Genomic DNA, 54,714 nt, shown 5'->3' on the forward strand with positions numbered 1-54,714 from the left:
GTGAGGTCGGCGGGAGCGGAGTTGGGGTTGCGAGGCAGCGCCAGCAGGATATCCCCGTCATCCAGGCCGCTGATGAATCCCACCCGCCCGGCCACGATGGTCAAGGCCGACGGCTCTCCCTCCGCCGGTTCATGCAGCGGCACCAGCAGCATCGGGCGGCGGTTGCGTACTTTCCGCCCCTTGAGTTCGTTGAGGCGGGGACGAATGCCGAACACGGCTTCGGCGGCTTTCCAGGAATTGTTCATGGGCGGTCCTTTATCGGATTCTTTGAGGGTGAAACACCGGGAAAGTATTGACCCGGTTGAGTGATTCGGCAATAGGCTGGCGCGGATCGCAGCGGTAGGCCATTATCCGGGGTTGCAAGCGCTGAATCCCCTTTCCCCCATCACCGGAGTTCACCATGACATCACCCACCCTGCGCCTGCTGCTGGTCGGCAGCACCGGCGTTGTTGGCCAGGAAGTCCTGCGGCTGGCGCTGGCCGACGCCCGCGTGCAGCAAGTGGTGGCGCTGACCCGCCGTCCGCTGCCGCCGCACCCCAAGTTGCAAAACCCGGTGGTGGATTTTTCCGCCCTGCCCACCGAGGCTCCATGGTGGGCGGTGGATGCCGTGATCTGCACGCTGGGCACCACCATCAAGGTGGCCGGTTCGAAGGCCGCCTTCGCCGCCATTGACCGGGATCTGGCGGTGAGGGTGGCAACGCAGGCACGGGCGGCCGGGGCCACGCGGTTGGCGTTGAATTCCTCGCTGGGGGCCAGTCTCACCGGCAACTTCTACCTGAAGACCAAGGCCGAGGCGGAACAGGGCATCCGGGCGCTGGGCTATGCAACCTACGTGATTGTGCGACCGTCACTGATTGATGCCAAACGGAGCGAGTCGCGGCTGGGCGAGGAATTCGGCCTGGTCGCGATGGGACTGTTCAAGCCGTTGATTCCGGCGCGCTACCGGGCGGTGAAGCCGGAGGCGATTGCGCGGGCGCTGCTGGAAGGGGTGCTGGCGGGGCAGCCGGGGGAACAGGTCATTGAGTCAGAGCGCCTGCAAGGCTGATGGTCAGCTACATGCCCAAATTCATCATTCACTTTGCATTGGTTTGGACGTTGCTGATGACTACCGAACCCCTTGCAGTTGCGTCATCCAGGACAAATTTGCCGAAGGGACTTTCCAACCTTATACCCTCAGGTTTCAAGCTGGATTTTATTACAACAGGAGATCTGGATGGAAACGGTATATCGGACTACCTGCTAGTGCTGGGACCGATCAATACATCCGCTGCCAGTGCTGTTGATCCGGATATTACAAGGCCTGTCTTGCTGGTAATCAATGATGGAAAAGGCATTCTGCGTATAGTCGCGCGTAACGATCATGCTATACCCTGCGAGGCTTGCGGAGGTGCGCAAGGTGATCCTTTCGGTGGAATAGACATCGCAAAAGGTCGTTTCAGTATTCACCAGTGGGCAGGCAGTCATGGCAAATGCCATCAGGTGACGACGTTCCGATATTCAGATCATGCCAGCCAATGGCAACTTTGGAGCATCAAGGTTGAATTTTCAGATATTGACCCTCTGCCTCGGCCAGTGCTGAAAACGCGGGCTGAAGGTTTGACACCCGTCAACTTCATGGATTTTCAAGCCCAAAGTTGCTGGGATGATTGGGATAATTAAGTTACGTATCAGGTCGCAAAAGCGCGGCCTGCGGCACACGTCTCGACCGCTAGGGCAAGCGGCTTCGCCCCTGATCGGCACAACCGCCCGCTGTCTTGCATTCGTCACATTTCCCGCATAGTCTCGAACTGTCCCTGGCCCGACCGGGCCACACCCAGACCGGTCAGGCCGGACGCCCCGTCCCCAGCTAACGGTGCCCGCCATGATCGACCATGCTTCCGCTTCCCGCCGCAAAGCCTACGTCATCGACACCAACGTCCTCATCCACGACCCCAACTCCGTACTGCAGTTCGAAGAACACCGCGTTATCATCCCCATGACCGTCCTTGAGGAACTCGACAAGCTGAAATCCGTGAAAGCCGCCGTGGCCGGGGAATGCCGCGCCGCCATCCGCCTCATCGACCGTATCCTCGGTGAAGCCGAACCGGAACGGATCCGTCAGGGCGTGCCGATCTTCCGCGAGCCCACCCGCACCCATCTGGGCACGCTGTCGGTGCTGATGGACACTCACGACATGCCCACCAAGGAGCCTCTGTCCAACGAGTTGAACGACAACAAGATCATCAACCAGCTGGTGGCGTTGCAGGCGGCAGACATCAACACCAAAGTGGTGCTGGTGACCAAGGACATCAACATGCGGCTGAAGGCGCGCGCCTGCGGGCTGGCAGCCGAGGACTACCACAACGACCAGCTGGTCTCCGACATCAAGCAGCTGTCCAGCGGCTGCCTGGAAATCGAAGGCTCGTTCTGGAACCGGATCAAGGCCGTGGACACCCTGCACCGTCATGGCGAAGTGCTGCACTTCGTGCCGCGCGAATACTTCACCGAACCGCTGTTCCTGAACCAGTTCGTGGTGGATGACGAAGGCTTTACCGGCATCGTGCGTGAAGTGACCGGCGAAAACGTGGTGCTGGCCGACCTGAAGCGCGACGCGCTGATGCACCGCCAGGCCTGGGGGCTGCAGCCGCGCAACCTGCAGCAGGCGCTGGCGCTGCACCTGCTGATGGATCCCTTCGTGCATCTGGTGTCGCTGACCGGCGCAGCGGGTTCCGGCAAGACCATCCTGGCGCTGGCCGCCGCCATTGAAATGACCGTGGTCGGCAAACGCTTCAACAAGATCATCGCCACCCGCTCCACGCCGCCGCTGGCGGAGGAACACGGCTTCCTGCCCGGCACCGAGGAGGAAAAGATGGACCCGTGGCTGGGGGCCATCAGCGACAACATCGAGGCGCTGCATCTGGACGACCACAGCCCGTCCGGTTCCATCCAGTACGTCAAGGAAAAGGCGAACATCCAGTTCAAGGCGCTGAACTACATTCGCGGCCGCAGCTTCCAGAAATCGCTGATCTTGATTGATGAATGCCAGAACCTGACGCCGTACCAGATGAAGGCGATCATCACCCGGGCGGGCGAGGGGTCGAAGGTGGTGTGCCTGGGCAACCTGGCGCAAATTGATACGCCGTGGCTGTCGGCGACCAGTTCCGGCCTCACCTACATGTGCGAGCGTTTCAAGGGCTTCCGGCATGGCGGGCACATGCGGCTGGAAGGGGTGCCGAGGTCGGTGCTGGCGGAGTATGCGGAGGCGAATTTGTAAGACCGACTGGAAATCCACGCCGGGATATTGGCAACGGCGGCCGGATGGTTTATCACTGGCATAGCCCCACCCGTTCAAGGAATGCAATACATGCCCACCCACCACCTACGCTATCTGGCCCTGCTGCCCATGACCCTGCTGCTGGCTCCTGCCGTTCAGGCTGAAAGCCTGACAGACTTCCAGCGCGCACAGGACAACAAGAACTCCTACGAGGCCAACCGCGAATCCCGTCAGCGCAACAGCCAGGACATCCAGCTTCAGCAGGTACCGGTGCCGGGTGCCAATGACAGTGGGAAGCCGCGCTCCAGCGATGAAGTCCAGGCAGAACACGAGCGTAAAATGCAGGCCATGCACGATAAATGGGCAGACCGCCGTTCCGAGGAACAAAAGCTTTCTGATCAGCAGAAAGCGCAGAACGCCTACTATGCGAAGCAGCGGGAAAAATACGCTGAGGACGAACGCTTCGAAAAGGAAGAGCTCGCGGACTTCATGAAAAAAGCGCGCAAGATAGCGTTGAAAGGACCTGAAAAATGGCTGAAATTCGTCAACAAACAGGATACACGCGAACGTTCAGTATTGAAGGGCGTCATGGGCTATCGCTCCAATCTGGAGTCGCCCATGGCTGATCTGGGACGCAAGGCCTATTACGGACTGGACGGTGAAATGTCCGACCCGGCCGCCGCAGAGCAATTGTGGCAACGGGGAGCGGACATCATGGACGGCTGGTCCATGCTGAACCTGGGTCGGCTGCATGCCTCCCGCGGTGACCCTGAAGGGCTGACCACCGCCTATAAATATTTCAATCAATGCCGGTTATCCAGCCAGTATTCTGCCCCCAAAGAAATCTGCGCCCTTGAGGTGTCCCGCGCTGATGCCTTCGGGCTCGGGACCACCCCCAGCATCCGCTACGCCCTTAAGCTTTTTTACGACAAATCCTACGATGACAGCACCCCGGTGGAGAAACGTGACCAGGCCTGGATAGATTCGAAAATCCTCTATTCCGAGTTTCGCCGCACCGGAGTCGACTTCGGACCGGACAGCGCACTCGCCGACAGCATGTTGAGGAAACTGGTGGATCCCAAAAACCCGCAAGCTTGGCGAGCCTTGCTGGCCTTGATGAAAGTCGACCGGGATATCGATGACAAGGCGTTGTCCTGGCAAATTCTCGATGCCGCCTACAAGGCAGGCTGGCGGGAAGTCAGCGGCGAACTGGCGCTTAAACTGCTGAAAGGCGAAGGTACAGCGGCGAATACCGAAGCCGGTTTTGCCATGGCAATGGCGCAGCCGCGACTGACACCGGAAACTACGATGCGGCTGGGCCGCCAACTGATCACGGCGGGGGCTCCGACCAAGGCGGCCGCACTGATTACCCGCTTCGCCCCGAAGGAGCACGCCGGATTGACGGCCTTGCTGACTGAAGCCAATTCGGCCACAAAGTGAGTTCTCTCAACGGCATTTGCCGGAGTTTCCCATGACCTCATCCCCCACGCGCCGTGCGTTGCCGCCGCATCCTAAACTGGAAAATCCGGTTGTCGACTGCAACGCCCTGCCTTCCGATGCCGCCTGGTGGAACGTGGATGCCGTGTTGGCGGAACCGGCCGGGGAACAGATTATCGAGTCGGAACAGTTGCAGTGACCCAACGGATCGCCCTGCTGGCGGTGGCCATGCTGCTCGGTATTTCCCTTTTCGGCTTATATCTGAAGTCCGTTCCGCCGACCGTGGCGGCACAGGCGCTGGCGGAGGCTGTCGGCCGCTTCATGGCGACCCGCACCCCCGGCGTGGATTGGGTGCCGCTGACGGATGAGCAACCACATGCCCGGTCATTCATTACCCGGCCCGGGACGGATCATCTGGTGTTTGTGAGTGTTTACGGGGTGCGGGAGGCCGCCGGGATGCTGGGGGTTGAAACGGCGGCGCGGCAGGCGCTAAACGTGGTGGCGGGTCTGGAGGCGGTGTCGGTGGCATATTACCAGCAGCCGATCCGGGAAAGGTCGGCGGCGGGAAACATCGTCCGTCCGAGGGTTGCGTTCATGAAACGGGTGCTGGTGGAGCGCGGCAAGTAACCGGCCTGAAATCGCGGTCGTGATACACTGCATGCAACGTAATACATGTCTTACACGGTGCCTTATGTCCACCACCCTCTCCATGCACGTGAATTCGCTTCAGCCGTCAGGGAAACGGTCAGTCGGTTGGCAGACTATCCGGCGATGGGCAAACCGGGGCGGGTAGCCGGGGTGCGGGAGATGCCGGTTCCGGGTTATCCGTATCTCATTCCTTACAGGGTCATCGCTGAGGAGCTTCAGGTGTTGCGGGTGTTTTATGTGAGGCAACAGAGGTCGGGGGAATGGGGGTAAGAGATGGATATTAAACATCTGACGGATATTGTGTACGAAGATCTGAATCCAGTGATTAGAAAGGTCTGTTTCGCTGCAGAACATAAGATTGCCCTCACCCTGGAATGCGATGACTGGCAAGGAGGCGATGATCGGAGAAAATTCTTGCTCCTCTGTGATTCTGTACGAGAATCCACTATCACGATCGGGGATGCAGGTTATTTAGATTTCTGTGATGACCATCCTGTCTTACAGAACCATAAAGGGACACAGGGAGCACTGTATTTCTCATCCGCCCCAGAATCTCCGGAATCTGTTTTCTTCAAGGCACACTCAATTTTGGGCGACTGGTTTGAGTCATGGCTAGAGCCTGGCGCTTTATTAAACGGTACACCGGCCCAACTCAAGGAATATCTGTTGAGCGGCAACGGTTTGCTAGCACGCGGACCGTTTCAGGCCCTTACAGCCTTGGCTGCCGGACTGGGATCTGAAATCAGGCTCAATCTCGTTCCAACCGTGACCCTGCAAGAAGACTGGAAAGCCCTGATCATCAATTCCACCTGGATGATATGCAAGGCTATCCGTGTTCAAGAAGTTCAGGACTGAATTGGCTGGCGGTCACACATCAATCGCCGTCGCCGACCCCGCCTTCTTCCGCAACTCAAATTTCTGGATCTTCCCGGTGGACGTCTTCGGCAACTCCTCAAACACCACCGCGCGCGGCAGCTTGAACCCCGCCAGATGCTTGCGGCAAAGATGTTGATGAGGCGGGCGTTTCACACGAATTCCTGACCTCCCCCGGCGTCTTACCCGTCCAGCGCCGAAACAGGTTGCGGAACGTCGCCGGGCTTTCATACCCCAGCCGTGAGGCAATCCGCTCAACAGGCCAGTCCGTACTGCGCAAATAATGTGTCGCCGCCTCCACCCGCAGCTCCATGAGGATTCCCCGGTAAGAAACACCTCCCTGCTGCAAATGACGCTTCAGGGTGCGCTCACTCAGGTTCAACTGCCGGGCCAACTGCCCTACCGACGGCGGATCAACCAGCTGGTGGCGTAACAGACTGCGCACCGCCCCCACCCGATCTTCCCCGGCCGTCAAGGCGGGCATACCGGCTTCGCACTGGTCCACCAACAATTGCTTGAGCGTCTCATCCCCGGAAGGCAGCACCGCCAGCAACAAGGCCAGCGACGTTGCCAGGTGAACACCGCCCGGCTCCTCCTGCCAGCGTATTGAGGCCAGCAATGGATCACGACAACGTTCCACCGCATTCACCGAAAAGGGAACGGTAAAGACAGCGTCCAGTACCTGCCGGTGAAACAAATCCCTGTACATGCGGGCCAGTGATCCCAGCACCGCCATGTGCAGAAAACGCCACCCGGGAGCATCCGCCTTCAAGAGGCTTTCCAGATGCACGCGCACCCGGTCTTGCTGCACCAGCACCCGGAAATGGATCACGCTGGTGCGGGTAGCCAGGTATTTTTCATCCAGCAGCAGGGCCTCCAGCGGCGTCCTGGCGCTTTTGGCCGCGTAACCCAGCAGACCATGGCGGCTGATATCCAGGGTAAGACCGAATTGCAGGCCTGCCGTCACCTCATCATTTTCACCGACGCAAGACTGCACCAGCGAGGCCATCACCGGCCAAGGGACCAGACCGGTCAATACCGTAGGCATGCTGCCGGACGCCCACAACTCGGATACCGCCATACCGCGCTGCGCGGCATGTTCCAGCAAGGCGGCCACATAGTCGGCGGCAATGTAGTGCATCGTCATGACGGATTCCGGCAGCCAATGGCCCAAATGAATACATTCATGGCATCTTAGCGGATAACCCCCGGATGGGCCAGACCACATACTGCTCGGGTCAACTCAAGGCGCTGCGGCGTCCACACCGGGAGAAAGCCCTCATGAAACACATCGTGGTTCCCATTATTCCCCGCCGGATGCAATTTGATTTTGCCTGCTGCAGCACGCTGGACTGGTGCGGCCAGGACCTTATCCGCACCGCCTATATGAACGGGGTGTCGCTGGCCCTGCCGATCGGCGAGCATTTCTTCATCCGCTCTGTGCGGCAGTTCGAGGATCAGGTGGATGATCCGGTATTGCAGGATGAACTGAAACGGTTTGTGGCGCAGGAGGCCATCCACTCCCGTCAGCATCAGCAATACAACGAGCAACTGGTGAAGGATGGTTTCGAGATTGCCGGAATAGAAGCGTATGTCCGCCACCTGCTGGACGAGGTCTGGGAGCAGTCCACGCCGCTGGAGCGGCTGGCCTGCACCATTGCGCTGGAACACCTGACCCATGTCATGGCCGACTGCATCGTGGGCAACCGGGAGCGCCTGCGCGACTGGGACCCGGAATTCCGCGCATTCTGGTTATGGCATGCAGCGGAAGAGATTGAACACAAGGCGGTCTGTTATGACCTGTTTACCCGTCTGGGCGGCACTTACCGGATGCGCAGCCGGGCCTTGCTGACGATGAGCCGCCGCATGATGGCCGTCTTCTGGCACGGGCAACAGGTCTTGCTGGCCCAAGCCTGCGCCATGCGCGGCATCGACGTTCCCTCGTCTGGCCGGGTAGCCCGTTCCAATCTCGACTTCATGCTGGGACGGCCGGACGGTTTGCTGCGCGGGGTGGAGTTGCCGTATCTGGCCTGGTTCCGCCCTAGCTATCACCCCTGGAAGCAGGACAACCGCAAGATGCTGGCGTCCTGGCAGCAGGAGATGCTGCCGTTGAATCATATTTCAGATGTGCCGATGGGCTGAGGATGGACATCATGAATCAGGTCAACACACTGAAGCAGATGTTCGTTCCCGCTCTGGTGGTGCAGCTGGAACAGGCGGAGTGGCGCAAATGCGCGCCACTGACGGAGGCGGAGGTGCTGCGATTACGGGATCAGGCCATCCGCTTCCCGGTGCCGGCCTCGCTGGTGGGCAGCTTGGAGGCCTGTCGGGGGTTCAGGGATTTGTCGCCCGGCAGTATCTGGGAGGAGTGGCAGGAGAGACGGTATTCGCTCCTGCTCCAACACCCTGCCTGAACACGAAATGATCCCGCAGGCCGTTGGTTAATTGCCGTGGGGCATACTCTGCCCCTCACACATCAATCGCCGTCGCCGACCCCGCCTTCTTCCGCAACTCAAATTTCTGGATCTTCCCGGTGGACGTCTTCGGCAACTCCTCAAACACCACCGCGCGCGGCAGCTTGAACCCCGCCAGATGCTTGCGGCAATGCTCCACGATCTCCGCCGCCGTCACGCTCGCCCCCACCTTCAACTCAATGAACGCACACGGCGTCTCCCCCCACTTCGGATCGGGCCGCGCCACCACCGCCGCCGCCATCACCGCCGGATGCCGGTACAGCACATCCTCAATCTCGATCGAGGAAATGTTCTCGCCGCCGGAAATGATGATGTCCTTGTTGCGGTCCTTGATCTTCACATAACCGTCCGGCTGCAACACCGCCAGATCGCCACTGTGGAACCAGCCGCCCGCAAAGGCCGCTTCGGTCGCCGAGGGATTCTTCAGATAACCCTTCATGGTGATATTGCCGCGGAACATCACCTCGCCCATGGTCTCGCCGTCGGCGGGAACGGGCTGCATGGTCTCGGAATCCAGCACCGTCATGCCCTGCTGCAGGTGGTAATGCACGCCCTGACGCGCGTTCAGGCGGGCACGTTCGCCCACGTCCAGTTTGTCCCATTCGGCGTGCTTCACACACACTGCCGCCGGTCCGTAGACCTCGGTCAGGCCATAGGTATGGGTAATCTCGAAACCCATCTGCTCCATGCCCTCGATCATCGCGGCGGGCGGCGCAGCCCCGGCCACCATCGCCTTCACCAGCCAGCTGATGTCCTGCTTCATCGCCGCCGGACTGTTCACCAGCAGGTTGTGCACAATCGGCGCGCCGCAGTAATGCGTCACCTTCTCGGCGCGGATCAGGTCGAAAATGGTTTGCGGGTCCACCTTGCGCAGGCAGACATTAACCCCGGCGCGGGCAGCCAGCGTCCACGGGAAGCACCAGCCGTTGCAGTGGAACAGCGGCAGCGTCCACAGGTAGACGGCGTGCTTGGGCATGTCCCATTCCAGGATGTTGGAAATGGCGTTCATCGCCGCGCCGCGATGGTGATAGACCACGCCCTTGGGATTGCCGGTGGTGCCGGAAGTGTAGTTGAGGCTGATGGCGTCCCACTCGTCAGCGGGGTGCAGCCATTCGAAATCGGGGTTGCCCTGCAGCAGGAATTCCTCGTAGTCGAGGCTGCCGATGCGTTCACCCGCACCGGTGTACAGCGGATCATCGACATCGATCACCAGCATCGGATGCTGGCGCTCACGCGGGGCCACGGCCTGTTTCATGATGGCGCTGAATTCACGGTCAACAATCACCGCCTTGGCTTCGCCGTGGTCCAGCATGAAGGCGATGGTTTCAGCATCGAGGCGGGTGTTGAGCGTGTTCAGGATCGCACCGGTCATCGGCACGCCGAAGTGCGCCTCCACCATGGCGGGAATATTGGGCAGCATCACCGCCACCGTGTCGCCCTTGCCGATGCCGTGCTTCGCCAGCGCCGAGGCCAGGCGCAGGCAGCGGGTATAGGTTTCGGACCAGGTGCGGCGGACGTCACCGTGCACCACCGCCAATTGATCCGGATAGACCGCCGCCGCACGCTGGATGTAGGACAGCGGCGTCATGGCGCTGTGGTTTGCGGGGTTGCGGGGCAGGTCGCGTTCGTAGATGTTGGCCATGGTCTTTTTCTCCGTGGAATTATTATGGGTTTGTTAGGGGATATGGTTTAGCAGAGTTGGTGTCAGGATGCTACGGGCGGTAATGATTGCCCCCTTGGAAAGGGGGCCGTCGCGAAGCGGCGGGGGGTTTTACCTCCCCCGACCCGCTGGCGTGTCTGGCGGGAGCAAAACCCCCACCGCGTTGCGGTTGCCCCCTTTCCAAGGGGGCGGGGTCAACGCCTCAATGCTTGTGCGCCCCATCCGCCCCAATCCCCGTCATCGACCGGATGAACTGGGCATCGAACAGATCGCGTTCCTTCTGGGCGCGGGCACTGTTGTCGGTGATGGAGAAGAACCAGCAGCAGAAGAAGGACAGCATCATCGAGAACATGGCCGGATTCTGGTAGGGAATCGGGGCCTCGTCGCCGAAGTGGAAGGTTTCCACCCACACCGCCTTGGTCAGGCAGATCAGCAACACCGAGGACACCATGCCCAGCACACCGCCGGCCACCGCGCCGCGCGTGGTCAGCTTGCTCCAGAACATCGACATGATCAGCACCGGGAAGTTGGCGGAGGCGGCGACGGCGAAGGCCAGGCCGACCATGAACGCCACGTTCTGCTTCTCGAAGATGATGCCCAGCAGCATGGCGAACACGGCCAGACCGATGGTGGCGTAGCGCGAGACCTTCATTTCCATCTTTTCGGTGCTGCGGCCGTGGGCGATGACGTTGGCGTACAGGTCATGCGACAGGGCGGACGCGCCGGAGAGGGTCAGACCGGCAACCACCGCCAGGATGGTGGCGAAGGCGACGGCGGAGATGAAGCCGAGGAACAAATCACCGCCCAGCGCATGCGACAGGTGCACCGCCGCCATGTTGCCGCCTCCGCGCAGTTCCAGCTTGCCGGTCACGGCCATCTTGGCGGCGTCCAGGTATTGCGGGTTCTGGGCGACAAACAGGATGGCGCCGAAGCCGATGATGAAGGTGAGCATGTAGAAGTAGCCGATGAAGCCGGTGGCCACGAAGACCGACTTGCGGGCTTCCTTGGCGTTGTTGACAGTGAAGAAACGCATCAGGATATGCGGCAGGCCGGCGGTGCCGAACATCAGCGCCAGACCCAGCGAAATGGCGTCAATCGGGCTCTTGAACAGCGTACCCGGACCCATGATCTTCAAGCCATCGGTCTTGTTGACTTCGCCATAGACGCGCACCGCTTCGCCAAACATCTTGTCAAAGCTGAAATCGAACTGGTACAGCACCATTAGCGCCATGAAGGTCGCACCGCCCAGCAGCATCACCGCCTTGATGATCTGCACCCAGGTGGTGGCCAGCATGCCGCCGAACATCACATAGGCCATCATCAGCACACCCACAATCACCACCGCGGTGTTGTAGCTGAGACCGAACAGCAGCTTGATCAACTGCCCTGCCCCGACCATTTGCGCAATCAGGTAGAAGGACACCACCACCAGCGTGTTGATGGCGGCCATGGTGCGCACCGGCTTACGCGCCAGGCGGAACGAAGCGACATCCGCGAAGGTGTATTTGCCCAGGTTGCGCAGGCGTTCGGCAATCAGGAACAGCATGATCGGCCAACCGACCAGCCAACCGATGGAGTACAGCAGGCCGTCATAACCCTTGCTGAACACCATCGCGGAAATACCGAGGAAGGACGCCGCCGACATGAAGTCACCGGCAATGGCCAGGCCGTTCTTGAAGCCGGAAATGCCGCCGCCCGCCGTGTAGAAATCGGAGGTGGACTTGGTGAGGCCCGCCGCCCACTTGGTGATGCCCAGCGTCAGGCCCACAAAGATGACGAACATGGCGATGGCGGTCCAGTTGGTGGCCTGCTGCACGGTCTGGCCGAGGTCGCCGCCCGCCGCCAGAGCGGAGCCGCTGAGGAAGGTCAGGAGCAAAGTGCCCCATTTCAGCATCGGGTTCATAGTTGCACCTCGTCGCGCAGCAGCTTGTTGAGGGCGTCCAGCTTGCCGTTGGCGCGCCAGACATAGATGCCGCACAGGATGAAGGCGCTGAGGATGACGAAGATACCCATCGGGATACCGACGGTGGTGACGCCGCCGGACAGGGACTGGTGCAGCCACTCAGGCTCGAAGGTCACCAGCAGGATGTAGCCGAAGTAGATCACCCACATCAGGGTGGCCAGCGTCCAGCTGAGGACGCGTTTCTTGTGCACCAGTTCCTTGAAGTGCGGGTGGTCGAGGATGTCCTGTATCTGGTTTGGTTTCATGGTCTGTTCTTCTAGTTGTGGCCAGCCAGCCGGTAAGGGATAACGTCGCACTTGCCGGCGACGCGGGGTCTTCTGATGATTGAAAACTAGCAGGCGGGGAAGGGTTTGGCTTTTAGACCTTAGTCGAGAGAGGATGAGCGGCGGGTATCATCACTATCGGAGGAGGCATGGATCACTGTGCCCGGGGCAACAGGGGATAGCCTCAGGGATGAGGCCATACGACGTTGTGGTTGGAAGGAAGGGGTTCAACCCCCAGCCTCACTGAAGTCCCGACTGCCGCAGCCGGGACTTCAGCACCTCAATCTCTTCCAGCAAATCCAGCACCAGCGCCACCCCGGCCGCATTCAGTTCCAGATCAACCGTCAGGCGCAGCGCTGTCCGCGCCCGCCTCAGGTTCGAGCCCTCAAAACGCCAGCCCTGCGGATCATCACCCATGGCGGTCAGAATGCCTTCGTCCACCAGTTCCACCAGCTGCCCGAAATCGGCGCGACAGGCCTGGCAAAGTTCAACCAGCGTAAAGCGGATTTCTTCTTCCACAATCACACCCTGCAACATGGTCTGGCTGGGATAATTCATCATGATGGCTCCAGGGCAAGGCGGGGGTTGAAGTCGGGAAAGGCCGCCGCCAAGAGGCGCCAGGCTTCGCGGGCAGGTTCCGAATCCGCAGACGGCAGCACAATCGACAACACCGCGTACAGGTCGCCCGCCGGAACACCGGGCAAGCCCAGACCCTTCAGGCGCAGCTTCCGGGTTGCAGACATCCCGGACGGAACGGTCAGCCGGATTACCCGGCCCGCCGGGGTGGGAATGGTGATCCCGGCGCCCAGCGCCGCTTCCCAGGGAGCCACCGGCACATCCAGATAGACATCAGCCTCCTCAAGGCGAAAACGGGGATGCGGGGCAAAACCTATTTCCAGATACAGGTCACCAGCCGGGCTGCCGTTGACACCCGGCGAGCCTTGGCCGGACAGGCGTAAATGCTGCCCCGCGCGAATGCCCTTGGGGATGTTCACCTCCAGCTGCCGGTCCTGCATGCGCAGCTGTCCTTGAGCGTCCAGACGCGGCACCCGCAGGGAAACGGTGCGGTGCGCGCCCAGAAAGGCATCCTGCAAGGCAATCATGATCTTGGCATGATGATCGTCGCCCGGCCGCGTGCGGGCCGATTCCGCCGCATGCCGCCCGAACAGCGACTCAAAAAAATCACTGTGCCCGGACTCGCCGCGACCGCTGAATTCAAAGCCGCTGTCCCAGCCGGGGGCGGCCTTGAAGCCGCCGCCCTGACGTTGCTGCAGCACCACATCATCATACGCCGCGCGTTTTTCGGGGTTCTTCAGCACCTCATAGGCCTCGACCAGCTCCTTGAATTTGGCTTCGGCGTCCGGCTCCCGGCTCACGTCCGGGTGATACTTGCGCGCCAGCTTGCGATAGGCGCGCTTGACCGCTTCCGCCGTGGCCGCCGACTCCACGCCCAGTGTTGCGTAGTAATCCTTGAACTCCATGAAGGTTCCCGGTCCAGACCCATTGATGACGGGATGATGATGGATTCTGCGGCCGCCCTCTGTTCTTTACCGCACGGAATATCCACGGCCGCCCCTTCAGCGATGCAATCGGGTCACAAGCCGGTCCCGGAACGGGGTATCATCACTCTTTAATAACCCGTATCAGGAACAAATCCGTGATCAAGCCAAACTATTCGTTTGAAAAACGCCAGCGGGAACTGGCCAAGAAGAAAAAGAAAGCGGAAAAGGAAAGCCGTAAAAGCGTCGGTGATGAAGCCCCCGCTGAAAACCCGGAACCGGCCGTGACGCCGGATGCCGCAGAAGCCCCTGAGGCCCCTGAACAGCCCTGAAACCCGGCTGACCGGCGGCCCTCCCTGGCCGCCGGCAACACCCGATCTCCGGTAATTGCCCCTTGCTCCCCCTTCTGTCAGACTGGCCGAAAGAACAAGAACCCGGAGGATTCGGATGCCTCGCAACCTGCCCCCAGCCCCCGAACCGACCGACGTCCCCCTGACCGCCCAAGACTTTGCGGACAGCGAACAACGGCGGCGTTATGACTATTTGCTCAAGGTCGGCAGCACCGTCACGCTGCTGATGGCCGTGATCATGGGACTGTTCGTCCACCCGGTGCTGGGCCTGCTCAACAGCCTCGGCGGCGCGGGCTTGATCGCCTGCCTCCGCTGGGGTCTGGCCGCCCCCGGCACACACCGCATCTCCACCGGCCTCAACTTCGCCGCCGCCCTGATCTGCCCCGTCATACTCGCCAACGCCTGGCTCACCGGGCAGAGCCAGTCCTTCATCATGGCCTTCATGCCCACCATTCCGCTGGTGGTGATCCTGATTTGCGGCAAACGGCTGGGGGCGCTCTGGGTGGCCATCACCGCTGCTGGCGCCATCGGCATGGGCATTACCACCAGCCTGATGCCCGTGCATCCGGTCAATAACCCGTCCACCTTGATCCTGGTACTGATCCAGCTGACACAGATTGCGGTGTTCTCCACCTACAGCTTTGCCGTCCGCCGCTCCACCGAAATCCACATCGACTCACTCGACCGCGCCTACCATATCCTCAGCACGCAAAAGCAGGTCATTGAGGAACAGGCCGCCGCCCTGTCACGCAGCCTGGTGTCGGTGCAGGCGGCCAGTCAGGCCAAGTCCGATTTCCTGGCCACCATCAGCCACGAAATCCGCACCCCGCTCAGTGGCGTCATCGGCCTCAACAGCCTGCTGCTGGATACCGGGCTGAATGAGGAACAACGCCACTACATCGAGATGTCGCTGGAGTCTGGCGAAACCCTGCTGCGCCTGATCAACGACTTGCTGGACGTCTCCAAGATTGAAGCCGGACGCCTGGAGCTGGAAAACCTCGTTTTCCGGCCGCGTGACCTGCTGGCGGAAGTATTGCGGCTGGCGCATGTCCATGCCCGGCAAAAGGGCCTGCGGCTGCGTGACGACATCGAAGTTCCTGAGGCCTTGACGGGCGATGCCGGCCGACTGCGGCAGATCCTGACCAACCTGCTGAACAATGCCGTAAAATTTACCGCCCAAGGAGAAGTCACGCTGCGCTGCCGGGTCCGGGAATCGCTGCCGGATCAGGTCTGGTTGCGCTTTGAAGTCACGGACACCGGTATCGGCATTGATGAGCAAACCCAGGCCCGCCTGTTCGAACCCTTTACCCAGGCCGACAGCTCCACCACCCGCCGCTTTGGCGGCACCGGGCTGGGACTGGCCATCAGCCGTTCGCTGGCTCAGCTGATGGTGGGCGACATCGGCCTGAGCAGTACGCCGGGTGTCGGCAGCACCTTTTGGGTGGACCTGCCGTTTGAGCGGGCGCAGCCGGGCGTATCCCCGGTCACGCCCCACACCGAAAAGCCGGCGGTCGGGGAGAATACCCATTCAGGACAACCACTGGTGTTGCTGGTGGAAGACCATGCCGTCAATCAGTTCATCACGTTGCACATGTTGCAGCAGTTGGGCTGCCGGGTGGAAACCGCCGAGAACGGCCAGACGGCGGTGGACGCCATCCGCCATCAGGCCTACGACCTGGTATTCATGGATTGCCACATGCCGGTGATGGACGGGCTGACCGCCACCCGGGCCATTCGCGCCGGGGAAGCGCCCGGACGGCGCCTGCCGATCGTGGCGCTGACGGCGCAGGCCATCAGCGGCGACCGCGAACTCTGCCTGGAGGCGGGCATGGATGACTATCTGGCAAAACCGGTGATGATGGAGGAATTGCAGCAGATACTGCAGCAGTGGGTCCCAACCCTTAACCCGCCTTCCGGAACGTCAGGTTAAACCGGAACTCCCCGCACACCGGATGTCTCCCGGCAGGCACCGGCCGCACCGCATGAAACCCCAGCCGCGCCGACTTTCCCCAGACCAGCACATCGCCATCTTGCAACAGCAGGTTCCGCCCCGCCCCGGCCGGTTCATCGCCCCACCAGGCAAAGCGTGTCGGCAGGCCCAGCGATACCGAGACGATCGGCTGCGAAAAATCCCGCTCGCTGTTGTCGGCATGCCGCCCCATGCCCGCGCCCACGGCATAACGGTTCACCAGGCAGACATCGGGTTGAAAATCCGCGTATCCGGCCACGGCTGCGGCTTCACGGGCCAGCGACAGCCAAGCGGGCGGGATCACCGGCCAAGGCTTACCGTTCACCGGGTCCTGCGGGCGATAGGCATAGCCGTTGACGTCACTGGTCCAGCCCAGTTCACCGCAATTAGTCATGGCTGCGGCGACAGGATAACCAGTGTGCGTCATCATGTGGCGGAACGGCGCTTGCGCGGCCACGGCCTGCAGATCTCCCCACAAGGCTTGCGCCGAGGTGAACTGCGGCAGCAGCCATACATCCGCCGCCACTTCTTCCGGCAAGGACAACAAGGAACCCTGACGCATGTTCAGCCTCCGTCCGCCGCATCTCCGGCCGCACCGGCTTCCCAAGCAATCATCGCCTTCTTGCGAGTGTCGCCCCATCGATAATGACTGAATTCCCCGCCCGACCGGATCACCCGGTGACAGGGGATCAGGTAGCCGATGGTGTTGCGCGCCACGGCCGACGCCACCGCCCGTGTCGCCGTCGGCCGGCCCAGACCGGCGGCCATCTCCTGATAGCTGCGGATCTCACCGGGGGGTATGGCCAGCAGCGCCTCCCACACCTTGAGCTGGAAGGCGCTGCCCCGCAGCAACAGTTTCAGCGGCCGGTCGCGGGCGCCGGTGCCGGGGAAAACCAGCGGCGCCAGGGCGGCGATGGCTGCCTCGTCACGCTCGATGCCAGCGGCGGGCCACTCTGCAAACAGTTCCTGTTCAAGCACCCTGAATTCCGCATCAGTATCAAAGAAGGCCAGCTTGCAGACGCCCCGCCCGGTGGCAGCCAGCAGGCAGCCGCCAAACGGAGACTCCGCCACGCCGTAACGGATATGCAGGCCGCGACCGCCCTGCCGGTATTCGCCGGGTGTCATACCTTCGCACTGCAGCAGCAGGTCATGCAGCCGGCCGCTTCCGGACAGGCCCGACGACAGGGCGGCATCCAGCACGGACTCGCGGCGCAGGCGCTGCTTGGCGTTTTCCTTGGTGAGGAATTGCAAGTATTGCTTGGGAGAAACCCCGGCCCAGTCGGTGAACAGGCGCTGCAAGTGGAATTCGCTGAGACCGACATGACGGGCGATGTCGGCCAGCACGGGTTGCTGCGGCTGGTGGCGGTCGAGGTAACGGATAGCCTCGGCGACCAAGGTGTAGGGACGGGGTTCGGGGGTATTCATCGGTACAGGCCCGCTATAAGGATTGAGCGGATTATTGGCTGCGGGAGCCTCGGGAACAACCCGATTCTTGCTCAGCCGGGGGGCGAATGGCCATTGCTACCACGCCATGCCCGGCCGCCATTTCAGCTTTTTCGATTTGGCACCGGATGCCGCCCGCTTTTTGCCCTTCTTGCGGACCGGGGCCATTTCCGCCCGACGCTCCTGATCACGCTGGCGGGCATAGTTCAGGGTTCTGGCGAGGGTATCGTCGCTACCGGCGGGGTTGAGGCGGGCGGAATCATCCAGGGTGACCGGCTGTGCGGCCACACCCGTCGGCGGGCGATCGCCAAAATGCACCGCACCTTGCGAATCCCGCCATTGAAGTACTTCGGCATGCGCCGAAAAGGCAAAAGCCAGTGCGAAGGCGCACATCCTGTTGCGCAGCATGGTTCAATCCTCCCTGGAACCGTTTAGGGGCGGGAGTGTAATCATGCCGCCGGGAATTTTCCAGCACCCGGCAGCAGGCCAGCCCCCCCCTCACCCCACCTTCGGCAACTTCTCCATCGACGCCCGGATCGCCTCCTCCGGATACGCAAAATCCTCCAGCTTGCCGTTGAAGTAGCTTTCATACGCCGCCATATCAAAATGGCCGTGCCCGGACAGGTTGAAGAACAGCGTCTTCGGCTCGCCGGTTTCCTTGCAGCGTAAAGCCTCATCAATACAGGCGCGAATGGCGTGCGCCGACTCCGGCGCGGGAATGATGCCCTCGGTGCGCGCAAACATCACCCCGGCCTCGAAAGTGGCCACCTGCGGCACCGCCACCGCCTCAATTAACCCCTCGTGGTACAGCTGCGACACCAGCGGCGAATCGCCGTGATAACGCAGCCCGCCCGCGTGGATGCCCGGCGGCATGAAATCGTGGCCCAGCGTGTACATCTTCATCAGCGGTGTGAAACCGGACTCGTCGCCGAAGTCATAGGCATAGACACCCTTGGTCAGCGTCGGGCACGAGGTCGGCTCCACCGCCACATGACGGATCTTCTGCGCGCGCTTGTCACCGGCCGCCGCGTCACCCAGGAAGGGGAAGGTCACCCCGGCAAAGTTGCAGCCGCCGCCGCAGGGCGCAAAGATCATGTCCGGGTATTCGCCGATCTTCTCGAACTGCTTCTTCGCTTCCAGCCCGATCACCGTCTGGTGCAGCAGCACGTGGTTCAGCACCGAACCCAAGGTGTACTTGGTTCCGGCATCCGCCACGGCCTCCTCCACCGCTTCCGAAATGGCGATGGCCAGGCTGCCGGAATTGTCCGGATTTTCCGCCAGCAGGCGGCGGCCGGTGGCGGTGGCCATGCTCGGGCTGGCCAGCACCTCCGCACCCCAGGTCTGCATCATCAGCCGGCGATACGGCTTCTGGTCATGCGACACCTTCACCATGAACACCCGCACCGGCAGGCCGAACATCTGCCCGGCAAAGGCCATCGACGACCCCCACTGCCCGGCGCCGGTTTCCGTCACCAGCCGCTTCGTCCCGGCCAGCTTGTTCAACCAGGCCTGCGGCACGGCGGAATTCGGCTTGTGCGACCCGGCGGGCGACACGCCTTCATACTTGTAGAAAATCTTGGCGGGGGTGCCCAACAACTGTTCCAGGCGCTCGGCGCGGCACAGCGGGCTGGGACGCCACAGCGCATAGACGCGGCGCACTTCCTCGGGAATGGGAATCCAGCGCTCGCTGGACATTTCCTGTTCCAGCACCGGGCCGGGGAAAATGGCGAGCATGCGGTCGGGGGTGACGGGCTGGCCGTCCGGACCCAGCGACGGAGCAGGCGGGTTCTTCAGGTCGGCGACAATGTTGTACCAGTGGGTGGGAATTTCGCTCTGGTCGAGAATGATGCGGGTGGGTTTCATGGCGTCCTCGGAGGATCGGTGGTAATCGGCGCATCGGCTGTGCGCTATCACCTGAACTTACCACCCTTGACATAGCCTTGCAATTTGCAAGGCTATGGACAGTGGCCGCGGTCACGACTCCATCATCGCGCGCGTCTCAACTCTCCAGCGCCAGGATGCGTTGCAAACCCAGCAGGATATTGTACGGCGCCGAACGCTGCACAAAATTCGCCGCCCAATCAGGCGCCTTTCCACCCGGATCAAAGAAACCTTCCGCTTCCACCAGCAGCTGTTTGCCGGGCCGTGCGGTCACCTTTACCGTCATGTTCTCGGCAGGCATGCGCACCACGCCGGGAGACGGCGGAATGAAGTCCGGCAGCGCCTCCACATGCAACACGGTTTCACTGGGAGACAAGGTCTTCATCTGCACACGCACCACCACATCACGGTCCGGCAGGCTGTAGGGCGCCTTGTGCTTGAGGTACAAAATCGACTCCTGCGGGGAGATGCGCTTCAGGGTGCGCGACTCCAGAATCTGCCAGTGCCAACGGCTATAGTTATTGCCATCCATCGCCGTACGGACAAAGGCATCCAGCGTGCCGCTGAGATTCGCCTCTATGCGGAATGAACGGATCTGCTGCCCATCCTCCCGTTTCGCCCAGGTGCGCATTTCCGGCTTGCTGCTTTGCTTGATCAACTGCCATTCCGGGCCCACTCTTTCCTGCAGGACAGCCAGATCATTGTCGTCCTTCGCCTGTACGGCCGAACTGCCCAATATCAGCCCTGCACTAAAAATACTGATAACTGCTATTGTTTTCATTTACTTCATGACCCCGGAAGCCTTGCAAAAATAGGTGTGACCGCCGTGTCACGCAAAGCGGACACGCGGCCTACTTTTACCAACTTGCGCCGGTCAACGCAAACAAAATGGCGTTAGATGTCAAATTATTGGAATGCCCCAACCTTCACCACAAGATCATGTCCGCACCGCAAACAACAGGGCCGCCCTGTTGGCGGCCCCGGTCATCACGGCGTGAAAAATCGCGTCAACTCTGAAAAGGGGCTTCGCCCCGGGGACGGCGCCGCCTCCACCACCGGCGCGTGCTGACGGCTCATCTCCGTCATCAAGACATCCTTTTCCGCCCAGAGGTTCTGCACCCAGCCCTGGAATTCCGTGCGGAAGGCCGGATCGTTCTCGTAATCACCGGCAGTATACCCGGCCGGAATCGGCATCACCCGCGCCGACACCACCACCTTGCGGATGCGCCCGCTCCACAAGTCCAGGAAGGTCGGGATGCCATCCGGGTAATACAGGGTCACATCCACCATCTCGGTGACCGAATCACCCAGCGACGACAGCGCGAACGCCATGCCCGTCGCCTTCGGCTTCAGCAGAAAGCGGAAGGGTGATTGCTGACGGTCATGCTTCACCGGGGTAAACCGCGTCCCTTCCAGGAAATTCAGCACGCTGAACGGATTGCGCGCAATCTGCTGGCACGACTGGCGGGTCGTCTCCACATCCTTGCCGCGCAGGTGCGGATGCTTCGCTATCTTTTCCTTGGAATAACGCTGCATCAACGGAAAATCGAGGGCGACGAGGGCGAAGCCCACAAAGGGAATCCAGGCAATTTCGCGCTTGGTGAAGAAGCGGATCAGCGGAATCTTGCGGTTGAAGACCGTAAACAACAGGACGATGTCCACCCAGCTCTGGTGATTGCAGACCAAGAAGTAATTGCGCGAGGGGTCCAGCGGCGGCAGGTCAATCTGCCAGTCGATGGGCGGCAGCAGTTTGCGGATCAGCCAGCCGTTGATGGCCGACCAGTTTTCGGTGGAACGGAGACAGAAGCGCGTCACGCGGTCGGTCAGCGCCGACCGGGGCGCCAGCCACTTGAACGGCAGGGGCAGCACCGTCACGGAGCCGTGAAGGATGGTATTGATGATGCCCAGCGACAAGGTAAGCAGCATCCGCAGCAACGGCGGCAGGAATCCCAGCATGATATCTCCCTCTCTTGGAGGTTCCGGGACTCTTTCGAGCCGGTACCTGTCAGGGAATTGCCGGAGTGGAAAACGCCAGACACGCCCATGCAGGCATACCGGAACCATGTCTACAGTTGTAGACATGGTATACAGCTGTAGACATAGTCGTCAAGAACCGGGCTTGTAATACCGCTGTAACAGACACCGGAACGGCGGGCAGGTCAACCTCAGGCGAGGGAAGTCCTGCCCTTGCCGAACGGGGTGTTGCCGGAAAAGAGGATGTTGACCAGCGTGGTCGATACGCTCTTGATGTTTTCCCGCTGGTCGGGGTTTTCCAGGTAATTGACCGACTCCTGGAACAGTTGCTGGGTCACAGTGCGCGACAACTGGAAGGCCATGTCGCCATCGGCAGGCGCTGCCGCGACACCGCTGGTAAAGCGCCGGACATTGGCAGCGATGTCCGATGACAGGTCCTGCATCATGGCGCGGAGATGGCCGCGCACGGTCGGGGAGGCGCTGTTCATCTCGCTGACCAGCGCGATGGCTGCATCCGGGTGGCGCAGGGCGAAGCCGAAGGACCAATCAACCGTGGCACGGGAAGCTTCCAGCGGCTCCAGCATGCGCGAGCGCAGGTCAATCAGAGTGCGGCGCAGTTCATCGCCCATTTCGTCAATGGCGACCAGGGCCAGTTCCTGCATGTCCTTGAAATGGCGGTAAAAGGTGTTGGGGTTCAGGCCTGCCTCGCGGGCGACTTCCCGCAGGCCCAGCGAGACGATGCCGCGCTTCTCGGCACCCAGCTTCAGGGCGGCTTCAATCAGCTTGCGACGTCCGGCGGCTTCTTCGTGGGGATAGGCCAGCGTATTCAGCGACATGGTGTCTTGATCCTCTCAGGCTCTCTTTCCATTCTAATCCGGCCGGGTCGCCGTGTATACAATCGTATACTATCAAACCAGCCCGTCCGCACCCGTTACAGGCCCAGTTCGCTCAAGCCCGGATGATCATCCGGCCTTCTCCCCTGCGGCCAGTGGAACAACCGGTCGGCTTCCTTGATAGACAGGTCATTGATGCTGGCGTAGCGTTTCTGCATCAGCCCGCGTTCATCGAATTCCCAGTTCTCGTTGCCATAGGACCGGAACCAGTTCCCGGCGTCGTCGCGCCATTCATAGGCGAAACGCACGGCAATGCGGTTGTCGGCGAAGGCCCACAGCTCCTTGATCAGGCGGTAGTCCAGCTCCCGCGCCCACTTGCGGGTCAGGAATTCCACGATCTGCGCCCGCCCGCGCGGAAACTCGGCGCGGTTGCGCCACTGGCTGTCCTCGGTATAGACCAGCGAGACGCGAACCGGGTCGCGGCTGTTCCAGCCGTCCTCGGCCATGCGTACTTTCTGGATAGCGGTCTCGCGGGTAAAGGGCGGCAGCGGCGGACGGTTTTCGGAGGGGATGGTCATGAATGTTTCTCCTGTTTACATGGATGTTATCGAGCCGACAGTTGCGCCTTCAGGTCGGCAATCTCGGCATGCAGTTGCTCCAGCATCACCTCCACCTCCGGCACGGTATAGCGCGGCGTGATGTGCTTGGGACAATTCCAGTCCCAGGCCTCAACGGTGATGACAATGCCCCGCTCCACCGGCGCACGGTAGGACTGGTCTTCCAGCCGCGCCACCAGTTCCGGTTCGTCCGTTTCATGCACAATCCGCGCCCGGCCCCAGATCTTCAGGCGGCGGCGGTTGGCGTAATCCATCAGGATCAGCGACACCCGCTCGTCGCCCATCAGGTTGCCGACGCTGAGGTACTGCACGTTGCCACGAAAATCGGCATAGCCGATAGTGCGCGCATCCAGCACTTTCAGGAAGCCCGCCGGGCCGCCACGATGCTGCACGTATGGCCATCCGTTGTCGCCAACGGTGGCCTGGTAGAAGCTGTCGCGGGCGGCGATGAACTGCGCCTCGCGCGGGCCGATCTCGTTGCGGCCGTCTTCGGCCAGTTCAAAACCGCGGTTGGCGTCGCGGCTGCCGTACAGGCTTTGTGCGGCCTTGACGCTGTCGGTGAAGGTGATGGCGGCGAAGGCGCGGGGCATGGCGGTTCTCCAGTTAGCCGACGTAGGGGCGCACGCAGTGCGCCCCTACGGGTGGACGGATCAGGACCGGAACAGACCGGCCAGTTCGCCCTGCTGTTCCAGCGCATGCAGCTCGCTGAAACCGCCGACATGGTGGTCGCCAATAAATATCTGCGGCACAGTGCGCTGACCACTGCGGGCGATCATGGTGTCCCGCTGTTCAGCGGACTGATCGACGCGGATCTTCTCCACCGGCGCACCGATGCGGTTCAGCAGGTTCTCCGCCTGCACACACCAGGGGCAAGTGCCGGTGCTGTAGAGGGTCACGGTATTCATGATGCTTCTCCTGTGGTCCCACGTTGGGGCGCAACGCTTGCGCCCTCGCCGCCGGACACGATGGCATTAAATGGATGAGGTCTTCGTTTGCGAGGGCGCATGCGATGCGCCCCAACAGGTCAATTTCGGGCCGATGGCCTTACAACGCCACCTTCGGAAAATCAATCTCCACCCGGCTGGCCTTGCCGATGAGGTTGGTCAGGTAATTCAGCCCGACATGGGTAATCACCTCGACAATCTCGGCATCCGAGTACCCGGCTGCGCGCATCTCCTGCAATTCAGCGGTGGTGACATCACCGGTGTGCTCCGCCACGGCGCGGGCAAACTTCACCGCCACGGCGGCCTTGGCATCCTGGCTGGAACCGGCGCGGTTGATGCCCATTTCATCGTTGTCCAGCCCGGCCTTGCGGCCGATGGCGGTATGGGCGGAGACGCAGTATTCGCAGGTGTTCTGCTGCGCCACGGCCAGCGCGATGCGCTCACGGGTCTTCGGGTCCAGGCTGCCTTCCCCGGCAATGCCGTGGAAGCCGAGGAACGCGCGCAACGCGGCGGGCGAGTTGGCGAAAATCTTCAGGAAATTCGGCACCACGCCCAACTGGGCCTGGATGGCGTCGAACAGGGCATTTTGTTCGGCAGTGGCGGTGTCGCGGGTAACGGTGTGGATGCGGCTCATGGCGATGACCTCGGTTGGCTTGGGGTTGGGGTTGGGGTTGGGGCAGCGTGCTGTCTGCCGATGGAGCCATCTTGCCAATCTTCGCCGGATTGAAGAATAATCAGATTCGGCAATACATTCTTTCACCAAACGGAATAAACCCATGGACCGCCTACACCTGATGACCGTCTTCGTCGCCGTCGCCGAGGAAGAAAGCTTCAACGGTGGCGCGCGCCGTCTGGCGATGTCGCCGCCCGCCGTGACGCGCTGCGTGGCGGCGCTGGAGGCGCGGCTGGGCGTGAAGCTGCTGGACCGCACCACGCGCTATGTGCGGGTCACGGAAGTGGGCCAGCGTTATCTGGACGATGCGCGGCGGATCATCGCCGAGGTGGACGAGGCCGACGAGGCGGTGGTGGGCATCAACGGCACGCCGAAGGGCCAGCTGACCGTGACCGCACCGGTGCTGTTCGGCAAGCTGTTCGTGACGCCGGTGCTGGTGGAGTACCTGCAACGCTATCCGCAGATGGATGTGAACGCGCTGTTCCTGGACCGGGTGGTGAACCTGATGGAGGAAGGCGTGGATGTGGGAGTGCGCATCGGCGAGTTGCCGGATTCGTCAATGAAGGCCTTGCGGGTGGGCGAGGTGCGGCGGGTGCTGGTGGCGTCGCCGGGGTATCTGGCGGAACACGGAACGCCGGGGGAGCCGGGGGATCTGGTCGGGCACCGGATTGTGGCGGCGACGGGGGTGACGCCGTCGGTGGAGTGGAAGTTCGCGCAAGGGCGGTCGGTGCGTTTGCGGCCGCGCCTGACGGTGACGACGAATGAAGCGGCGATCGAGGCGGTTAAGGCGGGGTTCGGGATGACGCGGTTGATGTCGTATCAGGTGGCTTCATGGGTGGCCGCCGGGGAGCTGCGGGTGGTGATGGAGGAATTCGAGACGGCGGCGTTGCCGATTCATGTGTTGCATCGGGAGGGGCGGCACAAGTCGGCGAAGGTGCGGACCTTGGTGGATTTGATGGTGGAGAGGTTGAGGGGCGTGAATTCCCCGATTTGAGCGAAGGTGGTTGGCAAGGGTTTCCGGCTTCGTTTAGAGTGGCAACATACTACCCGAAAAGCGCACTACCCGAAAAGCGCAGGCCCGTTCATGAAAGCCTTTCCCCGCATCCATTTTGACCCCGCCGTGATGGGCGGCAAGCCCTGTATACAGGGAACCCGGGTGACGGTCGCCACGGTGGTGGGGTTGGTTGCCAGCGGGCTCCCGGCGGATGAAATTGTCCGGGCGTATCCCTATCTGCAGCCGGACGATTTCCGGGAGGCTTTGGGTTATGCAGCCTGGCGTCTGGAAGAACATGAACTGCCGTTGAATGATGCGGCATAAACATTCTGGTGGACATGAACCTGTCGCCGTTCTGGGCTCCTTTTTTGACGGCGCGGGGTAATCAGGCCGTACACTGGTCAACCGTGGGCGTGGCCATGCGCCGGATCGGGAGTTGATGGCATGGGAGCAGTTTTGATCCGGCATGATTGGTTGAGGTATTGTTGAGCTTCGGAGTCCAACGCGAGCTTGAGAGTTCAGACCTGTGCACCGTTAGTCATACGGGGTCACCAACTTCCAGAATGCGGCCATACTTGGCAACTCCTAACTTTTGGAAACGCAAGATCATCCTCACAGCGTCCTATTGCATCTTCGAACGTTTTAGCGTCTATACTCATTTTTTGTAGCTAGTGGAATGGGGCCTCCTTTTCCACAAGCCAGGAGAAAAATCATGGGGTTTAAGGCAGTAAAGGATTGGAGCTTCGATGACATTAGCTGGGGGCGTGTAGCTGCTGGTACAGGGGTAGGCCTTGTTGCGGTGGCATGTGCACCTTTCACTGGTGGGGGCTCGATTCTGGGTGCAACAACATTGTGGGCCTCCATGACTGCGGCCTCTGCAGCCGCTGGTGCAATCGGTGGTGCGGCGGCTGGGTCTTGTTTTCAGGATGAGCCCGATAAGGAGCAGGCCGACAAGGCTGATCTCGCAGATAAATTAAAGCGGGCGGAAGACGCTCTTGCCAAAGGCAAAGAGCGTTTCCGTAGTTATGCTCAATTTGAGCTCATTTGCATAGCGCTTTTTACTCTAGCGGTTGCCGCAGCGGCTAAAGTTGGCCGACTCCAAGAAAGCGAGGCCAACCTGCGCAATATCATCTTCGGCATCAGCGCAAATGCCATTCCAACTGAGCTCAAGGCTCAAATTGATCAAGTCTGGTGTCAACCCATTGGGCTTGATCAGGCGCTTGATGATTTGAAGTCGAAAGTCAGTGTAGGTGATTGGCATGTGGTCTCCAGCTTGATAGAGCTCCTTGCGCTAATCGATATAGATGTGAAGGGAGACTATGACTTGTGGGCTAGTAAAGGACAGGAGGCAGCATGAATGATGAACTGAAGGCGTTTGCAAAAGTTCTGCGCAAAATGCCACCCCCTACACCCGAGAGAATAGTTCCCGAAGTGTCGGAAACGCTGTTGCTGTCATCCTCGTCAGACTACCGTAACGCCACTTGCAACATGATATTGGCGGCCAATGAAGATCGTGCCGCGGGGCATAGGCTGATTGAGCAGTTGAAGAAGGAGCGCCTTGAAACGGCCTTTCGAGCGAGACTCACAGAAGTGCGTAGTCATGCGTTGCTTACCATTGGCAATGCATTTGGAGTCGGAACTATTGTGTCGGCACTCGACAAGCATGGTGGCCCTGTCGATACGCTACACAATGCTGAGAGTGGCGTGTATGCATCAGAGGACGCTCGACAAAAATTCGAAAGTCGCCCTGAAAAGTGCTCAAAGGAATACTACGGCGACAAGGCCTTCATTGATCGTGGAAAGGATGATCGGCTTCTCCACAAAAAGGGTGAGTTGATTGATCGTTACACTGGCAAGCCACTCCAAAGGAACGCTAACCGTGACTTAGACCATGTGATTCCTATAGCTGAGATCCATAACGATCCGAAAGTGTACTTGGCTGGTGTCAATCCAGTTGAGATGGCCAACTCGGGCGCGAACCTGGTCTCTACGCACGAAAGTGCTAACAAATCAAAAAAGGATAAAACTGCTTCGAGATTTGCCAGTAACTTGGATGCAACGGCACTTGAACGTCAGTCAGAGATTGCTGCATTACAAGCGCTTCAGAGCCCTAGTGATGCCCAACGTATGAAATTGAAAAAGTTGCAGGCCTTGGATGCTGTAGATGGCAACTTGGTGCGTGAGGTGGATCAGGAAGCCCGCGCTGATTACGAAAGCAGGTTGAACAAAGCATATTATTTGGGTGATCGGTTTCCGAAGGAGGCCGCGCTAGCGACCGCCAAGGGGGCTGCGAATATGGGGCTTCAGCAGGCATTTGGCTTGGCGCTTTGTGAACTGGTAGTGGCATTAATGGATGAGGCGCAGTCGATTTGGCAGATAGGCTTTAAAGGTGATGAGCCTGATCAGAGCTTTCTGGCTGTGCTCAAAATACGGCTGCTGCGAGTCGCTAATCGAGTTGGCCGGCGTTGGAAGGATGTGCTGTCAGCTTTCATGGTTGGTGGTGTATCAGGTCTGTTTTCCAGCATCACGACAATCGTCATTAACACCGTTGTCACTACATCAAAACGCATTATTCGTTTGTTGCGTGAGGGGGCACAGTCCTTTCTGCACGCACTCAAAACTTTGGTGCTGCCACCCCAAGATATGACTATGCGCCAAGCGGCCCACGAAGCCACCAAGATACTTGTTGCTGGGGTTGCTGTCTCAGGTGGTCTGCTATTGGAAGAATACATCCAGAAAGCCCTCTTGGGCTTGGGAGTCCCCTTTTCCAATGAAATTGCCACGGTATTGCTGGGGCTCGGTACAGGACTGGCAACTGCAATTTTAATGGTGGTTCTTGATAGGGTGGACTTATATGGCCATATGGCCATTGAGGAGAGGCGTGATATAGACACTGCCTTAGATGTGAGAATTTCCTCTTCTATGGAGGCTATCGTTCAACATGCAAAAGCCTTTGGGTAGAACGCTTGAGAAAACAGGACCGGCGGCTGCTTTTGGATATGCTGATGACGCAAGGAGGTCATCACTGAGTGTAGCAGCTTTTCTTGGGCAGCAGCGCCTTTCCGGCTTCGTAAATTCGCTACAGAATAAATGCAGGACGGCGACCCCAGGGATCAATTAATATGATTTTATTGAATGATCTCAAAACTCCGTTATTTAACGAAATGCGTAATTTAATTCTCTCTTCAATATCAATACCGTATGCAATGTGATCAACAAGGATGAGCCACCATTCTTGATATTTATTTCTGTATTCAGCCGTTTTACGCTCTTTTTCCAAAATACAAAGACGTATATTTTTTTCTAACTCCCCCATGACCCAGCCCCCTGAATCATCATCACTGCTTGCACCGAATAGAAAAAAAGTACCATGATCTTTACTAGCTCTAATAAAATCGATCTTAAAGTTAGCGCTGATTTTAATAACCATTTTTGAGCGAAGCGGTAAATTCATGAAAGTATTCAACCCACTTTTTAACTTTCTCTCAAGAGAAGTCAATGAACCGATTGGGCGTCGAAAATCCATTCCGACAAACCAGCTTTCTCCATTCACTGATGGCCCCATTGCAAGCAGTAATCGTTCAAAGCGTTGTTGAAGTGGTATCGCCAACTCTTCAAGCCCTTTGATTGAACCATCCAAGTTGTGATAATTCTGGTTAAGGCGTCGAACTTCAACACCAATATTATTTCCTACTGAAAAATCAGGTGGATTATTGCCGTCTGGCTCGAAGAAGACAGTACCAATATTGAGATTACGTAAATACTGCTCTGCGAGTCGCTCCTCTTCATTCATTTTCTTCATTTGGCTACCCCCAAACCACCTCGGCCACTCCCGCCCCCACAATCAACGGATCGCACGTCAGCAAAGGCAAACCTGCCCGCTGGGCTTCCGTCGCAATAAGCCGATCGAAAATATCTGGAATAGCCACATTCACCCGACTGGCCATCACTACGTCAGGAGTCAGGGAGGTCAACACATAGCCGGGATGGCGGTGAACTTGATCAATCACGCTTTCCGCAACCGGCTTCGTCAGCCCCGGAACCCGCTGCTTCTCGGCAATCATTAAGAACTCCGCCAGAACAACGGCCGGTATCAGGACCTGCACCTCACCCCTGTCCGCCGCCTGCAAGACACCCAGCGCTGCTTTCCCAAGTTTCGCCGGGTATACCAATTGCCATACCCAGGCATGGGTATCCAAGACATAAGAATCCATTCAGCTTTATTCCTTGATTTACTTCTGAATCAAATGTTCCGCCGCATCCACCGACACCGCCCGCTCCGCCGTCATCTCCCGCAAAACCTCCATCACCTCCTCCCCGGAACCCGTAGCCGACGCACTCAGCAAACCGGTCATGGCCTGCAGCGACCTTGGCGGACGCGACCGCAGGAATTCCACGAAGTCGAAAACCTCGGCCAGCCGCGCATCATCCAGATCATGCAGCCGCTCAATAATGGATTGTTCCAGAGACGCATTCATGCTCACTCACCCCGATTCCGATAATCACCACGTTTGGGATCGACCCTTTGCAACTATGTCGACCAATCCCGCCATAGTCAATCACGACCACACCGCCCTCTGCCTCCACCGAATTCCTCAATCATGACTATTCCACAAAACGGAATTATTCTTTCCATTACATGAATATTCTTCCAATTCAAACTCCCCCGCAAAATACCCCCATCGAAACCCTCCCCGCCCCCGGAGCCCGCCATGCCCCATCTCGCCCTGGTCCGCACCCCCGCGCAGACACACCTGCAACCCGGCGAAACCCCCATGCCGCAGGCCCCGGCCATCACCCTGCCCAACGGCGCGATCGCCATCCCCCAGCACTACCTGCAATACCGCCAGACCGCCGACACCGTCCGCGCCCTGCTCGCCGACATCGACTTCGACCCGCACACCCTGCTGTTCGCCGCCCAGGACGCCAACGGCCTCTACCTGCAAGCCGGACTGGTGGGCCCGCGAAAACTACGACCGCAGCAATACCCTGCGCCCGCGCAAGCTAGTCTACGGCCGCAAATGGCGCATCGACGCCGACACCCCCACCTCCGAAGTCATCCAGACCGCCTTCCTCGCCATCAGCAAGGCGCGCGAGCACGAAGTGCGCGAACTGCTGACCGTCATCGACCCCGAATCCGGCAAGACCAGCGCCGCCTTCAGCCACCACCACGACCTGCCGCTGATGGCCGCCCACCCCGATCAGGTGCTGGCCGACCACCACCAGCCGATGCTGTCCCGCCACGACGCCGAGGCCATTGTTAACAGTGTTCGCTTTGCCCAGCGCCGCTTCACCGTCACCGGCTTTGAGCGGCGCAATAACGGCGCGCTGCTGCTGGACCTGCAACTGGGCGAAGCGCCGTTGGCGCGGCGAGTGGAAGGCGATCTGGCGGAATACGACGGGCTGGCGCTGACGCTGCTGCTGCGCGAGGGACTGGCGGTGGAGCTGCTGTACGAACTGATGGACGCGCTGGTGCGGCAAAGCCACCGTTATGTGGAGGAACACTTCCGTTTCCGGGGCTTCAGCCGGTTCAGCCGCCGCGCCGACCCGCGCCGCATCGCCACGCTGTCGGTGCGCTCGCGGCCCTATGCCCGCGACGCCGCCAACAACCGTTTCATGCAGGTATTCCGTGGTCTGAACTATGAAACCGACCGTTCACGTGCACCGTTGATGGGAACCGGGCCGCTGGCGGTGAAGAACCGGGCGCTGCTGGCGCGCCTCGGGAAGTTGCAGGGGCATATGCCGGGGGTGTAAGGGTCTTCCTACGCCGCCGCTTCCACCGCCTCCCCCTTCACCCCGTGGTGCTGCTCCAGAAATTCCGTGGGGGCCAAACCCGTCCAACGTCGGAAGGCCTTCGCAAACGCCGAGGAGTCGGCAAAGCCCAGGATCATCGCCAGTTCCGTCACCGACTGGCCGCCGCGCAAAAAATACTGCCGGGCAATCTTCTCGCGCACCCGGTCCAGCTCCTGCTGGTAGGTGGTGCCCTCTTCCGCCAGCTTGCGGCGCAGGGTGCGGCCGCTCATGCCCAGATCACTGGCGGCATTCTCCAGCGACGGAAACGCGCCGTAATACCGTAGCAGCAGACGCCGCAGGCGCAAGGGCAGCAAACGCATGGCGCGGGTGGGAATATTCTCGAACAGGGTCTTTTCCGCCGCCATCGCCATCAACCGGTTGGCCAGCGGCAACTCGCAGTCGGCCAGACTGGCCGGCCCCACCAGCGCCGTTTCCGGCTGGTCAAAACGCACCGGGCACTGGAAGTAACGGCGGTAGATGTGGCCCCAAGGCGGCTCAGGATAGCTGAAATCCACGCTCTGCAAGCCGTGCTCCTCATCCACCAGATGCTGGGTGATGTTGTAGAAGCTGACCATGTTCAGCTCCAGGAAGAAGTGGGTGTACGGGGCCAGCGACAGGTTCTCGCTCATCACGAACTTGCCAATGCCGCCCTCGACCACCGCCGTCATTTCCAATGGTGGAAACAACTCCGCACAGAAGCGGCTGATCGTTTCCAGGCAACTGCGCACGGTGGGCTGTGTCACCGCCGCCACACCCGCCATGCCGTGGTGGGAAATGGTCATCAGGTTGCCCATGGCCAGCCCCAGATAGGGCATGTCCAGCGCCTTCACCGCCTGATCCACCAGCGCCAGCACCTGCCGGGTGGAGATGAAGCAGCCGGTGTCGCCGGGCTGGTAGTCGATGTTGGCGTTGCGGTAGAAATCCTGCTGGTCGATGCCCACGATCAGCTCCAGCAGCTCATGAGGGTCGCGCACCATCATCGGCGCCAGCTGCGTGCGGCGGGCCAGCCACTCGGCATCGGGCACCAGCGTCTGGCGCAGGTCGAAATAGGTCTGGATGTGGGCCAGCGGAATGCAGGGGGTATCGAAATCCATGAAACACCTCGGATGCGTACCATGTTGTTGTTTTGGCCCGGTATCACTCACCGGTTGTTTTTCACACAGCCTATTCAGGCTGACCGCCCGGGTAAACCTTGGCGGCGGTCAAATTCTTGGCAATCGCGGCCAAGCCGACCAACACGGCCGCGCATTATCGTGACGGTGACGGCGCCAGCAAATGCGGCAGGCGAGCCGCTTCGCGGGCTGCGCGTTGTTCCCGCAGCGCCGGGTCGCTGACCAGATCCGCCAGCAGTTGCCGTTGCAGGGTTTTCGCGGCGTCGGCATCCAGCGCCTGCCCGGCCACACGGTCGGGAATTTCCGCCAGCAGTTCTTCCGCCAGCGCCTGACGGTGGGCGGTGTGCTCGGGGCCGCTCAGCGCGCGCCATTGCTCGCAGGCCTTGTTGAAACGCAGGTTGGCCACCAGCCGCGCCAGCTCGGCCTTCGGGTCGGCATGCTGCGCCGCCACGCCTTGCAGCACCTGCCACTCCAGATCGGAGATTGCGTCGGGGCGCGGGGCGGCAGGCGCTGTGGCCGCCGGGTTCGTACCGGACTGGACTTGGGGCAAAACCACGACCGATGGTGCCATAGGATCTTCCCCGGACATGCGCAGCACCGCCACCGCCAGGACAACGGCGACCGTGATCAGCAACAGCCATTTCGAATAGCCGGGGGTGGACATGGTGGAACTCGGAATACTTGGGGTCATAGAAGATTACTCCCATTTGCGATGAAGTCCCCTCTCCCCTTGTGGGAGAGGGTTAGGGTGGGGGGTGCGGAAAGTTGCCTGAACACACCGTCAGTTCCAGCGCCACGGCTGAACCCCTCTCCCCGGCCCTCTCCCACAAGGGGAGAGGGAGCGTTTCAACATCACCACGTCGTCGGCGCGGGCGGTGTCACCGTAAAGGCATAGGTCTGCCCCGGACCGGACATCAGCGTGGTGAACAGGCTGCTGAACACCCCGCAGTCCTTCATGGCCGGGAAGGTGGTGATACCGGCAAAGCTCAGGTTGCCGTTACCCAGCGACGACACCGGTCCGTCGAAATCGATCGGCAAATCTACCGGCGACGAGGTCTGGCAGCCGAACGGAATCTGCAGCACCGACGCCCCCGCCGACACCACCTTGATGTTCACCGTCGCCTTGCCATGCACATGCAATTGTCCGTTATTGTCCAGCGACGCCGTGCCGGTGGTGGGGCCGGTGGGAATCACCGACAGCTTCACATCGGCAGGCAGGCCTGCAATCTTCAGGTTGGTGGTGAAGGTGGGGATCACCATGCTGCCCTTCAGTGTATTGGCCGTCATGTCGGTATCGGCGGTGAAGGTGGAGCCGGCAGGCAAGGTGACCGACTGTTTCAATGTCTTCAGCCCCATGGTGCCCGCCAGCGGCCAGTTCTTCAGCGAAACCACGAAGTTGCCGCCGCCGGGATTGGCGGTGCTGGTCGGTGCGGCCTTCAGTGACAGGCAGGTGCCCAGTGTGCTCTTGCCCGCAAAGCGGTCGCCCAGCCAGCCCAGCACTGTCGGCGCGGCCTGGAACTGGGTGACGATGTGCTCGCTGGGATAGACGCCGAAGGTGACATTGGCGAACTTGCCGCAATAAGCCTTCCTCAAGGCGACGGTCTGGTCGATGGGAATGAACTCATCCGCCACCCCGTGATACTGGTACAAGGGCACCGGAATCTTGCCGCTGCCCAGAGCCTGCGCCTTGATCGTCTGGTTGATGGACGGCACGGCGGTCAGCTGCGCCAGTGTCTGGTTGTTGACGGTGTATTCCGACACCTTGTGGTTCATGAAGTCATACAGCGCCTCGAACACGCACTCCGACTTGCCCTTGGCGACGGCGGCCTTGCCGGTGGCGTTGGTCAGCGAGTCCAGCGGAATCTGCGCCGGGTATTGCGTGGACAGGCCGATCACCGCGCCCAGCAGGAAGGAGGACCCGGCACTGCCATCAAGATAACCGGCGGTGCGCAGCAGGTCGGCGGGAATGCCCCCGGCGGCGACGGCGGTCAGCTTCAGGTTGGGGGCATAGGCCGCTTTCATTTCTCCGGCCCAGGCGGCGGACTGGCCGCCTTGCGAGTAACCCCAAATGGCGGATTTGGCATTGGCGCTGACGCCGGAGCCTGGAATCTGTGTGGCGGCGGTGAAGATGTCCAGCACGGCGTGGCCTTGCGATGCTCCGGTCATGTAGGTCGGAACCGCGCCGGTGGTGTAGCCGGAATAGTCGCTGACCAGCACCGCATAACCGGCCTTGAGCGCGGCGGCGATGTTGGCGTTTTCGTAGTCGGTGCCCTTCGCCATCTGCACCGACGGCGCGCAGCCCTGCGCCAGGCCGTGCGTCCCCACGGCGTAACTGATCACCGGGCGTTCACCCGAACCGGTCCACAGGGTGGCGGGCACAATGACGGTGCCGGTGACGGTATTAGCCGCGCCCAACGCATCGGTGGAACGGTACAGCACGTTCCAGGCCTGCACCGCCGGGGCGCCTGCCCCCAGATTGACGGCAGCCGGGCGGTACCAGACCAGATCGCCGTGGTTGCCCGCACTCAGGGCAGGCGGGGTATAGAAGGTGGCGTCGCCGGGGCCGACAACAACGGCGGCGGCAGCGGGCAGGACGGGGGAAGCGATGGCGGCCAGCAGTCCCCACAGCAGCGGGGAACGGACAGGAATTCGGGTCATGACGGTCTCGGGTTATTGTTGGAATGATTCCCTTCGCGGATGCGAGGTGTGTCATGGCCCGGAGCCGTGGTTTTGCAGGGGGAAGGCTCTGTGGCGGGCCACGGAGCGGACTATAGGAAGCGGCGGGGTTTGGTGCAGGACTTCTCAGGACAATGATCGGTTAAATGTGGCCACGGTCTTAAATACGGGGGCAATCAGCCCTGCTCCGCCCGAAAATACGCTACCAGCGCATTGGCATGACCATGCCCCAGCTGGTGTTCCGACTTGAGAAACGCCACCTGCTCCATGTGCTTCAAGTCCTTCACGGACTCCAGCAACCCCAGCCAGTGCTGCACCGGCTGACCGTAGGTTTTCTCGATTGAAGGGAAATAGGAGGTGGGGCCCTTCACAGGTGAATCCAGTGGCATGATGATCTCCAATAGTTCGCAGGGGCGCGATGTCTCCTGCAATTATTAACTCACGATCCCCTACTTTGCCAACACCGCCCCATCGGCGCGCGCCTGGTGCAGCTTTTTGTAGTTATCAATCAACCGCTGATGCCGGTCCAGCCCCTCCAGCTTCATGCTGGTGGGCGTCAACCCATGGAAGCGCACACTGCCGTCCACGGACCCCAGCACCGCGTCCATCCGCTCGTTGCCGAACATCCGGCGGAAATTGAACGCGTAATCGTCCAGCTCCAGATCATCATCCAGCAACACTTCCAGCACCACATTCATGCATTGGTAAAACAAACCGCGATCCACGGTATTGGTGTTGTACTGCAGGAAGGTTTCCACCAGTTCTTTCGTCTCTTCAAATTGCTTCAAGGCCAGATGAACCAGCAGCTTCAACTCCAGAACCGTTAACTGGCCCCACACCGTATTGTCGTCAAACTCAATGCCGATCAGGGTGTTGATATCGGTGTAGTTATCCAGCTCACTTTCCTCCAGACACTCCAGCAGCGCCTCAAGGCCGGTGTCATCCAGACGGTGCAGGTTCAAAATATCAGCGCGGAACTTCAGGGCGATGTTGGTGTTATCCCAGATCAGATCCTCCACGGGATAAATTTCCGAATACCCCGGCACCAGGATGCGGCAGCCCGGCGCGCCCAGATGCGTGTAGACCGCCATGTACGCTTCCTTGCCCAGGTCTTTGAGAATGCCAAACAGCGTTGCAGCCTCCTCGACATTGGAGTTTTCACCCTGCCCGGAGAAATCCCATTCCACAAACTCATGATCCGCCTTGGCGCTGAAGAAGCGCCACGACACCACGCCGCTGGAGTCAATGAAGTGTTCCACGAAGTTGTTCGGCTCGGTCACGGCATTGCTTTGGAAGGTGGGCCGGGGCAAATCATTCAGGCCTTCAAAACTGCGGCCTTGCAGCAACTCCGTCAGGCTGCGTTCCAGCGCAACCTCCAAGCTGGGGTGCGCCCCGAAGGAGGCAAACACGCCGCCGGTGCGCGGGTTCATCAGCGTCACGCACATCACCGGATATTTCCCGCCCAGCGAGGCGTCCTTTACCAGCACCGGAAAGCCTTGCTCTTCCAGCCCTTGAATACCGGCCAAGATGCCGGGGTATTTGGCCAGCACCTCCGCCGGAACATCCGGCAGCGCCATTTCGCCTTCCAGGATTTCGCGCTTCACCGCCCGCTCGAAGATTTCCGACAGGCACTGCACCTGCGCTTCCGCCAGCGTATTGCCCGCGCTCATGCCGTTGCTGAGAAACAGGTTTTCAATCAGGTTCGAGGGGAAATACACCACCTCGCCATCGGACTGACGCACAAAGGGCAGCGAGCAGATGCCGCGCTTGGTGTTGCCAGAGTTGGTGTCGTACAGGTGCGAGCTGCGCAGCTCGTCGTCCGGGTTGTAAATCTCCCGGCAGTATTCATCCAGGATTTCTTTGGGCAACCGATCGCGCCGGCCGGGCTTGAACCACTGTTCATCGGGGTAATGCACAAAGTCGGCATTGGCGATGTCTTCGCCCCAGAACTGGCCGTGATAGAAGAAGTTACAGTTCAGCCGCTCAATAAATTCCCCCAGCGCCGAGGCCAGCGCGCTTTCCTTGGTGGACCCCTTGCCGTTGGTGAAGCACATGGGCGAGTGCGCGTCGCGGATGTGCAGCGACCACACGTTGGGCACAATATTGCGCCACGAGGCGATTTCAATCTTCATGCCCAGACCGGCCATGATGGCCGACATGTTTGCGATGGTTTCTTCCAGCGGCAGGTCCTTGCCGGGTATGCAGGTGCTGTGTTCCGAGGCCAGATTGGGCATCAGCAAGGCCTGGGCGTCGGCATCAATGCTTTCCACGTCTTCAATCACAAACGTCGGGCCGGTTTGCACCACTTTCTTGACGGTGCAGCGGTCTATGGAACGCAAAATGCCCTGGCGGTCCTTGTCGGAGATATCGGCGGGCAGTTCCACCTGGATCTTGAAGATCTGGTTGTAGCGGTTTTCCGGGTCAACGATGTTGTTTTGCGACAGGCGGATGTTGTCAGTGGAAATGTTGCGGGTCTGGCAGTACAGCTTCACGAAGTAGGCGGCGCACAAGGCGGACGACGCGAGGAAGTAGTCGAACGGGCCCGGTGCGGAGCCGTCGCCCTTGTAGCGGATGGGTTGGTCGGCCACCACGGTGAAGTCATCAAACTTGGCTTCAAGCCGCAGTTTGTCGAGAAAGTTGACCTTGATTTCCATGTTGGCACCTGGCGTGAACGAGCAGCGACGCCTTTAGGAGTCCGCTGGATTGGATTGTTAGTCGGGTAGAAGAGGTAGGATGGGTAGAGGCACGAAACCCATCATGCTGATGATGCCCTCCCAACCCCATCCGCCACAAGCAATCCGCAGCATTATCCCACCCATGGAATAGATATTCCCGTCAAACCCCGTTTATCTAATCTGGTACGACCGTCTAAGGTAGGCCTACTCTGGATAGGGCCTTTTCCGCCCGCATCCGGTTCACAGGCATACCGTCAGTCGGGGGTCACTTATGTTCGGTTGGGGCAAACGCAGTCAGGAACACCGGCTCGTCGTTGGGGAACACGCCCCCATGGTGCTGGCCAAGAACGAAACCGTGCTCAACGGCGCACTGCGCCACGGCGTCGCCTTTCCGCATAGCTGCAAGGTGGGTGGTTGCGCCGCCTGCAAATGCCGTCTGGTGTCCGGCCAGGTGCGCGAACTGACCGACAAGTCCTACCTGCTATCCCGGGAAGAAATCCGCGATAACTTCATCCTCGGCTGCCAGAGCATCCCGCTCTCCGATGTCACCGTGGAACTGCCGGTAAACCCGCTGGCCAACCAGCACACCACCGGCACCCTCACCCGGCAAATGATGCTGACGCATGACATCGCCGAGATTTTCCTGACGCTGGACGACCCCGTCCGCTACCTGCCAGGCCAGCATGCTTCACTGCGGGCGCTGTATACCGAGATTCCCGCCCGCTGCTACTCCTTCGCCCATCGTTGTGCGGAAGACGGCAACCGCGAGATTTGCTTCTTTGTGCGCCGGGTGCCCAACGGCCTTTTCTCGAACTGGCTGCTCGACCCGGCGTCGCTGAATCAACGGGTCGCGGTCGAGGCCAGCCTGGGCGACTTCCACCTGCGCCCCGGCGACAGTGCGCTGGTCTGCATGGCGGGCGGCAGCGGCCTGTCACCGCTGATTGCCCTGCTGGAAGGGGCTTGCGACACCGAAGCCGTCAATCGGCCCGTGTACCTGCTGATGGGCGCGCGCAGCCAGCGCGACCTGTATTACACCGATGAAATCCGCGCCCTGCAGCAACGCTGGCGCGCGCCTTTCACCTTTCTTCCCGTGTTGTCGGAAGAACCGGCGGACAGTGACTGGAGCGGCCTGCGCGGTTGGGTGACCGACGCGCTGACGCCCGAGATCACCGCCAACGCCCAGGGCTATCTCTGCGGTCCGCCGCCGATGATCGACGTGGCCATCGAGCGCATGACCGCGCTCGGCATGGACCGCGAGGCCATCTTTTTCGACAAATTCTCCGACCAAACCGCGAGGTGAAAACCATGTTCCGCTATGCGCGTTTCTTTATCGGCCCCGTGTTCTTTACGGGCGTGTCGCTGCTGATGGTGCTGGGTCACCAATGGCTGTGGCTGCCGGGCTTCCTGCTGATCCTGGCGGTGGTGCTGTTCGACCAGGCGCTCTCCCACGATTCCGTCGACCAGCCTTATGACCATAACGGCATCCTCGACTTCGCGCTGTACCTGTCACTTCCCGCCGCCATGACGTTCTTCTTCATGCTGTTCTGGGTGGCCGGCAGCGGCGCACAGGATGCGCTGGGGCTGGGCTCTTTCGTGCAGTCGCTGACCGGGATCGATGTCATCGCCGCCCGCAATGACACTGCCTGGTATCACTATGCGCTGATGTTCGTCATTCTGGCGCTGCCCGCCACCGGCATCGGCGGCTTGGCCGGGCATGAACTGACGCACCGCACCGCCGATCCTTTCGCGCTGTGGTTGGGCCGCATCACCATGGCGCTGAACTGGGGCATCGCCTTCCCCATTGAGCATGTCTACGGCCACCACGCCTATGTCGGCACCGTGAAGGACCCCGCCACCGCGGCGCGCGGCGACTCCCTGTACCAGCACATTCCCAAGGCGATGAAACGCACCGTAGTCAATGCCTGGGAAATCGAGAAGGCCCGTCTGGACAAGGTCGGCAAATCCTTCCTGTCACCGAGCAACGTGCTGCTGCGCATGGCGCTGGTCGCCGCCGCCACCTCGGCCTTCGCCTTCTGGTGTGCCGGCTGGACCGGCCTGCTGTTCCACGGCATCGTCTGTTTTTCCACCAAGGTGGTGCTGGAAGCACTGAACTATGTGGAACACTATGGCATTGTCCGCGTGCCCAGCCAGCCGGTGCAGCCGCGCCATTCGTGGAACTGCAACCATGTGGTCAGCAGCGTCTTCACCTATAACCTGACCCGTCACAGCCATCACCATGCCGATGCACAGGTACATTTCCAGGACCTGCACGCCCACGCTGAGCAACCGTCCATGCCGGGTGGCTTCCTCGCCGCCATCCTGTCCTCATTCATCCCGCCGCTGTGGCGGCGCATGATCACCCCGAAGTTGCTGGAATGGGACCGCACCCAGGCCGACCGCAACGAATTCCCGCTGATCCGCGCCGCCAACCAGGCCAGCGGCTGGCCGGAATTGAAAGACAGCGTCGCGAACACCGCTGCCCCGGCGCAGGCCATTCCGCAGGGCGGGCTGGGTTACTGATCCCTTCCCCCAAAACGGCCAAATGTCATTTGGCCGTTTCCCCCAGACAATGCCCCCTCTTCAGGTAACACTATGCCCATCCCCGCCCGCCGCGCCGACACCCTGTTTCACGATGTCTGGCTGCCCCCGGAAACCCGCCAGATCCGTCAGGAGGTTCGCGAATTCGCCGAAGCCGTCCTTCGACCGGCCGCGCACCGGCTGAACAACACCCCGGAATCCGTGGAGGCTTTCCCGCATGACATTTTCCGGCAGATGGCGGATGCAGGCTTGTACCGCATCCCTTTTGCCGCCGATGTCGGGGGGCGCGGTCTGGAATTTCCGACGCTGGCGACGATGGTGACGCTGGAAGAACTGGCCTACTTCTCTCCCGGACTGACATCCGCCTTGTTCGACGGCCAGGCCATCCTGGTGGGCAAGACCCTGGAGTGCGCTCAGGAGCCGTTGCGCAGCCAATATCTGGCGGCGCTGGTGCGGGGCGAGTTTGTCGGCTCTTTCGCCACCAGTGAGCCGGAAGCCAGCACCGATCTTTCCGCAGCATCCATGCAAACCGTGGCCGTGCCGGTGGAGGGCGGATACTCCCTCAGCGGGTGCAAACGCTGGATAACCAACTCGGTGGTGGCGCGTTACATGCTGGTCCTAGCCCGTACCGAGTCGCGTTTAAGCATGTTTCTGGTCGACATGCACAGCCCCGGCGTCAGTGTCGGCAAACCGGACCTTAAAATGGGCAATCATGCCCAATTGACGGCCGATGTCCGTTTTGATGGCGTGTTTGTGCCGTCGGATCATGTTGTCGGAACACCCGGCAATGGCCTGAAAGTCGCCTTGGGAGCCCTGGCGCTGGGCCGCATGGGCATCGGCGCCATCGGGGTGGCCATGGCGCAGGCTGCATTTGATTTTTCCAGTCGTTATATCAGCGAGCGTAAGGTCTTCGGCAAGGCAATTGCCGGGTTCCAGCATTGGCAGTTCACCTTTGCGGAACATGCCATCAGTCTCGAAAATGCCCGGAACCTCTACCTGAAGGCGGCGTATCGCTTTGATACCGAAGGCGAGGCGGAACTGGAAGGAGCGATGGCCAAATATTACGGCAGCCGCCTGGCGGTGGATGTGTCTCGGGATGCCATTCAGGCTTGCGGTGCCTATGGATTTGTGCGCGAGCTTTCCGCAACCGGCCAGACGTTTCCACTGGAGTCCATCTATCGCGATGCCAAGATCGGCGAAATCTACGAGGGCACCAACGAGATACAACGCTGGATCATTGCCCGGCATATTTTTGGACGCGATCTGGTGGGCTGATGATGACTGACAGCGCGACGGTCTGGGCCTGATCACGCTGAATCGACCAGACAAGGCAGGCGATGATCTGCGCTTCTTCCTGAAGGCGCTGGCCTGCCGTCTGGCGGCGGGGCCGACACACTTCACCGGGCATTGACGCTCGACAGCACCCCCCGCTCCAGCGCCTCCCACGCCCCCTGCGCCCCCAGAATTCCCATCAGATGTTCTGCCAGCAGCGCCACCTTTGGCGTGCTGCGGCTGGCACTGCGATAGATCAGCCACAATGGCAGCGCGTACTGGTGCTCGGGCATCAGCGGCACGAGCGCCCCGTCGCGCACAAATCGCTGGCAGCTGATCTGCGGCAGCCAGGCGATGCCCAGCCCATCGATGCAGGTCAGCCGCGCCATCAGCAGTTCATTGGTGATCATGCGGTAGTTCAGCGTCAGGCCATGCAGGGACTCGGGGGAATAGACCTCCATTGGCAAGGTGGTCAGCCGCACCATTTCATGCTGCGACAGGTCGGCGGGTTCCTGCGGCACCCCGGCCCGTTGCAGATAACGCGGGCTGGCGAACAGGCTGATATGCGGTGTACCCAGCGGAATCACCGGATGATGCGTTTGCGGTCGCGCTCCGTAGGCGAACAGCACGTCCATGGTTTCGTCATCGGGATCCAGTGCCCCGGTACGCAAATGTGCCTCCAGACTGATCTTGGGATATTTGGCCAGAAAGGAGGAGATGACCGTAGTCGCCCAGCTGTCATCCACCGAGAACGGCATGGCCATGCGCAGGTGGCCGGAGGGTTCGTGCTTCAGGCGTTGCAAGGCGCGCCCGGCTTCCTCGGCCTGCGCCACCAGTTGCTGGCAATGCTGGAAATAGACCTGCCCGGCTTCGGTCAGTTTCTGGGAACGGGTGGTGCGTTCCATCAAGCGGGTGTCCAGCGCCTTTTCCAGCAGCGCGATGCGGCGGCTGACCGTGGACAGCGGCAGCTCCAGCTGGCGGGCGGCGGCGGTGAAGCTGCCGGCTCGGACCACGGCGGCAAACATGGCCATATCGTCAAGCTGCGGCATGCGGGCGCTCCTTCGGGATAGTAAGGCTGTTTATCGCATGATTATCCATGAACCGGAAGTATCCGGCGGGCGGGATGTGACGTCAGGCCGTCTAAAGACTGTCCCGCCAACCCGCCCCGATGTTAAATTGACTCCCTCACTCCCGGAGCACCCCCATGAGCAGCATCAACCCCAGCGACGAAGCCATCCGGCAATTCAGTGACGAAGCGGTGGATTCCAAACCGATCATTATGGTCAACTTGCTGAAATTCAGGGAAGTGGCGGATTACGGCGACGGCCGGAATTCGGGCGTCAGCGGCCATCAGGCCTATGCCCGTTACAGCAAGGCGGCCATCCCGCTGGTGTGGGAAGTGGGAGGGCAAGTGCTGTGGTTTGGCAAGGTGCGCTCCACATTCATTGCCCCGGACGGTGAATCCTGGGACGAAGCGGCGCTGGTTTTGTACCCCAACCGCGCCGCGTTCCTGCGCATGGTGACTTCACCCGTTTATCAGCAGGCCATGCCGCACCGCACGGCCGCCCTGGCGGATTCGCGCCTGATTGAAACGCAGGCGAAAAGGTTGCCGAAAGCGGTGCTGGCGCTGGCGCGGGGCGTGGTGAGGCTCAAGGGGCTGGTGTTGCCGCGCATCCGCTGAGTCAGCAGACGGGTCAGGAATTCAGGCGGGGTCAGTCGCCCCGTTTGTAGCCGGTAATCATGCTGCGCACCAGGTTTTCGTGGTGACGCCGGCTCTCGTACAAGGCCGCCAGCACATGCAGGCTCACCGCACCCATCAGGATCTGGCTAAACAATTCATGCAGTTCTTCCAGCCACTCTTCCCCGAAATAACGGTCGGTGTCCATCAGGTAACCGCTCACGCCCAGCGCCAGGATCAGCGCCCACAGCGCCAGCATCATCACCGCTCCGGCCGGGTTGTGGCCCAGCATGCGCGGCTCCTTGCGCTGCAGCATCAACCGCAGATAAGGAAACAACCGTGACGGCGTGGGAAACCAGTCATCAAAGCGGGCATGACCCCGCCCCGCCAGTCCCCATACCGTTCTCGCCAGCACCAGACCGCAGGCGGCATAACCCGCCCAGCGGTGCCAATGCGTGCTGGACTCCAGCAAAAACCAGTTGCTGAACACCATCAACGCCACCAGCCAGTGTGTGCCGCGAACAATGCGGTCCCAGACATAGAGGCGGCGTTGGGTATCCATGGTCATGCTCCCGGATATGGCGTCAGTCGGCGGTTAAGGCCGGGTTAATCCGCCTTCTTCACCACAGCCATGGTCTTGGCATCGAAATAGATTTCCACGCGCTTGCCGGCCTTGTCCTTGCCATACAACTCGTAGCATTCACCGGAAACCTTGAATTTCTTGATGGTGTAGCCCTCCTTCACCAGCTTGGCGCGGGCATCGGCTTCCTTCATCCATTCGGTCTTGGGATACGCCGGACAGGTGGCGGCGGCATGGGTAAAACCGGAAACCAGCAACAGGGCGGCAAGACCGGCAGTACGGAGCATTGTCATGATCTGTTTCCTCAAAAGAGTGTTTCGTCAGGGGATCATTGCATTGAAGCACATCAGGCTTAAGGGAAACTGAAGGACTGGCAGTCACTCACCGGATGTTTGCGCCTCCTGAATGCTGTAACGGGTAATCACCCGGGGCGAAACCGCTTCAAGCAGTAAAAATACATCGTAATTCGGCAGGTAAGCCATTTTCAGCCGCTCTGACAATACCCCCTGATCATAGCTTTCACAGCGGAATTCCCGATACCCGCCCTGCAAGGCGGCATGAATCTGCCGGGCCTCACCCACCTGTCCGCTGAACGTGCACTGCTCCTTGAAGCGGGAAAACCCGGAGGTCTGACCGCGCGGCCCATAGCTCATCGCCAGGGTGAAATCATTGGTCCGGGCATAATCCACAGCCGGAATTTCGCTGGCGCTGACCACCGTGTCCATCTCCATCGCGGCGGATGTGAGGGAAATCTCCTGGGTATCCACCCCCAGCATACCCATGTAATCCAGCGCAAAGACGGTTCTGTTCGCCACACCGTCCATATGCACATCTTCCCGGGTCCGGTACAGTCCGTTGCTATCGCGCTGGAATGTCTTTATCCGGATGCTTTTTTTCAGGGGTTTGCCCTCGGGTGTGGCATGTTCCACGGCCATCGTCAGTCGGGAAATCACCGCCCTAGATTGCCAGCTCCGCTCCGGAAATGAATCCCGCGCCCGTTGCGGCAGCGCCTGATAGGAAAACCGGTCAAGGTAGGATTCTCCCCGCCCGATGATGTCCTTGTAAGCGGTCGCCTTGTTGGTGGAGGCGCACCCGGCCAGCAGGCCCGGAAGCAGGGTCAACACGAAAAATATTTTTTTCACCATATGCTCCCGTAGGATGTGGAATAAATGACGGGGGTCCGCCTGCTCCGATAGTCACTTGCCGCCATGGTTCCGGTCAAGCGTCAGATCGGTTCCGGCATTATTCGCCGAACAATGATAACGTCACGCCTTTCAGCTCCCCCGCTTCCGGTGTTGACACCGGCCCTCCCCCGGCGGCGTCCGCCCTGACCAGCGACCCTACCCGCACCCCCAGCAAGCGCAGCCGGCGTTCCAGCGGCACGCGCTTCAGGCACTCCCCCGCCAGCCGCCGGATGGTCTTGGCATCGGCGGTATGGATCTCCTCGGTATGGTCACGCGTCACGGCCCGGAAATTGTCATAGCGGATCTTGATGCCAATGGTTCGCCCCACATAACCCTTGCGCTGCAAATCCGCAGCCACCTGTTCACACAGCCGGGTAAAAATGGCACCCAGTTCCGCCTTGTCCTGCACCGCATGCAGATCGCGGCCGAAAGTGGTTTCCCGGCTCATCGACACCGGCTCGCTTTCCGTCACCAGCGGCCGGTGGTCACGGCCGTGGGCGGAGGCGTGCAGCCACGCCCCATAACTCTTGCCGAACTGCCGGATCAGCCAGGCCTCGTCGCAGGCCGCCAATTCGGCAATGGTGTGGATACCCAGTGCCTGCAAGCGTTCATCGGTCTTGGGGCCGATGCCGTTGATCTTGCGGCAGGGCAAGGGCCAGATCAGGGTCGCCAGGTCCGTTTCATGAACAATGGAAATGCCATTAGGCTTATGGAATTCGCTGGCCATTTTCGCCAACAGCTTGTTGGGAGCCGCGCCCACCGAACAGGTCAGGCCGGTGGCGGCAAAGATGGCGGCCTGTATCGCCTCCGCCATCGCCCGTCCGCCGTCCGCCTGTACGCCGGGCAGGTCGGTGAGTTCGATATAGACTTCGTCAATGCCGCGATCTTCCATCACCGGCGCCATCTTCCGGATTTCCGCCTTGAACAGGCGAGAGTACCGACGATATTCGTCAAAATCGACCGGAAGCACGATGGCGTCAGGGCACAGCATTGCCGCCTTCATCATCCCCATGGCCGAACCGACCCCAAACTGGCGTGCGGCATAAGTGGCGGTGGTAATGACGCCGCGCCCTGCGTAATCCCTCAGCCGGGGAAATTCCTCCAGCCCCAGCGCATCGTGGCCGCGATCACGGGCGGCCTGCAGCAGGATATGGTCAGGGTTTCGCCGTGAGCCGCCAATCACCACCGCCTGGCCTTTCAGCTGCGGGTAGCGCAGCAATTCCACCGACGCAAAAAAAGCGTCCATGTCGAGATGGGCAATGCGGCGGATGGGCGGAGTGGACTCCGACGGGGACATAAGGCGTCACGGAATAAATTGGACGGGCCGTTAGCGTAAAAAATAAACCCTGACAGTTCAACCCGGCTGGGGTGATATAACGTCACAATTTGTCGTGGCATACTACCATATTCTAAAAAACATTTAAAAACAATAGTTTAATTCAATAATCAGACCTTCCATCATGAATGTTCCACGTGGAACATCTACCGCTTCTAGCTGAAACTCTTCATAAAATTTGCCAGCCAACCTTTACCGTTCCCCTTGTTCAGTACTTTCAATTCCCGTTGCAGGTTGCGGCGCGCTGACAGTTCATAACGATCATAAAATTCCGGCAACAAATAAATACGGGGTTTGCCCAAAAAGGATTGCAGCACCTTGCTACGACCTTCCTTGAACACCGGCTCCGGCACCCAGGAAAATTCTTGGCGGACGCCCTGCTGGTACTGGCTGTAGCGTTCTGCGTCAGCCCCCAGCACCAGTACATCCACATCCCGCATCACAGCCTCATCCCCGGTCGCCAAGGTGTTGGCATGCGCACTGGACAAAATCAGGTGACGCACACGCCCCACCACCGGGCCGGTCAACCCGGCCTCAAACATGGCGCGCTCGGCCAGATCGGCGCTGTCCGCTTCGTTGGTGTTGGAATGGGTATTATAGACGGCGTCGTGAAACCACAATGCCAGCGCCACCTCGCCCGGATGACGGCATTGGCTGCGCACCGGGTGAAACGCCGCCAGGCACTCCTCCAGATGACGGCGGTTATGATAATGCCGGTGCGGTTCGTCCCAGGCATCCAGCACCTGCGCCAGCCAGCCTTTGGGCGCGGCTCCCCCCACGTCATTCCAGGTGTTCTGCCAGATTTGGGCCAGATGATTCATGGTGGCATCTCCCAAAAATGCTATTAATACAACAATATACTGCGTCTGTCTCAATGCGTGTCGGCGACATGGCCCAGCCAGCGGCGCAGCGTCCGGTATAGTTCGTCGCGTCGGAACGGCTTGGACAAATAGCCGTCCATCCCCGCCGCCAGACAGTTTTCACGATCGCCAGACATGGCATTGGCTGTCACCGCCACCACCGGCGTCCGGCGGCCAGGGGCGCCCGGTTCAATATTCCGGGCCTGCTCCCATTCCCGGATGCGGCGCACTGCCTCAAAGCCGTCCATTTCAGGCATCTGGCAATCCATCAGCACCAAGTCAAAATCCCGCAGGCAAAACTGCTCAAAAGCCTCACGGCCGTTGACAGTTCGCGTCACCGACATACCCATGCGCAACAGCATGGCCGTCGCCAGTTCGGCATTGACCTGATTGTCTTCCGCCAACAAGACATGGCCGTCCAGATTCATGTCCGGCAACTTACGCATCGAAATCATCGGCTCCACCGATAACGGTTTCAGCGCCGGCGGCAGCGCCAGCCGGAAACTGAATACCGAACCGCTTCCGGCGTGATGCTCCGCCCGAATATTGCCACCCATCAAATCCAGCAGTTGCCGGCAAATAGCCAGCCCCAGCCCTGTGCCGCCAAATCGCCGCGCCATGGTACCGTCCGCTTGGGTAAACGGCTTGAACAGGCGGGCATGCGTATCCTCATCAAAACCAATGCCGGTATCCCGGACTTCAAACTGCAGAGTTGAGCACCCGAGTGTATCTGAGCAGTCTTCCGGCGAGGCCGGTTTCACCTGCACCCGCACTTCCCCCTGCTCGGTGAATTTGATGGCGTTGCTGACCAGATTGCCCAACACCTGCTTCAATCGGTGGGCGTCACCATGCAGGCACAAGGGTGTATCATCCGTCACACCCGTCTCCAGACGCAGACCCTTCACCGAAGCGCGCGGGCCATACAGATCGGCCACCTCGGTCAACACCGACTGCAGGCTGAAGTCTTCCGACGACAGTTCCAGCTTGCCCGCTTCCATCTTCGAAAAATCGAGGATGTCGTTGATGATGCGCAACAATGATTCCCCCGAGGTATACACCGTCTTCGCCATGCGGTGCTGCACCGGATCCAGCACCGTATCCATCAACAGCTCGGTCATGCCCAGCACACCGTTCATCGGGGTGCGGATTTCGTGACTCACCGTCGCCAGGAATTCGGACTTGGCCAGACTGGCGGATTCGGCCACCTGCCGCGCCCGTTCCAGCTCCCGGTTGGCCTGCTGCAAGGCGCGGGTGCGGTCGTCCACCCGTTCCTCCAGGCTGTGCGCCAGTTTTTCCAGATCCCGCTGGGTGTTGTTCTTGATGGTCAGCGCGGCAATGTAGAAGTGCATGGCGTCCGAACGGGGAAACAGCGACAGGTGCAATCCGGAGCGGACCAGTTCCTGAATATCCCCAAATTGCGGATAGCCCAGAAACAGGTAATCCCCCGCAGGCAGGCGGTAAAAGCTGCCGCCCAGACGGATGGCGCCGGCATTGGCAGCCTGCAGCACCACCGCCTGCTCCAGTGTTTGTTCCAGGGTCTCGGCCGTTAAGGGCAAGGGGGGGCTCACCATCCCGAAGCCGGTCGTGACGCCCTCCCCCACCGCCAATGACGGCAGCAGCGCCTGAATGGCCACGCCCAGCCCGCGCACACACATGAAGGCGTCCACCCGCAGGTAAAACGGATGGGTGCGCGCAAACAACGCCTCGTCCAGCGCCAGACTGTCCGGCCGCTCCGGGCTAGGCTTTGCGTTCGATGCGGAATTCGTCATAGTCTCGCTCGTCCACCCGCAGCCGGGTCTGACTGACCGTCGCCGGTTCCGCAAAAAAATCGCACAAACCTTCCAGCAAGCCTGTCACCAGCGGCGCCAGCCCGGCCCGCGTCGAAAAATACCGCACCCGGATCACCTGTTCGTTTTCGCGATTCACCATAAACGACGGCGGCTTCAGCCCCGGCATCTGGTTGCCCAGTGCGGCATGCATGCTGTTGAGGTTGGATAAGAAGGTAAAGATGTCCGGGCCGTTGAGGGTGAAGAGGTCCTTGTATTCCCCCGCAGAATTTTCACTGACCCAGCGATGCCCCACCACACGCAGCAAGTCCCCGGCAGAATCACCGGTCAACTCGCAGGCGGCCCCGACCATGGCGTAGGACCATTCGTCGGGGTAGGGTTTCATACTGACAAAATAGGTGGCGTCAAAGGGCAGGCGCGCGGCAATGCTCTGCCACACATCCTCGCCATATTGCGCGCGCAGAGTGCCTGACAACAGGTTATTGACCAATCCGTACATGGCGTCGGCCTTCGAATTTTATTTTTTTGACACGATTCACTGTAGGCCCGGACCCGGCTCAAGTCAAACAGGAATGCCTCTCAGCCAACGGTATAGTTGCTGATCGGAAAAAAGCGGCTGCAAAGCCACAGTTCCTTGCCGGACGACGGAAAAGGCCAGCAATTTTAAAGCCACTGCGCAGGACATGCTTCCATAAAAATGAACAATCATTCATTTTTATCGTGATTATTGATCTTTGTCACGATTATTTATTGTCATTTCAGGCCAAAAATGCTAGTTTTTCGGCAAATTGTTGCACGGTCGTCCCATGAAAGCAGATTTTGATCCTTCCCGCCCCGCCGTTCCCATTGCCTACCCGCGCCTGCTGGTGGAAATCCTAGTGGAACAGGGCGTCGTCCGCGAAGATTTGCTGGAAGGCACCAGTATTCAGGCGCGGGCCTTTGAGAATCCGGACAACCGGCTGACCCCGGCGCAATTCCTGCATCTGGTGCTGAATGCCTTCTATCTAGGCAAGAATCCGGCGCTGGGTTACGAACTGGGCCTGCGCACGCCGGTGACCTCGCACGGTTTTCTGGGATATGGCGTCATGAGCTGCCAGACCCTGCGAGACGCCATTGAACTGGCCGCCAAGTATGTGCGGCTGCGGACCATCCTGATGACGTTCCGGCTTTATGAGGAAGGGGAAGAAGCTGTGGTTGAGGCCGCCGCCAATCACCCTGTGGGGCCGTTACGCCAGTTTGTCTTTGAAAGCCTGTTGCTGAGCCTGGCACGCGCTGGCAGCTTCATTACCGGCAACAGCCTGCAGGACGGGGAAATCCATTTCGACTACCCGGAACCTGACTATTACGCCCCGCTCCGCCACCGCCTGCCGCCCATGCAGTTCAACCGTTCCGCCAACCAGTTGCGCTTCCCGCGCCGGTTCCTGGACGAGCCACTGGTAATGGCCGACCCGGTCGCGGCGCGGCTGGCTGTCGAGCAATGTGAACGGGAAATGGCGCTGCTCAACGAAGGCTCCGTGGATGTCCCGGCGCGTTTACGCGCCCTGTTCGGCTCCGCCAACGGTGCATATCCCAGTCTGGAAACCGCCGCCGAAAAATTGTTCATGTCATCACGGACGCTGAAACGGCGCTTGCAGCAGCACGGCTTGAGTTTTCAGGCAATTCTGGATGAGTCGCGCAAACGTGACGCCATGCGGCTACTGGAGCATTCCGGATTGACCGTGGAACAGGTGGCGCAACGTCTGGGTTACAGCGACCCGGCCAATTTCACACGCGCTTTCCGCAAATGGAGCGGCAGCACCCCCCGGCAATACCGGGAACTTTCGCGCAAGCCCGGCTAGGAACGCAACTGTTCCCACATGGCGTCAATATTGGTGTCCAGCGTCGCATCCGGATCCATTTTTCTGGCCGGAGCAGCAGTATTCATCACGGCAAATTCATACTGGTTGATGCTGGGCGTCGCCAGAACCAGCCGGGTCAGTTGCGCCAGCACCGTTTGTCCGGCCAAGCTGATCTTGACATCGGTGCCGACCGCAAAAGTGGTGCAGGCCGTCACCAGCGTCGCCGGTTGGTCCAGGGACTTCATTTCCGGAATCAGGAAGCCGCGCAGGTAATCACTGTCTTCACGCCCGTTGCGGATGCGGCAGACCCCACAGGGCTTGGCTTGGGCGGACAACAACTCCAGCCCCGCCTCCACTAGGTAATCCGATGTAAGGCGCACCCAGTGCAACACCCCGACATTCCAGCCCTTGCCGCGCTCCTCGCTGATGGCAATGACTTCACCCGGCCGCAAAGCCGGCGGCGGATTGCCCGGCCAGCGGATACCGTACCCGCCCGGCGACACATTGAACGCCTCGACCTGATACGGCACAAACGTCACCGCCGGGCCCTTGGGGATATCCTCCTTCTGGCGCTCATCATCCTCATCAATCGTGGTAACGCTGGAGTAGGAAATCTGCCAGGCATCAGGTTGTTCACCCGCAGTTTCCTCTTCCAGCCCGAACAGGAAGGCCGGCTGTGCCGCCTCATGCTTCTCTTCGTTGCCTTTCACCACGACCTGGAATTCGCGCTGTCCGGCCAGAAAATAATGTGCAGCCGACAAACCCAGACAGACCAGCACCGGTTTTTCACACAAGCGACGCTCGAACATGCGTTCACGGCCCTTGCGCCAGATAGTGGCCAAGTGACTCAGCAAGCTGACCGGCAGAGTTCCGGGGTTGGCCAGCAAAGTTTGCAGATGCTGAACCAGCGGCTCGCTGCGGATGAACCAGCTGCCCGGACGCGGCGCGGCGCGATGCCGGAACTGAGGCGGCAAATCATCGGCATTGCACACCAGCAAGGCTTGGGCAGGAGACGTTTCCAGTTGCAGCAAACGCGCCCAATCCTCGCTTTCCGTATACAGCAATTCCATCTCGGAGGGACGCAATTTGTTGGTCTGGCTGGCACCCAGCATCATGGCCCGCAAGTAGGTATCGCGCACCGAGGTTTCGGGGCGCCTGACGGCCAGGCGATCGCGAACCGGCAGGTCAATCAGGTCATGAGACCACGCCTCACGGAACAGGACATGCACATCCATCCAGACGTTATCCGGAAGGCTGCTGTACAACAAGGCGGCATGACGCATCAAGCGGCATAGTTCAGCCAGGGTGCGCTGAATGGCTGTCGCCGCCAATTGCTGGGCGCCGCGACGCCCCAGGTTCATGAACCCCACCTTGCCGGAATGCAGCCGCTGCAAGGTGCCTACCGCCACCACCTTGTAATTCAGCGCCAGCTGCAAATGCAGGGCCTGGCTGAGCACGGCGGCGCGCCGGGCCTGGTGCAGCAGCTTCACCGGCTGGTTCTGCAGGCTCTGGCTGAGGGCCCGGATCAGGTTGGTGGCCGCCGGTTCCAGAATTTCCAGCAGTTCGAAGCGGTCATCATCATCCAGGCGCAACATGGCCAGCTCCCCCAGCGTCTGGTAGAGCTTTTTGCCCGTATCGGCCGTATTCATGATCGGCAGGTTATCCACCCAGGCCTGCATGTCGGCGCGACTGTGCCCCACCTGGGAAAGACGGGTCAATTGCTGTTCGGGCAGGACTAATCCTGAAGATGATGCAGGCGTTGTTGTCATATTAAGTCTTGACCTGACCGGGCTCCGTCAACGTTTTTCAATGACAGGCCATTCCGGAAATGCCCGTCTGATTTCTTCAAAGCGTAGGTACTATAACGTCGCTAAACTGTGACCGTTTTATCACTTTCACCGGATATTGGCCAGACGGCGCCGCCAAAGGGCATCAAATAGACGATCGGACAACCCCGACGGCAGCGCAAGATCAGGAGGATCGCGGAGCCGTCACATGCACCAGTGCAAACAGCATCGCCGCCGTCAGCACAATGCTCGGTCCCACCGGTGCATCCCATTGGAAACTGGCCAGCAACCCCCCGGAAACCGCCAGGACGCCCGCCAGCGCCGCCAGCAGCGCCATGGCCGCTGGCTGCCGCGCCAACGGCCGCACCGCCAGCGGCGGAATGACCAGCAAGGCCGTAATCAGCAGGCTGCCGGCCACTTTCATGGCCAGAGTCACCGCCAACGCCAGCAGCAACAGCAACAGGATCCGCAGTCGCACCACCGGCGCCCCTTCCACCGCAGCCAGGCGTTCATCCAGCGTCGCCAGCACGAACGGCTGCCAAAAGGCGGCCACTATCCCCAGAATCAAGGCCGTTCCCCCGGCCAGCAGCGGCAGGTCGGCGGGCGTCAGCGCCAGCAGGTCGCCAAACAGCCAGGCCTGCAGATCCACCGGTGCTCCGGGGTTAAAGCGGATGGCGATCAGGCCGGCGCTGAGCGTGGTTGCCGACAGCAAGGTCAGCAGGGCATCGGACGGCAGGCGGGAACGGTTCAGCAACCCGGCCAGCATCAGGGCCAGCAAGGTGCACACACCCAGAATGCCGCCCCACACCGGAATGTGGAACAACAACGACAGGCCCGCGCCCAACAATGTCGCGTGCGCCAGGCTGTCACCGAAAAAGGACAATCGCCGCCATACCAGCAGGCAACCGAGCGGGGCCGCCATCAGCGCCGCCAATGAGCCGCCCAGCCAGGCCGGCCAGAGAATCTCCCACATGCCTTAGTCTCCGGTCTTTACCTGAGGTGATTGCTTGACGCAGCCATGCGCATCATGGCTGTGATCATGATGATGACTGTAAACCGCCAGTTGCTGACTGCCCTGCCAACCGAACAGCCGCAGGTATTCCGGATGGGCGCTGACCGCCTCCGGATGACCGGCGCAACAGACGTGCCCGTTCAGGCAAATCACCCGGTCGGTGGCCGCCATCACCAGATGCAGGTCATGCGACACCATCAGGATGCCGCAGCCATAGCGGCGGGGTATTTCCGCCAGCAAGCGGTAAAGTTCCTCCTGCCCGGTCAGATCGACACCCTGCATCGGTTCATCCAGCACCAACAGGTCCGGTTTCTGCAACAACGCCCGCGCCAGCAGTACCCGCTGCCATTCTCCGCCCGACAAGGCATGCAGGGAGCGGTCATGCAGGTCGCCCACGCCGGTTTCCGTCAACACCGCAAGAACTGCCGACGCTGACGGCTTGCGGGTCTGGAGTGTCATGAAGCCGCCCACCGTTAACGGCAATGAAGGATCCAGCGTCATGGCCTGCGGCACATAACCGATCCGGAGACCTTTCATGCGGCGGCAGGTTCCGCTGTCCGCCGCCAGCAAGCCCACCGCAATCTGCACCAGCGTCGACTTGCCCGCACCGTTCGGGCCGATCAGCGTCACGATTTCACCGCGCTGCACCTTCAGGTCCACCCCGCTGAGAATACGGCGGCCATCGCGCTGCCAGCCAATCCCGGATAATTCCAGCAACAACTCAGTCACCGGCCTTCTCCGTATCCGCCTGACACTGCCGGCAAATACCGCCGATCTCCAGCATCGGCAGACGAATGCGGAAACCGCGTTTATCCGCGCTGGCTTTCAAGGCCTGCAT

61 protein-coding genes (2 of these 61 only partly in view) are annotated in these 54,714 nt (G+C 60.5%); 22 read left to right on the top strand and 39 right to left on the bottom strand.

Translation table 11 applies throughout. The features are described from left to right. A protein-coding gene (locus tag Q7T36_RS16015; protein ID WP_304850960.1) for a hypothetical protein crosses the window boundary here: on the bottom strand, positions 1-245 show its 5' portion. Its footprint begins 82 nt before the window's first position; the window shows 245 of its 327 coding nt (coding positions 1-245); it begins with the start codon at positions 243-245; the stop codon falls past the left edge of the window. Between the two features lie 155 nt (positions 246-400). On the opposite strand from Q7T36_RS16015, the gene Q7T36_RS16020 reads away from it, so the two are divergent. The 8 genes from Q7T36_RS16020 (at position 401) to Q7T36_RS16050 (ending at position 6,193) form a co-directional block, all read left to right on the top strand. Next, entirely contained in the window at positions 401-1,045 is a 645-nt protein-coding gene (locus Q7T36_RS16020; protein WP_304850963.1) for an NAD(P)H-binding protein, read from the top strand. A gap of 11 nt (positions 1,046-1,056) precedes the next feature. Continuing rightward, the gene (locus Q7T36_RS16025; RefSeq protein WP_304850966.1) at positions 1,057-1,659 is read left to right on the top strand and encodes a hypothetical protein; all 603 of its coding nucleotides are present in this window, start codon (positions 1,057-1,059) and stop codon (positions 1,657-1,659) included. A gap of 202 nt (positions 1,660-1,861) precedes the next feature. After that, on the top strand, positions 1,862-3,253 hold the full coding sequence (locus Q7T36_RS16030) for a PhoH family protein (RefSeq protein WP_304850969.1): 1,392 nt from the start codon (positions 1,862-1,864) through the stop codon (positions 3,251-3,253). Between the two features lie 90 nt (positions 3,254-3,343). Then, positions 3,344-4,693 (top strand): hypothetical protein, encoded by a 1,350-nt coding sequence (locus Q7T36_RS16035; protein WP_304850972.1) that lies wholly within the window; start codon positions 3,344-3,346, stop codon positions 4,691-4,693. Positions 4,694-4,724: 31 nt separating this feature from the next. Further along, the gene (locus Q7T36_RS16040; protein WP_304850975.1) at positions 4,725-4,889 is read left to right on the top strand and encodes a hypothetical protein; all 165 of its coding nucleotides are present in this window, start codon (positions 4,725-4,727) and stop codon (positions 4,887-4,889) included. Beyond that, a complete protein-coding gene (locus Q7T36_RS16045; protein ID WP_304850978.1) occupies positions 4,886-5,317 on the top strand; it encodes a hypothetical protein in 432 nt (143 codons plus the stop codon). The genes Q7T36_RS16040 and Q7T36_RS16045 overlap by 4 nt, the downstream gene beginning before the upstream one ends. A 45-nt stretch (positions 5,318-5,362) precedes the next feature. Next, complete coding sequence (locus Q7T36_RS18030) at positions 5,363-5,608, top strand: type II toxin-antitoxin system RelE/ParE family toxin (RefSeq protein ID WP_370690142.1); 246 nt, start codon at positions 5,363-5,365, stop codon at positions 5,606-5,608. A 3-nt stretch (positions 5,609-5,611) separates the two neighbouring features. Then, a complete protein-coding gene (locus Q7T36_RS16050) occupies positions 5,612-6,193 on the top strand; it encodes a hypothetical protein (RefSeq protein ID WP_304850981.1) in 582 nt (193 codons plus the stop codon). 97 nt (positions 6,194-6,290) lie between these two features. Here Q7T36_RS16050 and Q7T36_RS16055 read toward each other — a convergent pair whose 3' ends face one another. Continuing rightward, positions 6,291-7,358 carry a helix-turn-helix domain-containing protein gene (locus Q7T36_RS16055; protein WP_370690143.1) on the bottom strand — a complete coding sequence of 356 codons (1,068 nt, stop codon included), beginning with the start codon at positions 7,356-7,358 and terminating at the stop codon, positions 6,291-6,293. A 134-nt stretch (positions 7,359-7,492) separates the two neighbouring features. On the opposite strand from Q7T36_RS16055, the gene Q7T36_RS16060 reads away from it, so the two are divergent. Together Q7T36_RS16060 and Q7T36_RS16065 are read left to right on the top strand one after the other, a co-directional pair. Beyond that, positions 7,493-8,353 (top strand): metal-dependent hydrolase, encoded by an 861-nt coding sequence (locus tag Q7T36_RS16060; RefSeq protein WP_304850984.1) that lies wholly within the window; start codon positions 7,493-7,495, stop codon positions 8,351-8,353. A gap of 11 nt (positions 8,354-8,364) precedes the next feature. Then, on the top strand, positions 8,365-8,625 hold the full coding sequence (locus Q7T36_RS16065) for a hypothetical protein (protein WP_304850987.1): 261 nt from the start codon (positions 8,365-8,367) through the stop codon (positions 8,623-8,625). Between the two features lie 55 nt (positions 8,626-8,680). Here Q7T36_RS16065 and Q7T36_RS16070 read toward each other — a convergent pair whose 3' ends face one another. From Q7T36_RS16070 to Q7T36_RS16090, 5 genes are all read right to left on the bottom strand, one after another. After that, complete coding sequence (locus tag Q7T36_RS16070) at positions 8,681-10,327, bottom strand: acyl-CoA synthetase (RefSeq protein WP_304850990.1); 1,647 nt, start codon at positions 10,325-10,327, stop codon at positions 8,681-8,683. 220 nt (positions 10,328-10,547) lie between these two features. Continuing rightward, complete coding sequence (locus Q7T36_RS16075; RefSeq protein WP_304851638.1) at positions 10,548-12,239, bottom strand: cation acetate symporter; 1,692 nt, start codon at positions 12,237-12,239, stop codon at positions 10,548-10,550. A gap of 5 nt (positions 12,240-12,244) precedes the next feature. Beyond that, the gene (locus Q7T36_RS16080; RefSeq protein ID WP_304850993.1) at positions 12,245-12,553 is read right to left on the bottom strand and encodes a DUF485 domain-containing protein; all 309 of its coding nucleotides are present in this window, start codon (positions 12,551-12,553) and stop codon (positions 12,245-12,247) included. Positions 12,554-12,811: 258 nt separating this feature from the next. Beyond that, on the bottom strand, positions 12,812-13,132 hold the full coding sequence (locus tag Q7T36_RS16085; RefSeq protein ID WP_304850996.1) for a chaperone modulator CbpM: 321 nt from the start codon (positions 13,130-13,132) through the stop codon (positions 12,812-12,814). Then, on the bottom strand, positions 13,129-14,052 hold the full coding sequence (locus tag Q7T36_RS16090; protein WP_304851000.1) for a DnaJ C-terminal domain-containing protein: 924 nt from the start codon (positions 14,050-14,052) through the stop codon (positions 13,129-13,131). The genes Q7T36_RS16085 and Q7T36_RS16090 overlap by 4 nt, the downstream gene beginning before the upstream one ends. 176 nt (positions 14,053-14,228) lie before the next feature. Here Q7T36_RS16090 and Q7T36_RS16095 point away from each other — a divergent pair, with 176 nt between their 5' ends. Both Q7T36_RS16095 and Q7T36_RS16100 read left to right on the top strand, forming a co-directional pair. Further along, complete coding sequence (locus Q7T36_RS16095; protein ID WP_304851003.1) at positions 14,229-14,402, top strand: hypothetical protein; 174 nt, start codon at positions 14,229-14,231, stop codon at positions 14,400-14,402. Positions 14,403-14,517: 115 nt separating this feature from the next. After that, positions 14,518-16,350: an ATP-binding protein gene (locus tag Q7T36_RS16100; RefSeq protein ID WP_304851006.1), complete on the top strand. Its 1,833-nt coding sequence runs from the start codon at positions 14,518-14,520 to the stop codon at positions 16,348-16,350. Here the strand turns inward: Q7T36_RS16100 and Q7T36_RS16105 are convergent. The 11 genes from Q7T36_RS16105 to Q7T36_RS16155 form a co-directional block, all read right to left on the bottom strand. Beyond that, positions 16,322-16,951, bottom strand: a complete 630-nt coding sequence (locus tag Q7T36_RS16105) for an alpha-ketoglutarate-dependent dioxygenase AlkB (protein ID WP_304851008.1) — start codon at positions 16,949-16,951, stop codon at positions 16,322-16,324. The two genes, Q7T36_RS16100 and Q7T36_RS16105, sit on opposite strands and share 29 nt — an antisense overlap. Positions 16,952-16,953: 2 nt before the next feature. Then, entirely contained in the window at positions 16,954-17,814 is an 861-nt protein-coding gene (locus Q7T36_RS16110; protein WP_304851011.1) for a methylated-DNA--[protein]-cysteine S-methyltransferase, read from the bottom strand. 96 nt (positions 17,815-17,910) lie between these two features. Next, entirely contained in the window at positions 17,911-18,240 is a 330-nt protein-coding gene (locus tag Q7T36_RS16115; protein WP_304851014.1) for a DUF4124 domain-containing protein, read from the bottom strand. Positions 18,241-18,330: 90 nt separating this feature from the next. Next, a complete protein-coding gene (locus tag Q7T36_RS16120; protein ID WP_304851017.1) occupies positions 18,331-19,695 on the bottom strand; it encodes a TrpB-like pyridoxal phosphate-dependent enzyme in 1,365 nt (454 codons plus the stop codon). A gap of 136 nt (positions 19,696-19,831) precedes the next feature. Continuing rightward, complete coding sequence (locus tag Q7T36_RS16125; RefSeq protein ID WP_304851020.1) at positions 19,832-20,494, bottom strand: START domain-containing protein; 663 nt, start codon at positions 20,492-20,494, stop codon at positions 19,832-19,834. Between the two features lie 206 nt (positions 20,495-20,700). Continuing rightward, positions 20,701-21,669, bottom strand: a complete 969-nt coding sequence (locus tag Q7T36_RS16130; protein WP_304851023.1) for an acyltransferase — start codon at positions 21,667-21,669, stop codon at positions 20,701-20,703. 209 nt (positions 21,670-21,878) lie between these two features. Further along, positions 21,879-22,523: a TetR family transcriptional regulator gene (locus Q7T36_RS16135; protein ID WP_304851026.1), complete on the bottom strand. Its 645-nt coding sequence runs from the start codon at positions 22,521-22,523 to the stop codon at positions 21,879-21,881. A gap of 95 nt (positions 22,524-22,618) precedes the next feature. Next, entirely contained in the window at positions 22,619-23,098 is a 480-nt protein-coding gene (locus tag Q7T36_RS16140; protein ID WP_304851030.1) for a nuclear transport factor 2 family protein, read from the bottom strand. 26 nt (positions 23,099-23,124) lie between these two features. After that, a complete protein-coding gene (locus tag Q7T36_RS16145) occupies positions 23,125-23,727 on the bottom strand; it encodes a pyridoxamine 5'-phosphate oxidase family protein (RefSeq protein WP_304851033.1) in 603 nt (200 codons plus the stop codon). Between the two features lie 60 nt (positions 23,728-23,787). Continuing rightward, complete coding sequence (gene grxC / locus Q7T36_RS16150) at positions 23,788-24,042, bottom strand: glutaredoxin 3 (protein WP_304851037.1); 255 nt, start codon at positions 24,040-24,042, stop codon at positions 23,788-23,790. Positions 24,043-24,181: 139 nt separating this feature from the next. Next, a complete protein-coding gene (locus Q7T36_RS16155) occupies positions 24,182-24,715 on the bottom strand; it encodes a carboxymuconolactone decarboxylase family protein (protein ID WP_304851041.1) in 534 nt (177 codons plus the stop codon). A gap of 142 nt (positions 24,716-24,857) precedes the next feature. Here Q7T36_RS16155 and Q7T36_RS16160 point away from each other — a divergent pair, with 142 nt between their 5' ends. The 4 genes from Q7T36_RS16160 (at position 24,858) to Q7T36_RS16175 (ending at position 28,709) form a co-directional block, all read left to right on the top strand. After that, on the top strand, positions 24,858-25,748 hold the full coding sequence (locus tag Q7T36_RS16160) for a LysR family transcriptional regulator (protein WP_304851045.1): 891 nt from the start codon (positions 24,858-24,860) through the stop codon (positions 25,746-25,748). A 90-nt stretch (positions 25,749-25,838) separates the two neighbouring features. Continuing rightward, positions 25,839-26,072 carry a DUF433 domain-containing protein gene (locus Q7T36_RS16165; RefSeq protein WP_304851048.1) on the top strand — a complete coding sequence of 78 codons (234 nt, stop codon included), beginning with the start codon at positions 25,839-25,841 and terminating at the stop codon, positions 26,070-26,072. Between the two features lie 388 nt (positions 26,073-26,460). After that, complete coding sequence (locus Q7T36_RS16170) at positions 26,461-27,105, top strand: hypothetical protein (protein ID WP_304851051.1); 645 nt, start codon at positions 26,461-26,463, stop codon at positions 27,103-27,105. Then, positions 27,102-28,709 (top strand): hypothetical protein, encoded by a 1,608-nt coding sequence (locus Q7T36_RS16175; protein ID WP_304851054.1) that lies wholly within the window; start codon positions 27,102-27,104, stop codon positions 28,707-28,709. Before Q7T36_RS16170 ends, Q7T36_RS16175 begins: the two co-directional genes overlap by 4 nt. A 118-nt stretch (positions 28,710-28,827) precedes the next feature. Here the strand turns inward: Q7T36_RS16175 and Q7T36_RS16180 are convergent, their stop codons facing one another. The 4 genes from Q7T36_RS16180 to Q7T36_RS16195 form a co-directional block, all read right to left on the bottom strand. After that, positions 28,828-29,550 (bottom strand): hypothetical protein, encoded by a 723-nt coding sequence (locus Q7T36_RS16180; RefSeq protein ID WP_304851058.1) that lies wholly within the window; start codon positions 29,548-29,550, stop codon positions 28,828-28,830. Positions 29,551-29,554: 4 nt separating this feature from the next. After that, positions 29,555-29,962, bottom strand: coding sequence for a type II toxin-antitoxin system VapC family toxin (locus tag Q7T36_RS16185; protein ID WP_304851060.1), 408 nt, complete (start codon positions 29,960-29,962; stop codon positions 29,555-29,557). A gap of 18 nt (positions 29,963-29,980) precedes the next feature. Next, positions 29,981-30,226, bottom strand: coding sequence for a hypothetical protein (locus tag Q7T36_RS16190; RefSeq protein ID WP_304851062.1), 246 nt, complete (start codon positions 30,224-30,226; stop codon positions 29,981-29,983). A gap of 117 nt (positions 30,227-30,343) precedes the next feature. After that, a complete protein-coding gene (locus Q7T36_RS16195) occupies positions 30,344-30,694 on the bottom strand; it encodes a hypothetical protein (RefSeq protein ID WP_304851065.1) in 351 nt (116 codons plus the stop codon). Positions 30,695-30,851: 157 nt separating this feature from the next. On the opposite strand from Q7T36_RS16195, the gene Q7T36_RS16200 reads away from it, so the two are divergent. Next, the gene (locus Q7T36_RS16200) at positions 30,852-31,502 is read left to right on the top strand and encodes a hypothetical protein (protein ID WP_304851071.1); all 651 of its coding nucleotides are present in this window, start codon (positions 30,852-30,854) and stop codon (positions 31,500-31,502) included. A gap of 8 nt (positions 31,503-31,510) precedes the next feature. Here the strand turns inward: Q7T36_RS16200 and Q7T36_RS16205 are convergent, their stop codons facing one another. The 5 genes from Q7T36_RS16205 to Q7T36_RS16225 form a co-directional block, all read right to left on the bottom strand. Continuing rightward, entirely contained in the window at positions 31,511-32,635 is a 1,125-nt protein-coding gene (locus Q7T36_RS16205) for an AraC family transcriptional regulator (RefSeq protein ID WP_304851075.1), read from the bottom strand. A gap of 154 nt (positions 32,636-32,789) precedes the next feature. Then, positions 32,790-33,344, bottom strand: a complete 555-nt coding sequence (locus tag Q7T36_RS16210; protein ID WP_304851079.1) for a hypothetical protein — start codon at positions 33,342-33,344, stop codon at positions 32,790-32,792. Positions 33,345-33,505: 161 nt separating this feature from the next. Beyond that, on the bottom strand, positions 33,506-35,311 hold the full coding sequence (locus Q7T36_RS16215; RefSeq protein ID WP_304851082.1) for a lipase family protein: 1,806 nt from the start codon (positions 35,309-35,311) through the stop codon (positions 33,506-33,508). 194 nt (positions 35,312-35,505) lie between these two features. Next, entirely contained in the window at positions 35,506-35,718 is a 213-nt protein-coding gene (locus tag Q7T36_RS16220; protein ID WP_304851086.1) for a DUF4287 domain-containing protein, read from the bottom strand. Between the two features lie 60 nt (positions 35,719-35,778). Continuing rightward, positions 35,779-37,983 (bottom strand): OsmC domain/YcaO domain-containing protein, encoded by a 2,205-nt coding sequence (locus tag Q7T36_RS16225; RefSeq protein ID WP_304851089.1) that lies wholly within the window; start codon positions 37,981-37,983, stop codon positions 35,779-35,781. Positions 37,984-38,275: 292 nt separating this feature from the next. Between Q7T36_RS16225 and Q7T36_RS16230 the strand changes: the two genes are divergently transcribed. The 3 genes from Q7T36_RS16230 to Q7T36_RS16240 all read left to right on the top strand — a co-directional run bounded on the left by Q7T36_RS16230 (position 38,276) and on the right by Q7T36_RS16240 (position 41,817). Continuing rightward, positions 38,276-39,304, top strand: a complete 1,029-nt coding sequence (locus Q7T36_RS16230) for a 2Fe-2S iron-sulfur cluster binding domain-containing protein (protein ID WP_304851093.1) — start codon at positions 38,276-38,278, stop codon at positions 39,302-39,304. Positions 39,305-39,309: 5 nt separating this feature from the next. After that, complete coding sequence (locus tag Q7T36_RS16235; protein ID WP_304851097.1) at positions 39,310-40,524, top strand: alkane 1-monooxygenase; 1,215 nt, start codon at positions 39,310-39,312, stop codon at positions 40,522-40,524. Between the two features lie 72 nt (positions 40,525-40,596). After that, positions 40,597-41,817 carry an acyl-CoA dehydrogenase family protein gene (locus Q7T36_RS16240; protein ID WP_304851101.1) on the top strand — a complete coding sequence of 407 codons (1,221 nt, stop codon included), beginning with the start codon at positions 40,597-40,599 and terminating at the stop codon, positions 41,815-41,817. Between the two features lie 122 nt (positions 41,818-41,939). Here the strand turns inward: Q7T36_RS16240 and Q7T36_RS16245 are convergent, their stop codons facing one another. Then, positions 41,940-42,863 (bottom strand): LysR family transcriptional regulator, encoded by a 924-nt coding sequence (locus tag Q7T36_RS16245; RefSeq protein WP_304851104.1) that lies wholly within the window; start codon positions 42,861-42,863, stop codon positions 41,940-41,942. A 155-nt stretch (positions 42,864-43,018) separates the two neighbouring features. Here Q7T36_RS16245 and Q7T36_RS16250 point away from each other — a divergent pair, with 155 nt between their 5' ends. Continuing rightward, on the top strand, positions 43,019-43,495 hold the full coding sequence (locus tag Q7T36_RS16250) for a DUF1330 domain-containing protein (RefSeq protein ID WP_304851107.1): 477 nt from the start codon (positions 43,019-43,021) through the stop codon (positions 43,493-43,495). A 31-nt stretch (positions 43,496-43,526) separates the two neighbouring features. Here the strand turns inward: Q7T36_RS16250 and Q7T36_RS16255 are convergent, their stop codons facing one another. The 7 genes from Q7T36_RS16255 to Q7T36_RS16285 all read right to left on the bottom strand — a co-directional run bounded on the left by Q7T36_RS16255 (position 43,527) and on the right by Q7T36_RS16285 (position 49,738). After that, entirely contained in the window at positions 43,527-44,054 is a 528-nt protein-coding gene (locus tag Q7T36_RS16255) for a cytochrome b/b6 domain-containing protein (RefSeq protein WP_304851109.1), read from the bottom strand. Between the two features lie 44 nt (positions 44,055-44,098). Continuing rightward, complete coding sequence (locus Q7T36_RS16260) at positions 44,099-44,365, bottom strand: PepSY domain-containing protein (RefSeq protein WP_304851111.1); 267 nt, start codon at positions 44,363-44,365, stop codon at positions 44,099-44,101. Between the two features lie 84 nt (positions 44,366-44,449). Then, a complete protein-coding gene (locus Q7T36_RS16265) occupies positions 44,450-45,214 on the bottom strand; it encodes a hypothetical protein (protein WP_304851112.1) in 765 nt (254 codons plus the stop codon). A 100-nt stretch (positions 45,215-45,314) separates the two neighbouring features. Beyond that, positions 45,315-46,553, bottom strand: a complete 1,239-nt coding sequence (locus Q7T36_RS16270) for a DNA polymerase IV (RefSeq protein WP_304851113.1) — start codon at positions 46,551-46,553, stop codon at positions 45,315-45,317. A 194-nt stretch (positions 46,554-46,747) separates the two neighbouring features. Then, positions 46,748-47,413 carry a hypothetical protein gene (locus Q7T36_RS16275; RefSeq protein WP_304851115.1) on the bottom strand — a complete coding sequence of 222 codons (666 nt, stop codon included), beginning with the start codon at positions 47,411-47,413 and terminating at the stop codon, positions 46,748-46,750. A 50-nt stretch (positions 47,414-47,463) separates the two neighbouring features. Next, complete coding sequence (locus Q7T36_RS16280) at positions 47,464-49,221, bottom strand: ATP-binding protein (protein WP_304851118.1); 1,758 nt, start codon at positions 49,219-49,221, stop codon at positions 47,464-47,466. After that, complete coding sequence (locus Q7T36_RS16285) at positions 49,190-49,738, bottom strand: heme NO-binding domain-containing protein (RefSeq protein WP_304851121.1); 549 nt, start codon at positions 49,736-49,738, stop codon at positions 49,190-49,192. Before Q7T36_RS16285 ends, Q7T36_RS16280 begins: the two co-directional genes overlap by 32 nt. A 307-nt stretch (positions 49,739-50,045) precedes the next feature. Between Q7T36_RS16285 and Q7T36_RS16290 the strand changes: the two genes are divergently transcribed. Then, complete coding sequence (locus Q7T36_RS16290) at positions 50,046-51,077, top strand: AraC family transcriptional regulator (protein WP_304851123.1); 1,032 nt, start codon at positions 50,046-50,048, stop codon at positions 51,075-51,077. Here Q7T36_RS16290 and Q7T36_RS16295 read toward each other — a convergent pair. The 4 genes from Q7T36_RS16295 to Q7T36_RS16310 form a co-directional block, all read right to left on the bottom strand. Further along, a complete protein-coding gene (locus Q7T36_RS16295; RefSeq protein WP_304851126.1) occupies positions 51,074-52,795 on the bottom strand; it encodes a hypothetical protein in 1,722 nt (573 codons plus the stop codon). The two genes, Q7T36_RS16290 and Q7T36_RS16295, sit on opposite strands and share 4 nt — an antisense overlap. 253 nt (positions 52,796-53,048) lie before the next feature. Next, positions 53,049-53,837, bottom strand: coding sequence for a metal ABC transporter permease (locus Q7T36_RS16300; RefSeq protein ID WP_304851129.1), 789 nt, complete (start codon positions 53,835-53,837; stop codon positions 53,049-53,051). Between the two features lie 3 nt (positions 53,838-53,840). After that, entirely contained in the window at positions 53,841-54,605 is a 765-nt protein-coding gene (locus tag Q7T36_RS16305) for an ATP-binding cassette domain-containing protein (RefSeq protein ID WP_304851132.1), read from the bottom strand. After that, positions 54,598-54,714, bottom strand: the 3' portion of a protein-coding gene (locus Q7T36_RS16310) for a Fur family transcriptional regulator (RefSeq protein WP_304851134.1). Its footprint extends 378 nt past the window's final position; only the last 117 of its 495 coding nucleotides appear in the window; its start codon lies off the right edge, out of view; it ends in the stop codon at positions 54,598-54,600. The genes Q7T36_RS16305 and Q7T36_RS16310 overlap by 8 nt, the downstream gene beginning before the upstream one ends.

Source organism: Fluviicoccus sp., from assembly GCF_030646115.1.
Lineage (GTDB): Bacteria > Pseudomonadota > Gammaproteobacteria > Pseudomonadales > Moraxellaceae > Fluviicoccus.

What these genes read in the sequence shown, in the direction of transcription:
- Q7T36_RS16250 (WP_304851107.1), top strand. Translation starts at nt 43,019, where the DNA reads ATGAGCAGCATCAACCCCAGCGACGAAGCCATCCGGCAATTCAGTGAC.
- Q7T36_RS16300 (WP_304851129.1), bottom strand. Translation starts at nt 53,837, where the DNA reads ATGTGGGAGATTCTCTGGCCGGCCTGGCTGGGCGGCTCATTGGCGGCG.
- Q7T36_RS16110 (WP_304851011.1), bottom strand. Translation starts at nt 17,814, where the DNA reads ATGAATACCCCCGAACCCCGTCCCTACACCTTGGTCGCCGAGGCTATC.
- Q7T36_RS16185 (WP_304851060.1), bottom strand. Translation starts at nt 29,962, where the DNA reads ATGGATTCTTATGTCTTGGATACCCATGCCTGGGTATGGCAATTGGTA.
- Q7T36_RS16240 (WP_304851101.1), top strand. Translation starts at nt 40,597, where the DNA reads ATGCCCATCCCCGCCCGCCGCGCCGACACCCTGTTTCACGATGTCTGG.
- Q7T36_RS16080 (WP_304850993.1), bottom strand. Translation starts at nt 12,553, where the DNA reads ATGAAACCAAACCAGATACAGGACATCCTCGACCACCCGCACTTCAAG.
- Q7T36_RS16065 (WP_304850987.1), top strand. Translation starts at nt 8,365, where the DNA reads ATGAATCAGGTCAACACACTGAAGCAGATGTTCGTTCCCGCTCTGGTG.
- Q7T36_RS16105 (WP_304851008.1), bottom strand. Translation starts at nt 16,951, where the DNA reads ATGCGTCAGGGTTCCTTGTTGTCCTTGCCGGAAGAAGTGGCGGCGGAT.
- Q7T36_RS16235 (WP_304851097.1), top strand. Translation starts at nt 39,310, where the DNA reads ATGTTCCGCTATGCGCGTTTCTTTATCGGCCCCGTGTTCTTTACGGGC.
- Q7T36_RS16145 (WP_304851033.1), bottom strand. Translation starts at nt 23,727, where the DNA reads ATGCCCCGCGCCTTCGCCGCCATCACCTTCACCGACAGCGTCAAGGCC.
- Q7T36_RS16245 (WP_304851104.1), bottom strand. Translation starts at nt 42,863, where the DNA reads ATGCCGCAGCTTGACGATATGGCCATGTTTGCCGCCGTGGTCCGAGCC.
- Q7T36_RS16020 (WP_304850963.1), top strand. Translation starts at nt 401, where the DNA reads ATGACATCACCCACCCTGCGCCTGCTGCTGGTCGGCAGCACCGGCGTT.
- Q7T36_RS16130 (WP_304851023.1), bottom strand. Translation starts at nt 21,669, where the DNA reads ATGCTGGGATTCCTGCCGCCGTTGCTGCGGATGCTGCTTACCTTGTCG.
- Q7T36_RS16220 (WP_304851086.1), bottom strand. Translation starts at nt 35,718, where the DNA reads ATGCCACTGGATTCACCTGTGAAGGGCCCCACCTCCTATTTCCCTTCA.
- Q7T36_RS16125 (WP_304851020.1), bottom strand. Translation starts at nt 20,494, where the DNA reads ATGAAAACAATAGCAGTTATCAGTATTTTTAGTGCAGGGCTGATATTG.
- Q7T36_RS16275 (WP_304851115.1), bottom strand. Translation starts at nt 47,413, where the DNA reads ATGAATCATCTGGCCCAAATCTGGCAGAACACCTGGAATGACGTGGGG.
- Q7T36_RS16055 (WP_370690143.1), bottom strand. Translation starts at nt 7,358, where the DNA reads ATGACGATGCACTACATTGCCGCCGACTATGTGGCCGCCTTGCTGGAA.
- Q7T36_RS16170 (WP_304851051.1), top strand. Translation starts at nt 26,461, where the DNA reads ATGGGGTTTAAGGCAGTAAAGGATTGGAGCTTCGATGACATTAGCTGG.
- Q7T36_RS16140 (WP_304851030.1), bottom strand. Translation starts at nt 23,098, where the DNA reads ATGACCATCCCCTCCGAAAACCGTCCGCCGCTGCCGCCCTTTACCCGC.
- Q7T36_RS16090 (WP_304851000.1), bottom strand. Translation starts at nt 14,052, where the DNA reads ATGGAGTTCAAGGATTACTACGCAACACTGGGCGTGGAGTCGGCGGCC.
- Q7T36_RS18030 (WP_370690142.1), top strand. Translation starts at nt 5,363, where the DNA reads ATGTCTTACACGGTGCCTTATGTCCACCACCCTCTCCATGCACGTGAA.
- Q7T36_RS16155 (WP_304851041.1), bottom strand. Translation starts at nt 24,715, where the DNA reads ATGAGCCGCATCCACACCGTTACCCGCGACACCGCCACTGCCGAACAA.
- Q7T36_RS16100 (WP_304851006.1), top strand. Translation starts at nt 14,518, where the DNA reads ATGCCTCGCAACCTGCCCCCAGCCCCCGAACCGACCGACGTCCCCCTG.
- Q7T36_RS16280 (WP_304851118.1), bottom strand. Translation starts at nt 49,221, where the DNA reads ATGACGAATTCCGCATCGAACGCAAAGCCTAGCCCGGAGCGGCCGGAC.
- Q7T36_RS16035 (WP_304850972.1), top strand. Translation starts at nt 3,344, where the DNA reads ATGCCCACCCACCACCTACGCTATCTGGCCCTGCTGCCCATGACCCTG.
- Q7T36_RS16060 (WP_304850984.1), top strand. Translation starts at nt 7,493, where the DNA reads ATGAAACACATCGTGGTTCCCATTATTCCCCGCCGGATGCAATTTGAT.
- Q7T36_RS16030 (WP_304850969.1), top strand. Translation starts at nt 1,862, where the DNA reads ATGATCGACCATGCTTCCGCTTCCCGCCGCAAAGCCTACGTCATCGAC.
- Q7T36_RS16260 (WP_304851111.1), bottom strand. Translation starts at nt 44,365, where the DNA reads ATGACAATGCTCCGTACTGCCGGTCTTGCCGCCCTGTTGCTGGTTTCC.
- Q7T36_RS16120 (WP_304851017.1), bottom strand. Translation starts at nt 19,695, where the DNA reads ATGAAACCCACCCGCATCATTCTCGACCAGAGCGAAATTCCCACCCAC.
- Q7T36_RS16205 (WP_304851075.1), bottom strand. Translation starts at nt 32,635, where the DNA reads ATGGATTTCGATACCCCCTGCATTCCGCTGGCCCACATCCAGACCTAT.
- Q7T36_RS16255 (WP_304851109.1), bottom strand. Translation starts at nt 44,054, where the DNA reads ATGGATACCCAACGCCGCCTCTATGTCTGGGACCGCATTGTTCGCGGC.
- Q7T36_RS16230 (WP_304851093.1), top strand. Translation starts at nt 38,276, where the DNA reads ATGTTCGGTTGGGGCAAACGCAGTCAGGAACACCGGCTCGTCGTTGGG.
- Q7T36_RS16025 (WP_304850966.1), top strand. Translation starts at nt 1,057, where the DNA reads ATGCCCAAATTCATCATTCACTTTGCATTGGTTTGGACGTTGCTGATG.
- Q7T36_RS16165 (WP_304851048.1), top strand. Translation starts at nt 25,839, where the DNA reads ATGAAAGCCTTTCCCCGCATCCATTTTGACCCCGCCGTGATGGGCGGC.
- Q7T36_RS16175 (WP_304851054.1), top strand. Translation starts at nt 27,102, where the DNA reads ATGAATGATGAACTGAAGGCGTTTGCAAAAGTTCTGCGCAAAATGCCA.
- Q7T36_RS16190 (WP_304851062.1), bottom strand. Translation starts at nt 30,226, where the DNA reads ATGAATGCGTCTCTGGAACAATCCATTATTGAGCGGCTGCATGATCTG.
- Q7T36_RS16290 (WP_304851123.1), top strand. Translation starts at nt 50,046, where the DNA reads ATGAAAGCAGATTTTGATCCTTCCCGCCCCGCCGTTCCCATTGCCTAC.
- grxC (WP_304851037.1), bottom strand. Translation starts at nt 24,042, where the DNA reads ATGAATACCGTGACCCTCTACAGCACCGGCACTTGCCCCTGGTGTGTG.
- Q7T36_RS16160 (WP_304851045.1), top strand. Translation starts at nt 24,858, where the DNA reads ATGGACCGCCTACACCTGATGACCGTCTTCGTCGCCGTCGCCGAGGAA.
- Q7T36_RS16050 (WP_304850981.1), top strand. Translation starts at nt 5,612, where the DNA reads ATGGATATTAAACATCTGACGGATATTGTGTACGAAGATCTGAATCCA.
- Q7T36_RS16115 (WP_304851014.1), bottom strand. Translation starts at nt 18,240, where the DNA reads ATGCTGCGCAACAGGATGTGCGCCTTCGCACTGGCTTTTGCCTTTTCG.
- Q7T36_RS16270 (WP_304851113.1), bottom strand. Translation starts at nt 46,553, where the DNA reads ATGTCCCCGTCGGAGTCCACTCCGCCCATCCGCCGCATTGCCCATCTC.
- Q7T36_RS16075 (WP_304851638.1), bottom strand. Translation starts at nt 12,239, where the DNA reads ATGCTGAAATGGGGCACTTTGCTCCTGACCTTCCTCAGCGGCTCCGCT.
- Q7T36_RS16070 (WP_304850990.1), bottom strand. Translation starts at nt 10,327, where the DNA reads ATGGCCAACATCTACGAACGCGACCTGCCCCGCAACCCCGCAAACCAC.
- Q7T36_RS16040 (WP_304850975.1), top strand. Translation starts at nt 4,725, where the DNA reads ATGACCTCATCCCCCACGCGCCGTGCGTTGCCGCCGCATCCTAAACTG.
- Q7T36_RS16180 (WP_304851058.1), bottom strand. Translation starts at nt 29,550, where the DNA reads ATGAAGAAAATGAATGAAGAGGAGCGACTCGCAGAGCAGTATTTACGT.
- Q7T36_RS16135 (WP_304851026.1), bottom strand. Translation starts at nt 22,523, where the DNA reads ATGTCGCTGAATACGCTGGCCTATCCCCACGAAGAAGCCGCCGGACGT.
- Q7T36_RS16285 (WP_304851121.1), bottom strand. Translation starts at nt 49,738, where the DNA reads ATGTACGGATTGGTCAATAACCTGTTGTCAGGCACTCTGCGCGCGCAA.
- Q7T36_RS16225 (WP_304851089.1), bottom strand. Translation starts at nt 37,983, where the DNA reads ATGGAAATCAAGGTCAACTTTCTCGACAAACTGCGGCTTGAAGCCAAG.
- Q7T36_RS16215 (WP_304851082.1), bottom strand. Translation starts at nt 35,311, where the DNA reads ATGACCCGAATTCCTGTCCGTTCCCCGCTGCTGTGGGGACTGCTGGCC.
- Q7T36_RS16085 (WP_304850996.1), bottom strand. Translation starts at nt 13,132, where the DNA reads ATGATGAATTATCCCAGCCAGACCATGTTGCAGGGTGTGATTGTGGAA.
- Q7T36_RS16210 (WP_304851079.1), bottom strand. Translation starts at nt 33,344, where the DNA reads ATGACCCCAAGTATTCCGAGTTCCACCATGTCCACCCCCGGCTATTCG.